Source organism: Acidovorax sp. 99 (assembly GCF_003096455.1).
GTDB lineage: Bacteria > Pseudomonadota > Gammaproteobacteria > Burkholderiales > Burkholderiaceae_C > Acidovorax > Acidovorax delafieldii.
Genome location: NZ_QEKU01000001.1, coordinates 4546952 through 4601128, shown reverse-complemented (window position 1 = coordinate 4601128; position 54177 = coordinate 4546952). Strand labels below are relative to the sequence as shown.

The window sequence follows — 54177 nt, the reverse complement described above, 5'->3', positions numbered from 1 at the left end:
ACAAGGACATCAAGGTCATCGTCCCGCGTGACTACCGCGAAGCGGACCCGCTCTTCCCGCTGAAGGCCTGACACCCACCAATTTTCGGCCCTGAATGCAGGGGCTGCGGGGCGCTCCCACGCGGAGCGCCAGGCCGCGCCTTTGCCTGAACGCCGGACTCCACACCCATGTTCGAGCTCAGCATCCTCTTTCCCTCCCTCCTGAACGGCCTGACGACGGGCGCGGTCTATGCCCTGATCGCGCTCGGGCTCACGCTGATCTACGGCGTGCTGCACATCATCAACTTCGCGCATGGCGCGTCGCTGATGCTGGCGCTGTACGCCGTGTACCTGCTCAAGCAGCACTTCGGGCTCGACCCCTACCTGGCGCTGCCCATCCTGGTGCCTGGCATGTTCGCCCTGGGCTATGGCCTGCAGCGCCTGGTGATCAACCGCGCCAGCCACGGCAAGGACGAGAACATCCTGCTGGTCACGCTGGGCATCTCCATCGTGATGGAGAACCTCGCCCTGTTGTTCTTCAAGTCCGACACGCGCACCATCGAAACGGCCTACACGCTGACCACCGTCGCTGTAGGCCCCGCCATGATTGCGCTTCCGAAGCTGGTGGCCTTTGCCGGGGCGCTGGTGGTGTCGGGCGTCTTGCTCTGGATCGTCGGCAAGACGGACCTGGGCCGCGCCATCCGTGCCGTGGCCAAGGAAAAGCATGGCGCCAAGCTCATGGGCATCAACGTGGAACACGTGTACGCGATGAGCTTTGGCATCGGCCTGGCTTGCCTGGGGGCGGCCGCGTGCTTTCTGCTACCGGCTTACTACGTGAATCCGCAGGTGGGCAGCGGCTTTGTGCTGGTGGCTTTCACCATCGTGGTGCTGGGCGGCATGGGCAGCTTTTCCGGCGCGCTGGTGGGAGGGCTGCTGATTGGGGTGGTGGAGTCGCTGGGCGGCCTGTATCTGGGCGAATCCCTGGGGCAGATCGGCATCTTTGCCATCTTCATCGCGGTGTTGCTGTTCCGCCCGCAGGGCTTGTTTGGAGCCAAGGCATGAAGCAACTCTGGACCATTGGAGTGTTCGCGGCCATCGTGGCGGCCGTGACGGGCGTGTCGGACTCCGGCGTGCTGCTCAACTTTGTGACGATGGCGCTCTACGCTGCCTTGCTGGCCCAGGCATGGAACATCCTGGGCGGCTTTGGCGGGCAGTTCTCGTTCGGCCATGCACTGTTCTTTGGCACGGGCGCCTACATCCAGGCCATTGCGCAGATGCAAGGAGGCATCAACCCCTGGGTGGCCTTGCCCATGGCCGTGGCGGGCAGTGCGCTGGTGGGGTTGTTCGTGGGCGGGCTGTCGTTCCGCTACGGGCTCAAGGGTTCGTACTTTGCGCTGGTCACGCTGGCCTTTGCCGAGGTGTTCCGCATCCTGGCGCTGTCGGTGCCGTTCACCGGGGCGGGTGTGGGCCTGATGCTGCCGCTCAAGGAGTCGCTGGGCAACATGCAGTTCGGATCGCGCAAGGGCTATGTGTTTCTCATCCTGGCGCTGGTCACGCTGGCGCTGCTGGTGAGCTGGTGGCTCAAGAACTCGCGTTTTGGCGCCTGGCTGCAGGCCGTGCGCGACAACGAAGACGCGGCGCGCGCCATTGGCGTGAATCCTTTCAACGTGAAGATGGGCGCCATCGCACTGTCTGGCGGTTTCATGGGCGCAGCCGGTGCGTTTTATGTGCAGGTGTTCCAGTACATCGACCCGGGCATTGCCTACGGCTCCGTCACGTCGGTAGAGGCCCTGGTGGCCGCCATCGTGGGCGGCATCGGCACCGTTTGGGGGCCCGTGCTGGGCGCCCTGGTGCTGCACATCCTGGCCGACATCACGCGCAACCTGTTCGGACAGCTGCCGGGCATCAACATGGTGATCTACGGCGTGGTGCTGGTACTCATCGTGATGTTCCTGCCGCGTGGTATCGCAGGCATTGGGCAGTCGGTGGTGGCGGTGTGGAAACGTTCGGGAGGCCGCCATGGCCAATGACCTGTTGCAGCTCAGTGGCCTGAGCAAATCCTTCGGCGGCCTGAAAGCCGTGCAAAACGTGAGCCTGGCGGTGCCAGAAGGTTCGTTAACGGCGCTGATTGGCCCCAATGGCGCAGGCAAGACCACGCTGTTTGCCCTGATGTCGGGCTTTGTACGGCCCGACGCAGGCACGGTGCGCTTCGCAGGTCAGGACATCACCGCCCAGGCGCCCCATCTCAATGCCCGGCTGGGCATGACGCGCACCTTCCAGATCGTGCAGCCGTTTGCGGCACAAACCGTGCGTGAAAACATTGCCGTGGGCGCGCACCTGAGGGAGCCCAACCGCCGCGCGGCGCTGGCGCTGGCCAGCGACGTAGCGGCCCGCGTGGGCCTTTCGCCACAGCTGGACAAGCCTGCAGCCGACCTCACGGTGGCGGGCCGCAAGCGGCTGGAACTGGCGCGCGCGCTGGCGACACAACCGCGCCTGCTGCTGCTCGATGAAGTGCTGGCGGGCCTCAACCCCCAGGAGATTGCCGAGATGATTCCCGTGGTGCGCGGCATTGCCGATGGTGGCGTGACCGTGTTGATGATCGAGCACGTGATGCAGGCCGTGATGAACCTGGCCGAGCATGTGTGGGTGCTGGCGCAGGGCCAGTTGATTGCCGAGGGCAGCCCGGGCGTGGTGACGTCCGACGAGCGCGTGATCGAGGCCTACCTGGGCCACGGCACGGCGGCGCGCCTGCGTGCCGCTGCCGCGAAGGAGGCCGCATGAGCAGCGCCGTACCATCGTCCGCATCCAGCCCCTTGCTCAGCGTGGCGGGCTTGCGCGGCGGCTACGGCCGCGTCGAGGTCCTGCGGGGCGTGGACCTGCAGGTCCAGCCCGGCGAGACCGTGGCCCTGCTGGGCAGTAACGGCGCGGGCAAATCCACCTTCAACAACGTCGTGTGTGGCATTTACAAGGCCTGGGACGGTACTGTCGCTTTTGGCGGTGCGGACCTGAGCGGCGCGCACTACACCGAGGTCGTCAAGGCCGGGCTGATCCAGGTACCCGAAGGGCGCAAAATTTTCCCGAACCTCAGCGTGCTCGAAAACCTCGCGCTGGGCAGCTTCACCCGCGCACGGGAGCGCCGGGCCGACAACATCGACAAGGTGTTTGCCACCTTTCCACGCCTGAAGGAGCGCACCACCCAGCTCGCGGGCACCATGAGCGGCGGCGAGCAGCAGATGCTGGCCATTGGCCGGGGCCTGATGGCCGAACCCCGCCTGCTGATCCTGGACGAGCCCTCGCTGGGCCTGTCGCCCCTGCTGGTCGAGGAGATGTTCGGCCTGATTCGCCAGCTGCGTGCCACCGGACTGGCGGTGTTGCTGGTCGAGCAGAACGTGGGCCAGTCGCTGGAGATTGCGGACCGTGCCTACGTGATGGAAAACGGCAGCATCCGCTTTTCCGGCGCGCCCGACGAACTGCTGCGCAGCGACGACCTGCGCCGCGCCTATCTGGGCCTTTGAATCCCATGCTCCTCGGCCATGCCATCCCGTTTGACCAAGGCAGGGTGATGCCTGCGCTGTGACCGTAGAAGGAGACACCACACCATGATCCAACGCCGCAGAATCCTCCAAGCTTTTGCCCCTGTGCCGGCCATGCTGATGGGTGTGCGGGCCTTTGCCCAGTCCACACCCATCCGCATCCTAGTCGGCGCCCCGGCCGGCGGCTCCACCGACACCCTGGCGCGCACCCTGTCCATCGAAATGGGCCGCCTGCTGGGCCGCACCGTGATCGTCGAGAACCGGCCCGGTGCGGGCGGCAACATTGCCGCCGATGCGGTGGCCAAGGCCGCACCCGATGGCAACACGCTGCTCATGAGCTTCACCAGCCATGCCATCAACGCCAGCCTCTACCCCTCGCTGCCGTTTGACCCTGTCAAGGACTTCACCCCGCTGACCTGTGTGGCCACCTCGCCCTCGGTGCTGGTGGCCCACCCCTCGCTGCCTGCCAAAGATGTGCGTGAGCTGATCGCGCTGGCCAAGGCCAAGCCAGGCAAGCTCAACTTTGCGATTGGCGCGGTGGGTTCATCGCTGCATCTGGCGGGCGATGCCTTCAAGATGCAGTCGGGCGCCTACATCGTCAACATCCCGTACCGGGGCACTGCGCCCGCGTTGCAGGATGTGCTGGCCGGGCAGGTCGACCTGATGTTCGCCGCCGTCGGCAATGCACAGGCGCAGATCCGCGCGGGCAAGCTCAAGGCGTTGGGCGTGACCAGTGCCAAGCGCCTGCCCGCCTTTCCGGATGTGCCTGCGATTGCCGAGGTGCTGCCGGGCTACGAATCCAGCGCCTGGTTTGGCCTGTTTGGCCCGGGGCAGATGAACCCCGAGCTGGCCAAGCGTCTGAGCGATGCCGCACGCCAGGCCATTGCCACCCCCGACGTGAAAAAGCGGCTGGAGCTGGAGGGCGCCGTGCCCGTGGGCAACAGCCCGGACGAGTTTGCGCGTTTTGTGCAGGCCGAAATCCCGCGCTGGGCCAAGGTGGTGAAGTTTGCCGGGGCCAAACCCGAATGACCGCCACCCCTGATGTTGTGGCCAGCACCCTGGCCCAGAAGCTGGTGGCCCGCGCCAGCGGCCGCGCCAGCGTCACACCCGGTGAAATCGTGAACTGCCGGGTGGATCTCGCCATGTTCCACGACTCGTCCGGCCCCCGGCGCCTCAAACCCATGCTCGACGAACTGGGCGCGCAGATCTGGGACAAATCGCGCGTGGTCCTTGTCATGGACCACTACCTGCCCGAGCGCGACGAAGAATCCCGCCGCATCGTGCGCATCGCCCGCGACTGGGCGCGCGAGCAGGCTTTGCCCCATGTGTATGACGGCCAGGGCATCTGCCATGTGGTGGTGCCCCAGCACGGACATATCCGCCCCGGCATGTTCTGCGTGGGCGGCGACTCGCATTCGCCCACAGGCGGTGCATTCGGCGCCTACATGTTTGGCATCGGCAGCACCGAAATGCTGGGCGTGGTGGTGACCGGCGAAATCTGGCTGCGCGTGCCCCACACCTTGCAGATGCATTGGAGCGGACAGCTGGCCCCCGGTGTGACCGCCAAGGACATGATGCTGCACATGATTGGCCGCTTTGGCATGAACGGCGGCCAGTACCAGGCCGTGGAGTTTGCTGGCCCCGCCGTGCAGGCGCTGGGCATGCAGGAACGCATGACGCTCTCGAACATGAGCGCCGAGCTGGGCGCCCAGGCCGGTCTGATTGCCCCCGACGCCACCACACGCGAGTGGTTGCGGGCGGCGGGCGTGCCCGACGCAGACCTTCAGGGGCTGGATGCCTGGCGCACGGATGAAGGCGCGGCCCTCACGCGCCACACCTTTGACGCCACCACGCTCACGCCGCAGGTCGCTGCGCCCCATAGCCCGGCCAACTCCGCACCTGTGGCACAGCACGCAGGGCAGGGCATCGACGTGGCCTACATCGGTGCCTGCACGGGCGCCAAGCTGGACGACCTGCGCGCTGCCGCCTCGGTGCTGCGCGGCAAACGCGTGGCCAGTGGAGTGCGCCTGATGGTGGCCCCTGCCAGCCAGCAGGACCAGGCCGCTGCGCGCGACGAGGGCGTTCTGCAGGTGCTGCAGGACGCGGGGGCCGAACTGTTCCCTACCACTTGCGGTGCCTGCGCAGGCTATGGCGACACGGTAGGAGACAACACCACCGTCATCTCCAGCACCGCCCGCAACTTCAAGGGCCGCATGGGCTCGGCCACCGCGCAGGTGTATCTGGCGTCGCCGTACACCGTGGCGGCATCGGCCGTGCGCGGCTGCATCACCGACCCCCGCGAGGTACTCGCATGAGCATGATTCACCCCTTGAGTCGCTTCGCGCCTTCCCCCTCTCTCGCTGCGCGGGAGGGGGACGCCACCGGTGGCCTGGCAAAGCCAGTTCCACGGTGGCACTGGTCTGGGCCTTGCCGGTTTCATACACCGCGCGTTGGATGAACGACATGACGAATATTCACAGGGTATGGCGCCTTGGCGCTGACATCGACACCGATGTACTCGCCCCCGGCCATGCCATGAAGCACGGTCTGGACGTGCTGGCGCGCCACTGCCTCGAATCGGTGCGGCCCGATTTCGTGGGCGGTGTGCGCAAGGGCGATGTGATCGTGGCTGGCCCCAACTTCGGCATTGGCTCCTCGCGCGAGCAGGCGGCCGCCGTGCTGGTGCGGCTGGGCATCGTCGCGGTCATCGCACCGTCGTTCAGCGGCCTGTACTTTCGCAACGCCTTCAACCTGGGCCTGCTGCTGCTGACCTGCGCCGAGGCCGATGCACTGGGTGCGCTGGGTGACGGCGATGCCGTCACGCTCGACTGGCAAGCGCCCGCTGTCATCACCCCCCAGGGCCGCGCGCTGGCCTGCGATCCGATTCCCCCGTTTCTCATGGACATGGTGCGCGCTGGCGGTCTGCTGAACCAGTTGCGCACCCGCTTTGGCAAGGAGGCCGTCAATGGCTGAACACAACACCACCACCACCGCACCGCCCTCGATGGACCCTGTCACCCTGGCTGTCTTGCGCGGCCGCCTGGAGCAGATCGCCGACGAGATGGATGCCACGCTGTACCGCAGCGCGTTCAACCCCATCATTGCCGAGGCGCACGATGCCTGCCACGGCCTGTACGACGCCGTCAGTGGCGACACGCTGGTGCAGGGCAAATCGGGCCTGCCCGTGTTTGTGGGGGCGATGGCTTTCGCCGTGCGCGCTGCCATGCGGGCAGCGGGCGAGCGCGGTGGCATCACGGCGGGCGACACCTGGCTGTTCAACGACCCCTACGAGGGTGGCACGCACGCCAACGACTTCAAGCTGGTGCGGCCCTTCTTTCGCGGTGGCAAGCTGTACTGCTTTCTGGCATCGGCCGCGCACTGGCACGATGTGGGCGGCAACGTGCCCGGCAACTACAACCCGGCCGCCACCGAATGCTGGCAGGAGGCCGTGCAGATCCCGCCCGTGCGCATCGTGCGCGGCGGCGTATTCGACGACGACGTGCTCGCCATCCTCAAGGCCAACACCCGCCTGCCCGACAGCCTGTGGGGCGACTTGAACGGTCAGCTGGCCGCGCTGGACCTGGGCGAGCGGCGCCTGCACGACCTGCTGGACCAATATGGTGACGCCCTGGTGCAGCAGGCCATGGGGGAACTGCGCACTCGCGCCGTCAAGCTCATGCAGTCGCACATCGCGGCGCTGCCCGACGGGCGCTACAGCTTCAGCGACATCCTGGACAACGACGGCGTGAAGGACGAACCGCTGACCATCGCCCTCGACATGACGGTGCAGGGCGAGCGTCTCACGCTCGACTTCTCGCGCACCTCGCCGCAATGCGCCGGGCCCGTCAACATTTCGCGCGCCACGGCGATTGCGGCGTGCTACGTGGCGCTCAAGCATCTCTTTCCCGATGTGCCTGCCAATGCCGGTGTGCTGGACGCGGTGGACTTTGTATTGCCCGAGGGGCTAGTCATCAGCGCCGCACGGCCACGCCCGGTGGGTGGCTACACCGAGACCATCCTGCGCATGATCGATGTGATCTTCAGCGCCACTGCGCAGGCCGACCCCAAGCGCGCCATGGCCCAGGCCTACGGCACCATCAACGCACTGTCCATCGCCGGGCTGCGCACCGACGCCGCGCGCAAGGGCCAGCGCTGGGTCATGTTCAGCTTTTTTGGTGGCGGCCACGGCGGGCACAGCGATGGCGATGGCCTGAGCCATGGCAATGCACCCATCTCCACCGCCACCATCCCGCCGCTCGAAATTCTGGAGGCTGCGTACCCCGTGCGCTTCACGCAATGGGCACTGCGCCCCGATTCGGGCGGTGATGGCGAGCACCGCGGCGGCCTGGGTGCGATCTATGAAATCGAGCTGCTGGAGCAGGACGCCGAGGTGTTCATCTTTGGCGAGCGCGGCAAGGCCGCACCCCAAGGCATTTCGGGCGGTAGCGCTAGTTCCATGAACGTCTTCAGCTATGAAAACAATAGTGAATGGAAGCAGCCACCCATGCGCTCCAAGATGATCGGCATCCGCCTGAAGCAGGGCGAGCGCGTGCGGCTGGAAACCCCCGGTGGCGGTGGGTACGGTGTACCGGCCGCACGGGCCGCAGCAGCGCGTGATAAGGATTTGGCGATGGGCTACGTCACTGCCCCCGCCACAGCGAAAGGCAAGGCATGAGCAGCGGCAAGGTTTCGGATCAGGCTTCGTATGTGGTGGGCGTGGACGTGGGCGGCACGTTCACCGACCTGTTTGTACTGGACGAGCGCGATGGCAGCGCCCGCATCGTCAAGGTGCCCAGCACCCGGGGCGAGGAGGCGCGCGGTTTCATGAACGGCGTGGCGCGCGTGGCCGACTCGGCCGCGCAGATCGCCACCATCGTGCACGGCACCACCGTGGGTACCAATGCGCTGCTGGAGCGCAAGGTGGCACGCACCGGCATCATCACCACCCGCGGCTTTCGCGATGTGCTGGAGATGCGCCGCCGCGACCGGCCGCAGACCTGGGGCCTGCGCGGCAGCTTCGAGCCCATCGTGCCGCGCAACCTGCGCCTGGAGGTGGACGAGCGTGTGCTGGCCGATGGCACGGTGCACAAGCCCGTGGACATCGACCAGGTCAAGGCCCAGGCGCGCGCGCTGCTGGAGGCGGGCTGCGAGGCTGTCTGCGTGTTCTTCATCAACACCTACGCCAACCCCGCCAACGAGCAGGCCGCCGTGGCCGCCGTGCGCAGCGTGTGGCCCAACCCGCATGTGACGGCCGCCAGCGAGGTGCTGCCCGAAATCCGCGAGTTCGAGCGCTGCTCCACGGCCACGCTCAACGCCGCCCTGCAGCCCGTGGTGGGCAGCTACCTGGAGCGGCTGGAGGGCGACCTGCGCACGCAGGGCTTTGGTGGCGAGCTGCTCATCGTGCAAAGCAACGGCGGCGTGATGTCGCGCCAGACGGCCTGCGATGTGCCGGTGCGCACCGCGCTCTCGGGCCCGGCGGCGGGCGTGATTGCCTGCGCGGCGATTGCGCGTGCGGCAGGCTTCCCCGATGTGATCACAGGCGATATGGGCGGCACCTCGTTCGACGTGTCGCTGGTGGCCAAGGGCGAGGCGGCGTTGGCCGCACAGACGGCCATTGAATTTGGCATGGTGGTGCGCTCGCCCATGATCCAGATCGAGACCATCGGCGCGGGTGGTGGCTCCATTGCCTCGGTGGACGCCAGCGGCATGCTGCAGGTGGGCCCCGAGTCGGCCGGTAGCATCCCCGGCCCGGCCTGCTATGGCCGAGGCAACACCCGGCCCACGGTCACCGATGCCAACGTGCTGCTGGGCCGTATCGCCGCCGACCGGCCCCTGGGCGGTGGCCTGCTGGCCGCCATGGACGCGCAAAAGTCGCGCGACGCCATCGAGACCCATGTGGCCCGACCCCTGGGCCTGGATGTGATGGCAGCCGCCGAAGCCATCCTCACGGTGGCCAACGCCAAGATGGCGGGCGCTGTGCGCGTGGTGTCCATCGAGCGCGGGCACGACCCGCGCCAGTTTGCCTACATGCCGTTTGGCGGCGGCGGCGCGCTGCATGTGTGCGCCATGATGCGCGAGGTGGGCGTGGGCACGGGCATCGTGCCGCGCTACCCCGGCGTCACCTCCGCCCTGGGCTGTGTGATGGCCGACATGCGCCACGACGCCGTGCAGACGCTGAACAAACCTCTGGCCGAACTGGACGTGGCCGACCTGCGTCGGCGCGTGGCCACACTGGCCGCCACCTGCCAGCAGCGGCTCGATTCGGCGGGCGTGAAGTTTGTGGAAGTGCAGGAAATCATTGCGCTGGACATGCTCTACGCCGGGCAGACCCACACCGTGCAGGTGCCCGTGGCGGCTGATGCGCTGAGCCACGAAGGCATCCGCGCTGCGTTCGAGGCCGCCTACCGCGCCGCCTTTGGCCGTGTGCTCGACGACATCGCCGTGCGGGTGATGAACCTGCGCTACGCCCGCGTGGGCGTGCGTCCCAAGTTCGACCTGACGGTGTTGGCCCCGCAGACCACCACGGTGAACCCCTCGCTGGGTGTGCAGCGCGTGTTCCACGCCGGCCGCTGGTGGGACGCCGCGCGCCACGCACGCCTGGACCTGCCTGTGGGCACCCGCATCGACGGCCCGGCCATCCTGGAGCAGCCCGACACCACGGTGTGGCTGGAGCCTGGCTTCAGCGCCACGGTGGACCCGCTGGGCAATCTGCTGGTGCGGGCCGACGGGGAGGGCGCAGCATGAGCCACGGCGCACCTAACCCGAGCATCAACCCGCACCACGCCGCGCTGGTCATCATCGACCTGCAAAACGACTTTTTGGCCCCGGACGGCGCCTACGCGCGCGGTGGCGCGGTGAGCGCTGCCGCCCAGGCCTTGCCACCCCGGGTGGCGGCGGTGGCCAAGGCACTCAAGGCGGCGGGCGGCATGGTGGTGGGCAGCCAGTTCACCCTGTGGCCCGATGCGCAGGGCGAACCCATGGTGTCGCCACACCTCAAGGCTCTGCGCCCGTTTCTGCGGCGCGGTGACTTTGCGCCCGGCAGCACAGGCCAGGCCCATGTGGCCGAGATCGCACCGTGGGTGGACGTGTCGGTGTGCAAGGTGGCGTATTCAGCTTTCTTCAACACCCAGCTGGACTGGGTGCTGCGCCGCGCAGGCATCACCACCGTGGCCGTGTGCGGCATCGTCACCAACGGGGGCGTGGCCAGCACGGTGCGCGATGCACACATGCGCGACTACCAGACGCTGGTGCTGTCCGACGGCTGCGCGGCCTTCAAGCAGGCAGTGCACGACACCTCGGTGGCCGACATGGCCAACGTGGCCCAGGTGCTGACCTGCGCCGACTTTGCTGCCGCTGTGGCCGCCCCTTCCGCATGAATGCGCCCATGAGCACACCCCGCATCTGCCATGCCGAGCACCTACCCGGCACCGTGGCGCAGGACGCACATGTGCCAGTAATCATCGTGGGCGGCGGCGCCTGTGGCCTCACGGCGGCGCTGATGCTGCACGACGCCGGTGTGGACTGCGCGGTGCTGGAGCGCGATGCCACGCCGCTGGGCTCGTCGGCCCTCTCATCCGGCTTTATCCCCGCGCCCGGCACGCAGGCGCAGCGCGCGGCGGGCATTGATGACAGCCCAGAGCGTTTTGCCGCTGACATCAGCGCCAAGGCCAAGGGCAGGGCAGCGCCCCATTTGGTGCAGGCCTATGCCCAGGCCATCGGCCCGGCGCTCGATGCACTGCAAGACCGCCATGGCCTGCAGTGGCAGGTGCTCGATGGATTTTTGTACCCCGGCCACAGCGTGCGCCGCATGCACGCCACGCCCGAGAAAACCGGCGTGGGACTGATGGGCCGCCTGGCCAACGCGGTGACGGCGGTGGACATCCCGCTGATCACCGAAGCCACCGTGCGCGAGCTGTGGGTCAATGCCCAGCAGCGCGTGATCGGCGTGGGCTACGAGCGGCCTGATGGCACCCTGGAGCACCTGGCCTGCGACGCACTCATCCTGGCCTGCAACGGCTTTGGCGGCAACCCGTCCATGGTGCGCGAGCTGCTGCCCGAGATGCGCGACGCGCTGTTCGCCGGCCACACAGGCAACGACGGTAGCGCCATCGCCTGGGGCCAGGCGCTGGGCGCACGGCTGGCGGACCTGGGCGGCTACCAGGGCCACGGCTCCTGGGCCATTCCGCAGGGCGCGCTGATCTCGTGGGCGCTGATGATGGAAGGCGGCATCCAGGTCAATGCGCTGGGCGAGCGCTTTCACGACGAGACGCAGGGCTACTCCGAGGCCTCGGTGCGTGTGCTGGCGCAGCCGGGCGGCGTGGCATGGAATGTGTTTGATGCGCCCATCCTCGCACTGGCGCGCAGCTTTCCGGACTTTGTCGATGCCGAGGCCGCTGGTGCCGTCAAACACTGCGAGAGCGTGCAGACGCTGGCAGCGGTTATCGGTTGTGATGAATCAAAATTGATAGCAACCCTGGCAAATACCACTAGCGCTGGCGGCCAGAACGACCACAACTGTCGTGTATTTGCCCGCCCATTGCAGGCGCCGTTCTGCGCGGTCAAGGTGACCGGCGCGCTGTTCCACACCCAGGGCGGGCTGGACATCGACGCCCAGTGCCGCGTGCTGACGCAGACCGGCCAGCCATTTCCAAACCTGCTGGCCGCAGGCGGTGCGGCCCGTGGCGTGTCGGGCGATGCGGTGTGGGGTTATCTCTCCGGCAACGGCCTGCTCAGCGCCGTGGCCGGTGGCTACATCGCTGCGAACACGGCGGCCGGGCTAAACCGTCAGAAAGTGTGAAGACATGACCCCTTCATCGTTCAAAGAACGCCTCCATGAACCCCGCGCCATCCTGGCCCCTGGCGTCTACGACGCCCTGAGCGCCCTGGTGGCCGAGCAGGCGGGCTTCGAGGCGCTGTACCTCTCAGGCGCATCGATTGCCTACACCCGCCTGGGCCGGTCCGACGTGGGCCTGACCACCTACACCGAGGTGGAAGACACCCTGGCACGCATCACCGAGCGCGTACGCACGCCGGTCATCGTCGATGCCGACACCGGCTTTGGCAACGCACTCAACACCCAGCGCACCGTGCGCGGCTTTGAGCGTGCGGGCGCCGCCATGGTGCAGATCGAGGACCAGGGCTTTCCCAAGCGCTGCGGCCACCTGGACGGCAAGACGGTGGTGCCGGTGGGCGAGATGTGCGGCAAGCTCAAGGCCGCGCTGGACGCGCGCCGCAGCGCCCACACGCTGATCCTGGCCCGCACCGACGCGCTGGCCGTGGAGGGCATCGACGCCGCCTTCGACCGCGCCGAGGCGTACCTGGAATGTGGTGTGGATGCGCTTTTCATCGAAGCCCTGCGCACCCCCGAGCAGATGGACGCGGCCTGCCAGCGCTTTGCCCACCGCATCCCGCTGCTGGCCAACATGGTCGAAGGCGGCAAGACACCGATCCAGAGCGCGGCCGAGCTGCAGCAGCGCGGCTTTCGCATCGTGATCTTCCCCGGCGGCACCGCCCGCGCCGTGGCGCACACGCTGCAGGGCTACTACGCCAGCCTGCACACGCACCAGACCACGGCGCCCTTCAAGGACCGGATGATGGACTTTGACGGCCTGAACGCGCTGATTGGCACGCCCGAGTTGATGAAACAGGGGCGGCGCTACGAGTGAACCGCGCCGAGCCCAAGGCAGTGGCCCCGTCCGCACAGCGGCGGGTGAGGGCGCGTACCATGCTGTAAACGTTCTTCCCCCGAAACTGCATGGAGACCTCCCACATGGCCCACAACCCACAAACTATCACCCTGGGCGGCGGCTGCTTCTGGTGCACCGAAGCCGTTTTCGACCGCGTGCGCGGCATCACCGACGTGGAAAGCGGCTACACGAACGGCCACACCATAAACCCCACCTATGAGCAGATCTGCCAGGGCGACACCGGCCACGCGGAGGTGGTGCGCCTGACGTTCGACGCCGACGAAATCAGCCTGGAAGAAATCCTGGAAATCTTCTTCCACACCCACGACCCGACCACCCTCAACCGCCAGGGCAACGACGTGGGCACGCAATACCGCAGCGGCATCTACTACGACAACCCCGAGCACGGCGAGATCGCCAACGCCATGATCCGCCAGATGTCGCAAGACAAGCTGTTTGGCGCGCCCATCACCACCGAGGTGAAGCCACTGCAGAACTACAGTACGGCCGAGGCCTACCACCAGGACTACTTTGCCAACCATCCCAACGCGGGTTACTGCGCGTTTGTGGTGGGGCCGAAGGTGGAGAAGTTCAGGAAGACGTTTGCGAAGTACCTGAAGGCCTGAAACGTCGCGACATCAAACGCTGTCACGCCTCCTCCACAGTGATCTCCGTGGCATACCGAAGCAACCATTGAATCGTCCTTTTCAGCGCCACTGCTGCCATGCTCTCGTGCGACAAATGGTCGCAAATGAGCAAGCCTTCAGGCACCGCTGTCACGCTGACATGGTTTGGAGCATCCGCAGGTAAGCGTTCAAAGATCTGCGATATCCCTGCGTCTGCGTGCTCGGCGACGGTGTCTCGGAATTCGTTTGGCACTTTCAACGTGTATTCGTAGCCCATTGCAAAACCCTTTGTGTGGAGTCCTGATCGTAGAGGGACGCGAATTGAATGGGCATAATGCAACCTGATTGCGTTAAAAGCGCTACACGCCAACGCAGCTCTTATGCCTACTGCACCCTCTTCAACCCCGCACAGCCGACCTTGGGCACTCCCTCCGGGCATGCGCGCCACTCGCGCCACGCGAGCGTTGGCGGCAGTGTACGAAGCCCGGCCGGACGCAGCCCTGTCAGAGCCCGAGGTTGAAGCGGCCTTAGCTGCAGCGGGCGTTGCGGTCAACAAGGTCACGGTCTACCGCATGCTCGACCGTTTTGCCGCCGCCGGCCTGCTGCACAAGCAAGTCGATGCCGCCCGCGTGACGCGGTATGCGCTGGCGCCGCAAGGGGGGGAGGGCGCTGCACCGCGGTTTGAATGCGACGACTGCCACCGCCAGTTCCGCCTGTCACAGGGTTCGGCCAAGGTGCAGACCGCCCTCAAGCAGGTGCTGCAGGCGCTGGCCACCGCAGGACACGAGAGCCTGGCGGTGGACATTGCAGTGCACGGGCGCTGTGCCGACTGCGCGCATCCGGCAGAGGGCGCTGCCGCATGATCCGCACCCGGGGGCTTTCCTACACCTATGCCACGGGTGGCGCCGCGCCGCTGCGCTTTCCGGATGTGGACCTGCGCCAGGGCGGCACGCTGCTGCTGCGCGGGCGCTCGGGCACCGGCAAGTCCACCTGGCTGGCGCTGATGGCGGGCTTGCGCGGCGCCAGCGGGGGCGACCTGTTTGTGGCGGGCACCCAGCTGGGCACTCAGCGCGGGGCCGAGATCGATGCCTGGCGCGCGCGCAACATCGGCTTTCTGCCGCAGAAGCTGTACCTCAGCAGCGCACTCACCGTGGCGGACAACCTGGCGCTGGCGTACTTTGCAGCCGGGCTGCCGCGTGACGATGCGGCCATTCACCGCGCACTCACCCAAGTGGGGGTGGCCGAGCTGGCCGCCCGCAAGCCGCACCAGCTCTCCGGCGGGCAGGCGCAGCGCGTGGCGCTGGCGCGGGCCGTCCTCTTGGCGCCGCAGGTGCTACTGGCTGATGAGCCCACGGCCAGTCTGGACGACGAGGCGGCGGCCGACGCATTGGCCCTCCTGCAGCACAGCGCCGCTGCCTGCGATGCCAGCCTGGTGATTGCCACGCATGACCAGCGTGTGGTGTCCGCCCTGGCGGGTGTCCAGACCCTCAATTTGAATGAAATCGGCACGGAGCGCCGGTTGAATATGCCTGAGCAGCTATGAATTCAGGAGTATTCAAACTCGCCCGCCTGTCCTGGCGCTACCTGTGGTCCCGCCCGCTGGCCGCCGTGCTCAACCTGCTGGTGCTCACGCTGGGCCTGGCCGCCATCACTTTGGTGCTGCTGGTGGCCACACAGCTCGACAAGGCGTTTGAGCGCGACCTGAGTGGCATCGACCTGGTGGTGGGCGCCAAGGGCAGCCCGTTGCAGCTGATCCTGGCGGGCGTGTTCCACATCGACGTGCCCACGGGCAACATCCCCCTGCAAGAGGTGCAGACGCTGCAGAAGAACCCACTGGTGGCGCAGGTCATCCCGCTCAGCCTGGGTGACAGCTACCAGGGCTTCCGCATCGTGGGCACCACGCCGGACTACATCACGCACTACGCGGCCACGCTGGCCGAAGGCGCGCTGTGGCAGCAGCCCATGGACGCGGTGCTGGGCGCCAGCGTGGCGCGCGGCATTGTCAAGGCCAGCCACGCAGGTGCGCCGCTGGTCGGCGCCACCTTCATCGGCAGCCATGGCCTGGATGGAGGAGGGCATGCGCACGGCGACCACCCCTATCGCGTGAGCGGCGTGCTCGCGCCCTGCGGCTGTGTGCTGGACCGGCTGATCCTGACCAGCACCGAATCCGTCTGGATGGTGCACGAGACCGCCACGGCCAACGATGCCGAAGACCTGGAAATTCTGAAGGAAGAGCGCGAGGTGACTGTGGCGCTGGTGCACTATCGCACGCCCATGGCGGCCATCACGCTGCCGCGCCTGATCAACGGCGGCACCTCAATGCAGGCGGCGGCGCCTGCCATCGAGGTCACGCGCCTGCTGCGCCTGCTGGGCGTGGGCGCCGACGTGTTGCGGGCCTTTGGCGGCGTGCTGCTGGCCGTGGCAGCTCTCAGTGTGTTCATCGCCTTGTGGAATGCCGTGCGCGAGCGCCGCGCTGACCTGGCCATGCTGCGCATGCTGGGCGCACCCCCGGGCCGCGTGGCCGGGCTGGTGCTGTGGGAGGCGCTGTGGCTGGCCGCGCTCGCGTCCATGCTGGGGCTGCTGCTGGGCCACGGCCTGGCGCAGGCCTTGGGCTGGGCTTTGCAGGCGCAAGGGTTGCTGCCGGTGACGGGCTGGATCTGGCTGTCCGCCGAAGCCGGTGTGCCGCTGTTGGCCGCAGGCGTGGCGGCGGTGGCGGCGCTGCTGCCGGCGATGCAGGCCTACCGGACCGATGTGGCCGACTTGCTCAGCCAGCCATGACCGTCCCGTTGAACACCCCCGTTTTTGTTTAACCCAATTCTCTGAATCACCTGGAAGGACCCACCATGAAGCACCTGATCTCCGCGCTTGCCCTGGCCCCCATGCTCCTCGTTGGTGCGCTGGCCCACGCCCAAGTCCACAACGACAAGGACACCCACGAAGACATCGCCCGCCACCGTGCGATGGCGGCCGCGCACGAGGCGGCTGCGAAGTGCCTGGAATCCGGCAAGGGCCACGACCAGTGCCAGAAAGATTTGCAGGCGGCATGCCGGAACCTGGCCATCGGAAAATACTGCGGCATGAAGCATGCGCACTGATCGCCTGTTTGTCTTGAAGCTTGTTCGCCCGGAGTCCCCGCCATGCCCCGCACCTTGAACCCCTTGCCCGTCACCGGCCAGATGGCTCGCCTGGCTTGTATTGCCGCCGCGTTGGCAGTGGCAGGCGGTGCACATGCGCAGCAAGGCGGTGCCACCAAGCCCGCGCCGGGCGCTTTTGAGCGCGCCAAAGAAGGCGCGGCCGCAGCACCGGTGCTGTCGTCGCCCCTGCCTGCGGGGGCGGGCACTGCGGTGCCAGCGGGGTCGGGTGCGGGGTATCACAGCCCCAACAGTCCGATTGCCCCGCTGCCCCGGCGCAACGACGTGGTGCCCTGGTCGGTGCTGACCGACCTGAACAAGAAGACCACCAAAGACGGCATCCTGCCCGTGTTCAACGACGCCCAGAAGGGCATGGACAAGACCACGCAGCGCATCCAGGGCTTCATGGTGCCGCTGGACGCCAAGCCGACGCAGACGCACTTCATCCTCACCTCCGTGCCGCTGACCTGCTCGTTCTGCACGCCGGGCGGGCCCGAGAGCATGGTCGAGGTCAAGGCCAAGACACCCGTGCGCTATTCGCTGGAGCCCGTGGTGGTGGAAGGCAAGTTCACCGTGCTCCCCAATGATCAATATGGCCTGTACTACCGCGTGGTGGACGCGGTGCCGGTGAAATAATCCACGGCTTTTGCCGCTGCAGCCTCTGCCGCAATCCTTTCCCTTTTTGCCTGACGTGACCCGCGCCTTCCTTCGCCCTTTGCACCTGCCGTCCGCCGCCCTGCGCGGCGCAGCGGTGCGGCGCGTGGCATTGGCGTGGCTGCTGCTGGCATTGGTGGTGGTGCCCACGCTGGGGCGGCTGCACCAGGTGGTGCACGGCGGCGCGCTGGACCAGGCGCATGCCGGGCTGCTGGCCGCGCCCTCTTCGTTGCCCGGGCAGCCGGCGTGGGACCCGGCCCCCACTGCGCGGCCCGCTGCCACACCCGGCCACGGTCTGTGGCTCCCCTATCTGCTGGCCCACCACGCGCCAGTGGACTGCCTGTTGCTCGACCAGCTGGCGCTGGGCGACGCACTGCATGCCGCCCCGCTGGCGCTGCCTGCGGCCGATGCGCCGCTGCCGCCGGCCGTGCATGCGGCAGGGCGGGCGAGCACACCCCACATTGCGCTGTTCCATGCGCGCGGCCCACCGGTCGCCTGACGCGCAGCGCACCTCCAGCCCCACCTTCTCAGCCGGCGTCCCCGCTGTGTGCCTTGCAGGGCAACGCGGCGGTGTTGTGCCTGCTGGCGCAGGGCGCGGTATGCAAGCCGCTGTATGCAGGCCGATTTGGCGGCTGCCAGCGGCCGTACCACGGCGCGCCGCCCATCATTACTCCTGTTTTCATAGCTGCTAGCGCATATTTCACTGGCGCTTGCAGCGGTTTTTATTCATCAACCCGCGCCCCGGGCGCGGGTCGGCATGCGCAGGCGCGTTGGCACCGCCAGCGCCGCGCATGCCTTGTTGCAGGCCACCACCATGACCCACACCTTTTCTACCCACCGCTTTGCTTCCCGCCGTGCACGCCCGGCGCTCCACCCTGTGGCCCTGGCGACCCTGCTTGCGCTGTCTGGCACCAGCGTTGCCACCCAGGCGCAGACTGCACCCGCGCCCGCTGCGGCGGCTGACGCTGCACCCAGTCTGCCCGCTGTCACCGTGTCGGCCAGCGGCCTGCAGCTGGGCGCCAGCGACATGACCACACCCGCCACCGTGCTGGAAGGGGATGAACTGGTGCGCCGCCGCGAGGCCACGCTGGGCGAAACGCTGAACAGCGAGCCCGGCATCACCAGCAGCCACTTTGGTGCGGGCGCCAGCCGGCCCATCATCCGCGGCATGGACGGCCCGCGCGTCAAGGTGCTGAGCGACGGCGCCGAGCTGCACGACGCCTCCACCATCAGCCCCGACCACGCCGTGGTGTCCGAGCCGCTGCTGGCCACGCAGATCGAGGTGCTGCGTGGCCCCTCGGCCCTGGTCTATGGCAACGGCGCCGTGGGCGGCGTGGTCAACGTGCTGGACGGCAAGGTGCCCACCGCCATCCCGCAAAAGGGTTACGAAGGCAGCGCCGAGCTGCGCGCCAACTCGGGGGCGGGCGAGGGCGTCGGGGCCTTTTCGCTGACGGGCGGGGCGGGCAATCTGGCCGTGCATGTGGAAGGCGTGGCGCGGGATGCGGGCGACTACCGCGTGGGCAAGGGCTGGTCGGGCGGCAGCAAGGTGCTGGGCAGCTTCAACCGCACGGACACTGGCAGCGTGGGCCTGTCGTGGGTGGGCGACCAGGGCTACCTGGGTGCGGCCTACACCCGCCAGACCGCCAAGTACGGTCTGCCCGGCCACAACCACAGCTTTGACGGCTGCCACACCCATGGCGACCACCTGCACTGCGGCGCCCACGCGGACGACGAAGCCGACGGCCATGACCACGACGCCGCCGCAGGCGATGTGCCGGTGGTGGACCTGCGCAGCGAGCGCTTTGACGTGCGGGGCGAGCTGCGCAACCCGTTTGCGGGCTTCTCGGCCCTGCGGCTGCGCGCGGGTGTCACCGACTACAAACACGACGAGGTCGAAGACGGCGCCATCAGCACCACCTTCAAGAACAAGGCCTACGACACGCGCGTCGAGCTGCAGCACGAGCCCATCGGGGGCTTCAAGGGCGTGATCGGCCTGCAGACCTCGCAGCGCAAGTTCAGCGCCGAGGGCGAGGAGGCCTATGTGCAGCCCACTGTGACCCGCAAGACGGGCCTTTTCGTGCTGGAGGAGTACCTTTGGCGCGACTGGCGCTTTGAAGCCGCCCTGCGCCACGACCGCCAGACGGCCGAGGCCCAGACCAGCGGCATCGAGCGCAGCCACAACGGCACCTCGGCGTCGCTGGGCGCGGTGTGGAAGTTCACGCCGGGCTACCAGGTGGGCACCTCTTTCACCCGCGCCAGCCGCGCCCCGTCGGCCGAAGAGCTGTACGCCCAGGGCCTGCACATGGCCACCAGCACGTACGAACGGGGCAATGCCGACCTGCGCTCCGAAATCTCGCAGAACATCGATGTGAGCCTGAAGAAGACCAGCGGCGACACCACCTTCGGCGTGAGCGTGTTCCGCAACCGCATCCAGAACTACATCTATGGCCGCACCTTGGACGAGCTAGACGGCCTGCAACTGCTGCAGTACAGCCAGGCCGACGCCACCTTCACCGGCATCGAAGGCCAGGTGCGCCAGCGCCTCACACGCAATCTGGGCATCACCCTGTTTGGCGACACCGTGCGCGCCAGGCTGGACGGTGGTGGATTGCTGCCACGCATCCCGGCCACCCGCGCCGGTGTGCGGCTGGACGCCAACTGGCAGGCCTGGGAAGGCCAGGTGGAATGGGTGCAGGTGGCCCGCCAGAACCGCGTGGCCGACTTTGAAACCGCCACGCCCGGCTACGGCATGCTGAACCTGGGCGTGAGCTACAACAGCCAGTTCAGCAGCGGCACGCCCTGGCAGGTGTACCTGAAGGCCAACAACCTGACGGACCGCCTGGCGTACGCGCACACCTCGTTCATCAAGAACGCAGCGCCGCTGATGGGGCGCAACCTGACGGTGGGGGTGAAGGTGGCGTTCTGACGGGTGATGCCGTCGCGATGTCAGCGAGCCAGCGGCGGGGGAGAGCGTTGCTGGCTCGCCCACCTCCCGGCCCCAAACCACCCAATCCACCGAGTCCAAAGGTGACTTGGATGCATGCCATACTCGCTTTGACGTGGTTGATTTTTCGATCCGTCAAGGCGACGCTGCCTCAGTCCCGGTGATGGCGCGCACCCGCTTCGGAAATGGGATTGGCACCGCAGCAGGCCGCCCAACGCCGGGTTGCGCGACGCGCGAAGGACTTGTTCGGCGCTGCCCTGCATGAATCTGATCCATTTGCAATAGCCCTGCATGCCCATCACCCCCACGCCGTCCGCAAACCTGTTGCAACTGCTTCCTGAGGCGGTGGTGCAGACCGATGCGCTGTGGGAGATCACGTACCTGAACCCGGCGTGGCACAAGCTCACCGGCCACTCGGTGGCAGCGGCGCTTGGCAGGTCTTTGCTGGAGTTCGTGCATCCCGACGACATCGGCACCATGCGCTCGGGCATGCCGGTGTTCCGCTTGCGCTTTGCCGACGCGGACTACCGCTGGGTGCGTCTGCAGTTCCACCCGGAGACGGATGCGGCAGAGCGGGTGATCAGCCGCCAGGGTGTCCTGATCGAGATCACCGAGGTCACCGAGCAGGTGCTGGTGGAAATTCGCCAGCGTTTTCTGCGCTTGCTGGAAACCATTGATGGCGTGGTGTGGGAGGCTGAAATCGGGGTGGGCAATACCTTTCTGAGCCCACAGGTCGAACGCTTGTTCGGCTACTCCGTCGAGGAGTGGCGGGCTGACCCGGGCTTCTGGAGGGCGCATGTGCATCCCGATGATCTGGAGGAGGCCTTGGTGATCGACGATGCCGCCTACAACGCCACGCACAGCCATGCCTACGAGATGAGCTACCGGCTGATTGCCAAGTCGGGCAAGGTCGTGTGGGTACGTGACCTGTGCCGCGCGGTGGTCGAGCCGGGTCGGCCGAACCGCATGATCGGCCTGATGATCGACGTCACCCAGCAGAAGAACACCGAAATCGATTTGGTGCGCTCCGAAAACCGCTATTCGCTGGCGACGCGCGGCTCCAATGACGGCATCTGGTATTGGGACTTGCGCACGGACACCCTGCATGTGTCGGGGCGCTTTCTCCAGATCGTCGGGCTGGGGAGCCGCGATCATGTGTACGAGGGCGGCTGGCGCTTTCTGGAGCAACTCATCGACCGCGAGGATCGCGCTCGCGTACAGGAGGCCTACAGCAGGCACCTGTCCGGAAACAGCGCGAAATTTTCGGTGGACTTCCGCGCGTTCCACGGAGCGGGGCGGCTGGTATGGGTCAATTGGCGCGGGCTCGCCGAGTTTGAAGACGGCGTTGCGGTGCGCATGGCGGGCTCGTTGAGCGATCTGGCCGAGCGTGGCAGCTCCTACGATGCGCTGACCAACTTGCCTGGTCGGCCATTGTTCCGCGACCGCCTTGCACAACTGATAACGCTGCACCAAGGCGACGGGGTTAACGGGGATGAGGTGCCCACGCGCAGTGGGGCCACCATGTTCGCCGTGCTGCTGCTGGACCTCAACGGGTTCAAGGCGGTCAATGACTGCTACGGACACCATGTGGGCGACCAGCTATTGCAGCAGGTGGCGCGGCGGCTCGAATCCTGCGTGCGGGCGGTGGATCTGGTCGCCCGCATGAGTGGCGACGAGTTCAATGTGCTGCTGGAGTCCATTGACCCCGCTGAAGCCAGCCAACGGGCAGAGCAGATCGCCGCCGCCCTTGCCGCACCCTATGTGATCGGCGAACACACCGTGATCAGTGGCGCGAGTGTTGGCTTGGCCACCAGCGCATCCAGGCTGGCAACGGTCGACGACTACCTGCGCGCGGCAGACACCGCCATGTACCAGGCCAAAAGTCAGTCATTGGGCGTGTGCGTGGCCCCATAGGGCGTCGTGGCCACGCCCGGCGAGGGCGTGCGGATCCGGGCTGCAGGGCCGCAGGTGGGCGCCTCAAGGAACAATCGCCACCGATTTGACCTGGGCCCACACCGCGCTGCCGGGCGCCACGCCCAGCGCGTGCAAGGACCGGTGGGTGACCCGCGCCAGCAAAAATGACTCGCCACAGCGCAGCCGCACCAGCGCTTGCGAAGGGTGTACGTCGGGTGCTATGGAGTCGATCACGCAGGGCAGGTGGTTCTGGATGCTGGTCTGCATGGGCTCCTGCACCGTCAGGCTCACGTCGCGGGCCAGCACCCGCAGCCGCACTGTCTGACCCACAGGCAGGCCGCTGTCGCGCAGCCACATGGCGCCGCCCGCAAAGCCCACGCACGCCAGGTGCCAAGTAGTGTCCCGCTCCAGCACCTGACCGCGCAGCAACGCGCCCGCGTCGTCGCCCAGCACCATGGGCAGGTGCACCGACGACAGCACCTGGTCCACCGGCCCGGCGGCCTTGACCTGACCGCCATCCAGCACCACCAGGTGGTCGGCCAGCCGTGCCAGTTCGTCGGCAGAGTGCGTGACATACAGCATGGGGATGTGCAGCTCGTCGCGCAGGCGCTCCAGCCAGGGCAGGATCTCCTGGCGCCGCGCCAGGTCAAGGGCGGCCATGGGTTCGTCCAGCAGCAGCAGGCGGGGGGAGGTTGCCAGGGCACGGGCAATGGCCACCCGCTGGCGCTCGCCGCCCGACAGCTGACCCGGCCGGCGTTGCAGCAGGCGGCTGATGCCCAGCAGCTCGATGGCAGCCTGCAGCGTGGCCTCGGCCTGCGCAGACCGGGCGCGCTTGAGGCCATACCGCAGGTTGCCCAGCACGTCCAGGTGCTCGAACAGGCTGGCCTCCTGAAACACATAACCAAGCGCCCGCCGGTGTGTGGGCAAAAACACCTGGGCGGCATCGTCTTGCCACACCTCGCCGTCCACGGCCACCAGGCCAGGGCGTGCGCGCTCCAGCCCCGCCACACAGCGCAGCACGCTGGTCTTGCCCGAGCCCGATGCGCCGAACAACACCGTGATACCGCTGCCGGGCAGGTGCAGGTCCACATTCAACGCAAAGTCGGCACGCGGCAGCGTGAGCCGGATGCGCAGGTCGCCGGGCGCACTCATGGCAGCACCCGCGAACCACGGTTCTTGAGCAGCGCCAGGCACAGCAGCACCACGAAGGAGAACAGCACCATGCCGCCCGCCAGCCAGTGCGCCTGGGCGTATTCCATGGCCTCCACATGGCCATAGATCTGGGTCGAGACCACCCGTGTCTTGCCCGGGATGTTGCCGCCAATCATCAGCACCACGCCAAACTCGCCCACCGTGTGGGCAAAACTCAGGATGGCAGCGGTGAGCAGGCCGGTGCGGGCCTGCGGCAGGGCCACGGTAAAAAACGCATCCACCGGGCTGGCCCGCAAGGTGGCGGCCACCTCCATCGGGCGGCGACCCATCGACTCGAAGGCATGCTGCAGCGGCTGCACCGCAAACGGCATGGAGAACACCACCGACCCGATCACCAAGCCCATGAAGGTGAACGACAGCAGGCCCCAGCCCATGGCCTGCGTCAACTGCCCCAGCGGCCCGGCGGGCCCCATGGCCACCAGCAGGTAAAAGCCGAGCACCGAGGGCGGCAGCACCAGCGGCAGGGTCACAAAGGCGCCCACGGGTCCCTTCCACCACGACTCGGTTTGCGACAGCCACCAAGCCAGTGGCGTGGCGATCAACAGCAGCACTAGCGTGGTGAGGGTGGCAAGCTGCAGGGTCAGCCAGATGGCTTGCAGTGCTTCAGGGCCCAGGGGCATAAAGGAAAAGGGCGGTGGCGTGGATGGGGTGTGAGTATCTCAGTGCTCGTAGCCAAAGCCGCGGATGACCGCGCGCGCCTTGTCGCCCTTTAGGTATTGCAGCAATGCCGCCGCTGCGGCGTTGCCCTGGCCCTTGGTCAGCAGCACGGCGTCCTGGCGCAGCGGTGTGTAGAGCGCTGCAGGGACGGCCCACACCGAGCCCTCCACCAGGCGGCCATCGGCCATCACCTGCGACAGGGCGACAAAGCCAAGCTGGGCATTCTGGGTGGCAACGAACTGGTGGGTCTGGGCAATGTTCTCACCCTGCACAAACTTGGGCCGCAAGCTGTTCAGCACGCCCAGATGGGTCAATACCTCCACTGCGGCGGCTCCGTAAGGGGCGAGCTTGGGGTCGGCCAGCGCGATCTTGTCGAAGGTGCCGGATTGGAGCACCTGGCCCTGTGCATCTACCAGGCTGGGCTGCTTGCTCCAAAGGGCCAGCTTGCCAACGGCGTAGGTGAAACGGCTGGCATCGACCGCCAGGCCTTCCTTGGCGAGCCTGGCCGGGGTTTCATCATCGGCGGACAGCAGCAGGTCAAACGGCGCACCGTTCTTGATCTGCGCATAGAACCGCCCGGTGGAGCCAAAAGCCAGCGTGGCTTTGTGGCCGGTGTCCTGCTCGAACAGGCGGGCAATCTTTTGCATCGGGGCTGTGAAGTTGGCGGCCACGGCCACCGACACCTCTCCCGCTTGGGCCGAAACCGCCATCGCCAACGAGGCGGCCAGAGACAACAGGAAACGCTTCACGACAAGCTCGCTATTCTTCATTGGAATAGCGGGACTGTAGCATGTCAGCCACTGCGCTATTCCATTGATGAACAGCGATGCCTCAAGCGTCTGTACCACCCAGTTAACATGCCCGCATGAGCAATTCTTCACTGCCACTGGCCGAGGTGCTGGGCCACGAGGCCACGGACAAGCGCATCGACATCCTGCGCCGCATCGGCGAGGTGGGCTCCATTTCCGAGGCGGCGCGGGGCGCGGGTGTGAGCTACAAGGCCGCCTGGCAGGCACTGGAGACGCTGACCAACCTGGCCGGGGTGCCGCTGGTGGAGAAGGTGGTGGGCGGCAGCGGCGGCGGCGGGGCCGCGCTCACCCCAGCCGGCCAGCGGGTACTGCAGGCGGCCCATGCGCTGGCGCATGCACGCCAACAGGTGCTGGGCCGATTGAAGAGCGACGACGACGCAGCGACCGGCCGCGCCGCACTGGCGCTGCGCACCAGCATGCGCAACCAGTTTCCTTGCACCGTGGGCAAGGTGCGGGCAGTGGGAGGGCTGGTGCGTGTGCAGCTGCTGCTGGCGGATGGGCAGGCGCTGCATGCGTCCATCACGCGGGTCAGCGCCCAGTTGCTGGGTTTGAAGGCAGGGGCTGGTGTGCTGGCGCTGTGCAAGGCGACGGCGGTTCAGGTGGCCCCTGCCACTGGCAGTCCCGCAGGCAATGCCATGGCCGGGGTGGTGCGGAGCGTCGCTCGCGGCGCCGCCCCCGAGGTGGTGCTGCAGCTGCCCAGCGGCATCCAGCTGGTGGGCTTTGCCGCTGAAGGAGCCAAGGTTCGAGCGGGCCAGCAAGCCACGGCGGTTTTTGACGAATCCAGCATCGTCATCGCCGCGGCTTCCTGAGGGGACAGGCGGACCAGCGGGCCCCGCTACCTGCTGCGATCGCCGTCGCGCACGGATTCGATCGTGCCGTTGTAGATGCGAACTACCCCCAGGAAGGTGCCCGGCCCCCGGTCGTACGTCCACTCTTCCATGGGCACACACTGGTTGGCCAGCACTGCTGCGGGACCGCCCGGGCGGTAGGGCGTCACCACCCAGCCCAGCTGCAGCATGGAAACGCACACGCCCTGGCGGTAGATGGGATCACCACATTTCTGCAGCAGCGTCACGGGAGAGTCGCCTTTGCCCACCAGCGATCCATTGCAGCGCAGGGACTGCGAGGCCTGGGCCGGCAGCACCGTGCACAGGGCCAGTGCGGTTGCCACCAGCTGCAAGGTCCTTTGATGAAGGCCTGGCAGCGCTGTCTGGTTGCGGAGGTATCTCATGGAGGCGGTTTCGAAAATACTGCGCATTACTGTACAGCGGCACAGCCGTGGAGGGGCGTGCACCGCCTTTCGCTTCGCTTTCATCGCCTGTCCGTAGAAGCACAGTGGCCCCAGCCCGCCACAGGCGGCATGATCGGGGGATGAAACTGCTGTTGGTCGAAGACGATTTTGATCTGGCCGGGGCCCTGAGCCGCAGTCTGGTGGCCCGTGGGTTCGAGGTGTTGTGCTGCGCCGATGGCAAGGAGGCCCTGGCGGCTGCGCGGCGCACCGCGTTTGACGTGATCACGCTCGACCTGTCGCTGCCGGGCCTGGACGGGCTGGAGGTGCTGCGGCGCCTGCGCGATGGCGGCAGCACCACGCCGGTGCTGGCATTGACGGCCCGCGCGGCCGTCACGGACCGGGTGGCGGGGCTGGAGGCCGGGGCCGATGACTACCTGGCCAAGCCGTTTGACCTGGACGAACTGGTGGCGCGGCTGCGAGCCCTCACGCGCCGCGTGGGGCGCGACGGGCAGTTGCGCTGCGGCGCTCTTTACCGCGAGCCGGGCAGTGGCGTGTTCTACAACGATGCCTTGCCGCTGGAGTTGTCGCAGCGGGAGTCCGAACTGCTGCGGCTGCTGATGTCGCGCGTGGATCGGGTGGTCAGCAAGGAAGAGCTGCGCACCCAGGTGTTTGCCAACACGGACGAGCAGGTGCAAGCCGATGCGGTGGAAGTGGTGGTGCACCGGCTGCGCAAGAAGCTGGTGGGCACCAACGCCGAGATCGTGACCTTGCGCGGCGTGGGTTACCTGCTGTGCGACGCCGACAGCATGGCCGCCCACAAGACGGACAAAGCCGACAAGTCCGATAAGGGCGGGGTGGCCCGGTGACGCTGAGGTGGTGGCAGCGGCGGCCCTGGCGGCCGCGGGGCGGCTCATTGCAGCGGGTGCTGCTGGTGGGCTGGCTGGTGCCGCTGTGGGGGCTGGTGGCCGTGATCTGCGTGGTGCAATGGACCTATCAGGCGCAGCATGACGCCACTGCGCAGGACGAGGCCCTGCGCCAGGCGCTGGCGCACTGGCCCGCAGATCTGTCAGCAGAGCCTGCCGCATCCCTGCCTGCCCAACCAGCGCCCGGTGTCTGGTACCGCGAGAGCAATCTGGACGGCGAACGCCTGGCTGGCAGCCCCGATCTGCCGCGCGTGCCTCCCACCGAGGTGGTGCGTGACCCCGGTGCCGTGCACTTCTACCTGGCGCAGGTGGGCGACCGGCTGGTGCGGGTGGCCGTGACCCTGTACCAGCCCACCGTGGCGAAGGAGGGGAAAGCCGCAGCTGCGCCCGTGGTGCGCCAGGTGGCACGCCCGCTGGGCGAGCGCCTGCCCGGCGCGCGCAGCCTGCTGGGCGGCGGCTCGGGCCTGTGGTGGGTGCTTCTGCTGGCCGTGGCGATGACCGCCGTGGCGGTGCTGCTGGCACGGGCAGCGTCGGGATGGCTGCGGCATGCCGATGTGTCGCTGATGCGGCCGCTGAGCACCGACGCTGCGGTCACGGCAGAGCGCATCTACGAAGGCCCGTCAGAACTCGCGCCCGCCGTGCAGCATTTTGCCGAGCTGCAACACAGCCAGAGCCGCTGGATCGAGGAGCAGCGGCGCTTTCTGGCCGATGCCACCCACCAGCTGCGTACCCCCATGGCCGTACTGCGCACCCAGCTGCAGGCCGCCATGGCAGGCGACATGCTGGTGGGCGATGCGCTGCAGCAGATGCTGCACACCGTGGACCGCGCCTCGGGCCTGGCCAACCAGTTGCTCAGCCTGAGCAAGGTGGAGCAGCTCAAGCGCATGGGCGAGCTGCCCAGCGTGGACCTGAACGCGATTGCCCGCGAGGCCGTGATGGAGCTGGCACCGCTGATTGCGGCCAAACGGCTCGACTTTGCGCTGGAGGGCCCCGACACGCTGTGGGCACCCGGCGACGCGGCGCTGCTGGGCGAGCTGATGCGCAACCTGCTGGCCAACGCCATCCACCACACGCCCATCCATGGGCGTCTGGGCGTGCTGCTGCGCGACAGCACAGGGCGGCGCGAGGTGCTGGTGTGGGACGAGGGCCCCGGCATCGACGACGCTGTGCGGCAGCGATTGTTCCAGCCGTTTTCGGCCGGGCAGGGTGGGGTGGGCCTGGGGTTATCCATCTGCCGGCAGATTGCCGAGGCAATGGGCGCGCAGGTCACGCTGTTCAACCGCATGGACGCGGGGCAGGTCATCGGCGTGGATGCCGTCGTGACCTGGGAAGAATGAGATGCCCGTGACGCCGCCCTCTGAGACACCAACCGTGCATGGCATCGAGTTCCGGGATGTCAGCAAGCGCTACGGCTCGTCGCCCGACGCTCCGCTGGTGGTGGACCACATCAGCTTCAGCGTGCCGCGCGGCACGCTCACCACCATCCTCGGGCCGTCGGGCTGCGGCAAGACGACCACGCTGCGCCTGATAGCCGGGCTCGAATCACCCACATCGGGCCGCATCTTTATCGACGGGCAGGATGTGACCCCCCTCGGCCCGGCGCAGCGCAATGTGAGCCTGGTGTTCCAGAACTACGCGCTGTTTCCGCACATGAACGTCATCGACAACGTGGTCTACGGCTTACACCTTTCGGGCCTGGGCAGTCAGCAGGTGCGCGAAAAGGCCCGCGCCATGCTCGACACCGTGGGCCTGCACGGCCTGGACCAGCGCAAGCCGCATGAGCTGTCGGGCGGGCAGCAGCAGCGGGTGGCGCTGGCGCGGGCGCTGGCGCTGGAGCCCGCCGTGCTGCTGTTTGACGAACCCCTGTCCAACCTGGACGCCCGCCTGCGCCGTTCCATGCGCGAGGAAATCCGGGCCCTGCAGCAGCGCCTGAAGCTCACCGTGGCCTATGTCACCCACGACCAGTCCGAAGCGCTCGCCGTCAGCGACCAGATCGTGGTGATGGACCGGGGCGCCATCGCCCAGTGCGGCGCGCCCAGCGCGCTGTACGAGCAACCCACGTCCGAGTTTGTGGCGGGCTTCATGGGCGAGGCCATGCTGTTTGCAGCCCAGAACCACGCGCCCCGCCCGGGCAGCAATGCAGCCACCGGGTACGCGCAACTGGGCCCGCTGCGTGTGCCGTCACCCGCCGCACTGCCCGCGGGCCCGGTCAAGATCGCCGTGCGGCCTGAGGCCTGGGTGATTGGCCCGGCCACATCGGCGGGCCTGGCCGCGCGGGTCACCCGCTGCACCTACCTGGGCAGCGTCATGGAATACACCTTTGCCAGCGCCCTGGGCGCCATTTTTGTGGTGTCGCCCCTGGTGGAGTTGCCGCTGGATGTGGGGGCCCCGGTCAGCCTGACGCTGGCAGACCATGGCGTATCCGTGGTGGCCGGATAAGAACCTGTTCAAAGGTGCGCCGCGTTTGCCCGGTATGCGCCCGGCATGCGCCACACCGTTTTGTTAACCCCTTTTTGATGAGCCATGCCTCTGGACTACACCGTTGCTGTTTTTGACCTGGACAACTGCCTGATGGATGCGCGGGCGGTGGGCCCCTTGTTCGAGCCCGCATTCGAGGCCGTGCGGCAAGCCAACCAGGGTGCGCTGAGCCCGCAGGCCCTGGACCAGGCGCTGCAGGCTTGCTGGTTCACTGCGTTCGACCTGGTGGCTGAGCGCCACCATTTCACGCCGGCCATGCGCGCGGCGGGGTGGCAGCAGTTCAGCCAGATGGAGGCGAAGGCGCCGTTGCGAGGCTATGCCGACATCGGCCTGCTGCCCCGCATTCCGTTGCGGCGCTACCTGGTCACCAGCGGCTTTCGGCGCCTGCAGGACAGCAAGATCGATGCGCTGGGAATCCGCCCCTGGTTTGAACAGGTGCTCATCGACGCGATTGACGCACCACCCACTGGTGCCGGGCACGGCAAGCAGGCCCTCTTTGAACAGATCCTGGCCCGCGAGGGTTGCACGCCCCGCCAGATGCTGGTGGTGGGCGACAACCCCTTGTCCGAGCTGGCGGCCGGGCGCGCGCTGGGGGCTACCACCGTCCAGACCGTGCGGCCGGGTGTCGAGCCTTGGCCGCTGGCTGACCATCGGGTGGATGGTCTGCAAGGGCTGCTGGCCCTGCTGTCGGCGGACGCACCGCGCGCCGCAGCGGATATGCCCCCAGCGGGCCCAGACCACAGGTTTTGAAAGAAATCGGTGTCAAGCGCTGGTGCAATATGCGCTGATAGCTATTGAATATGTAGCAAATCATGGCTGTGCGGCGAGCGCACCACGCCGAATCGGCAGGGATCATGGGAGACAATCGGCGCCCACCCTTGCCGACCTGGCGCGCTTTTTTCCGTGAACTCTCCTGTCTTCACCTCGCTGATCCCCGTCATCCTGTTCATCGCCATTGGCTTTTATGTGGGGCGGCGTGGCTGGATTCGTCCCGAATCCGTCAAGGACCTGGCCAACCTCGTGTTCATGGTGCTCACGCCCGCGCTGCTGTTTCGCACCATGAGCACGGTGCACCTGGAAGACCTCAACTTCGGCCCCGTGGGCATCTACTTTGTGGCGTTTGGTGTGGTCTACGCGGCCACGCTGGCAGTGCAGGGCTTCAACACGCTGGGCGCCGCGCGGGCGCTGGCCAACACCTTCAGCAACACGCTGATGATCGGCGTGCCGCTGGTGGGCCTGGTGTTTGGCGAGGCAGGGCTGGTCACGCTGTTCACGCTGATCTCGGTGCACTCGCTCATCCTGCTGACTGCAGCCACGGTGGTGTTCGAGCTGGCGGCCGCGCGCGAACATGCCGGGCGCCCGGGCGGGGTGCAGCAGCCGATGTGGCGCACCGTGCTGCAGGCCATCCGCAACGGCATCGTGCACCCCGTGCCGCTGCCCATCATTGCGGGCCTGCTGTTTGCGCAGACCGGGCTGGTGGTGCCCGAGGTGGTGGGCAAGCCCCTGCAGCTGCTGGGCCAGGCGCTGGGGCCGATTGCGCTGCTGCTGGTGGGGGTGACGCTGGCATTCACCAAGGTCGGCCACCAGTTCAAGGCCGCGCTGCGCATTGCGCTGGTGAAATGTGTGGTGCACCCGCTGGTGCTGGCCAGCATGGGCTGGGCGCTGGGCCTGTCGGGCATGCCGCTGGCCGTGATGATCGTGGCGGCATCGCTGCCCGTGGGGGCCAACGTTTTCTTGTTCTCCCAGCGCTACCGCGTGGCAGAAGAAGAGGTGACCGCCAGCGTGGCGGTGTCTACCGCGCTGGGGCTGGTGACGATGCCAGTGGTGATTGTTGCGGTCACCCGCTGGGTCGCGGGCTGAGCCAGCGGCCCAGGGCTCAGGTTCAGGTCAGGGCGCCAGCCGCTCCCGCACCCATTCACCCGCGTCCAGCCGGTAGCGCAGCCGGTCATGCAGACGGCTCTTGCGCCCCTGCCAGAACTCCCACTGGTCGGGCTTGAGGCGGTAGCCGCCCCAGTGCGGCGGGCGGGGCGGTTTCAGCATGAATTGCGCACCGTACTTGGCCGCGTTGGCCACCAGCACACCCCGGCCTGAAATGACCTGGCTTTGGGGGCTGGCCCAGGCGCCGATGCGGGAGTCGAGCGGGCGGCTGTGGAAGTATTCGTCGCTTTCTTCGTCGCTGACCTTCTCCACCACGCCTTCGATGCGCACTACACGCTCCAACTCCACCCAGTGGAACTGCAGGGCGGCATAAGGGTTACCGGCAATCTGGCGGCCCTTGCGGCTGTCGTAGTTGGTAAACCAGACGATGCCGCGCTCGTCATAGCCCTTGATGAGCACGATGCGGGTGCTGGGTCGCAGGTCGCTGCCCACGGTGGCCAGGGTCATGGCGTTGGGCTCGGGCACTTCGGCACTGATGGCTTCCTTGAGCCACTGGTCAAACTGCTGCAGGGGGGCGGCGTGCGAGGCGTCTTCGTTGAGTTCGGCGCGCTCGTAGCTCTTGCGGAGGTCGGCGATGGAGTTCGTGGTCATGGCCACGATTGTGCATCCCTCGTACCATGGCGCTTTGCGCTAGGGCAGGGTGCCGTAGTCATGCGCGCGGGCTTTGGCAGTAGTCGAATCTGCGTTCGCTTATATTCCTGGTTCCGATGAAACCCAAAGACGACGAAAAACAGCGCGCCATTGCCCAGGCCACCTTTGAACTGGTGGCCCAGCGGGGCCTGAGCGGCCTGACCCTGGCCGACATCGCCCGGGCAGCGGGCGTGGCCACAAGCACGCTGTACGTGTACTACCCGTCCAAGGACGAACTGATCAGCCAGCTGTACCAGGATGCCAAGACCGTGACGGCCGCGCGCATCATGGACGGGATAGAACCTGGCATGCCCTATCGCGCAAGGGTGCGCCGCGCCTGGGGCAACCTGCTGCGCCATCGGCTGGACCAATACGCCGAGGTGGTGTTCCAGGAGCAGTACTACAACTCGCCCTGGTTCACCCAGGGCAACCGCGAATTTTCGACCCGGCTGATGGCGGGCTTTTTTGCGCTGATGGAAGAAGGCCAGCAGCAGGAGATCCTCAAGGCCGTGCCCATTCCGCTGCTCACGGCCAGCCTGGTGGGCTCGGTGCGGGAGACCGGCAACCTGATCCGCACCCAGGTGCTGCCCGATGACGAGGCTGTGCACCAAATGGCGTTTGGCCTGTGCTGGGACGCCATCAAGGCGTAAATCGTGCCGCTGCAGAAACTCGAATTATGCGGTTTAATCGAATAGTTATTCTCTTAAAACAACAAAGCGGCTTGATGTCTGCCCGCGCCGCCCTACCGATTGCGCTGTGCTTTTGAGCGCTGACCTTCATCCCAAGGAGTCCCACGATGCCCACCCTCAATATCAACGGCAAAGACACGGCCGTGGATGCCGACGAATCCACCCCCATCCTCTGGGCCCTGCGCGATACGCTGGGCATGACCGGCACCAAGTTTGGCTGCGGCCAGGCGCTGTGCGGTGCGTGCACCGTGCACCTGAACGGCGCGCCGGTGCGGTCCTGCATCACGCCCATCTCGGCGGCGGCAGGCCAGAAGATCACCACCATTGAAGCCATTGCCGCCGACGACAAGGTGGGCAAGGCCGTTCACGCCGCCTGGGTCAAGCACGACGTGGCCCAGTGCGGCTACTGCCAGAGCGGCCAGATCATGAGCGCCACCGCGCTGCTCAAGGGCAAGAAGAAGCCCTCCGACGCCGACATCGACGCTGCCATGGCCGGCAACGTGTGCCGCTGCGGCACCTACGTGCGCATCCGCGCCGCCATCCACGACGCTGCCAAGACCCTGGCCTGATTGAAGGAGATCACCATGCACTTCGAACCCCATGCCCTGCAGGGCCAGGCACAGCATTTCATGCCAAAACACCTCCAAGCGCTAGTGGATAAAGCGCAAGGCGCTATCAATTCGGAAGCGTTGAATGCGTCGGATGGCGTGGCGCGCCGCACCTTCCTCAAGGTGTCTGCGGCCTCGGGCTTTGCGCTGGGCGCGTTTCCGCTGGTGTCTGCTGCGCAGGGCACGGCGGCTGCGGCGCCTGCGGGCCTCAAGCCGCACGAACAGCCCTCGGCCTTTGTGCGCATTGATGCCGATGGCACCGTCACCGTCACCATCAACCGGCTGGACTTCGGCCAGGGCGTGCAGACCGGCCTGCCCATGATCCTGGCCGAGGAGCTGGATGCCGACTGGAGCAAGGTGCGCAGCGTGCACGGCGACGCCAACCCGGCCTATGCCGACCCTGCGTTCGGCATGCACCTCACGGGCGGCTCCAACTCCATCAAGAACTCGTATACCCAGTACCGCGAGCTGGGCGCGCGCACCCGCGCCATGCTGGTCGGGGCCGCTGCGGCGCAGTGGGGAGTGGACGCGTCGGCCCTGCGCACCAGCAACGGCTTTGTGGTCGGCCCCGGCGGCAAGAAACTGGGCTACGGCCAGTTGGCCGAAGCCGCCATGAAGCAGCCCGTGCCCGAAAAGGTCACCTTGAAGGACCCCAAACAGTTCCGCCTGATCGGCAAGCCCACCGGGCGCCTGGATGCCAAGGCCAAGTCGAGCGGCCAGCAGGACTACGGCATTGACGTACGCCTGCCGGGCATGCTGACGGCCGTGGTGGCCCGCCCACCCGTGTTTGGCGGCAAGGTGAAGTCGCTGGACGACAGCGCCGCCAAGGCCATCAAGGGCGTGAAGGCCGTGCTGCGCGTGCCCACCGACCGGGGCGGCGAGGGCATTGCGATCGTGGCCGACGGCTACTGGCCCGCCAAGCAAGGGCGCGACGCCCTCAAGGTGGAATGGGACACCAGCGCAGTCACCAAGCCCGACACCACCGCGCTGCTGGCGCAGTACCGCGAACTGGCTGCCAAGCCGGGCAACGTGGCTATGCAGGCCGACATGGCACCGCTGGCGGGCGCACCCCACAAGATCAGTGCCGAGTTCGTCTTCCCGTACCTGGCGCACGCGCCCATGGAGCCGCTGAACTGCACCGTGAAGCTGGACGGGGACAAGGCGGAGCTGTGGATGGGCACCCAGATGCCCGGCCTGGACGCGATGGCCGCCGCCAAGACGCTGGGCCTGCAGCCGCAGAACGTCAAGGTCCACACCCAGATGGCCGGTGGCGGCTTTGGCCGCCGCGCCATCCCCACCAGCGACTACGTGGTGGAGGCCTGCGGCGTGGCCAAGGCGGCCCACACCGCCGGCATCACCGCGCCAGTGCGCACGCTGTGGAGCCGCGAAGACGACATCAAGGGCGGCTACTACCGCCCCATGCACGTGCACCGCGCCGAGATCGGCTTTGACGCCAAGGGCAAGATCCTGGCGTGGGACCACACCATCGTCGGCCAGTCCATCACCAAGGGCTCGCCGTTCGAGGCCTTCATGATCAAGAACGGCATTGACGCCACGGCCATCGAGGGCATGAAAGAGCCGTACGACGTGCCCATGAAGCTGTCGGTGCACCACCCGGATGTGAACGTGCCGGTGCTGTGGTGGCGCAGCGTGGGTTCCACCCACACGGCCTACGCCATGGAGACCCTGATCGACGAAGTGGCCCGCACCACCAAGCAGGACCCCGTGGCCTACCGCCTGGCCCTGATGGGCGACAAGCACCCGCGCCACAAGGCGGCGCTGCAGCTGGCCGTCGCCCAGTCGGGCTACGGCAAGAATAAGCTGGCCACTGGCCGTGCCTGGGGCGTGGCGGTGCACGAGTCGTTCGAGTCGGTGGTGGCGTATGTGGTCGAGGCCTCCGTCAAAGACGGCACGCCCAAGCTGCACAGCATCACCGCCGGCGTGCATTGCAACCTGGTGGTCAACCCCAAAAGCGTGGAAGCCCAGGTACAAGGCGCCGCGCTGATGGGCCTGGGCACCTGCCTGCCCGGCGCAGCCATCACGCTCAAGGACGGTGTGGTGGAGCAGAGCAACTTCGGCGACTACGCCGTGCCCCGCATCACCGACATGCCGCAGGTGACCGTGCACATCGTGCCCAGCGCCGATCCACCGAAGGGCATGGGCGAACCTGGCCTGCCACCGCTGGCACCGGCGTTTGCCAATGCCATCGCGCAGATCACAGGCAAGACGCCACGCGAGCTGCCGTTCAAGCTGGCTTGATAAAGCTTGTTGGAATGAGAGCGCCGGGTTTGGGAGAGCCCGGCGCTTTTTTTATGCCCCATCCATCTGCTTCAGTTCAGTGTCCACCATCGCATTGCTCTGGCTGTGTTTTGGCGCGCAGCTTTCGGCCTACTTCAAGCGGCAGAGAAATGACTGCAATGCACCCGATACCATCATTGAATGGGGCGTTGGAGACAACCAGAATCAAACGGCCATCTGCCTCCGATGCGGCGTTGATGCACTAGTTGGTTTCAATGGTCCGCCCGATGACGTGTGGTTGAGAACTACTTGTACGCGCGCATTCGGCGAGGATTGAGCTTCAGCTTTGGGCCCATACAGTCATCTCCCGACGCGCACTTTGTAAGTGAGAATGAGGAATGACCGATAGCAATCTCCCAGAACGGCCTTTGTATGAAGCCGCATGTCATTGCGGTACTGTGCGGTTTTCATTGCGTTTAAGAGATGGCCTGAGAACAGCCCGTAGATGCAACTGCTCCTACTGTCGGATGCGAGGGGCAGTAGCGGTATCGGCCGACCTAGACGATATTCAGGTCACACATGGCAATGAAGCACTCACGCTGTACACGTTTAATACGGGAGAGGCCAAGCACTATTTCTGCTCAAGGTGCGGTATTTACACCTTCCACCAGCGTCGCTCATCGCCAGACCAATACGGAGTCAATGTGGCCTGCATCGAAGGGATGAGTCCTTTTGACTTCGCGGAAGTGCCAGTCAACGAAGGCAGAACACATCCGAAAGATCGAATTGGAGGAGGCTCTGCGATTGCAGGATGGCTTAGATACGAAGCCAACCCCGAATCCCGCGAGAGAGCCTCTGGGTAGCAAGTTCTACGTCCGGTTCTGGCCGATAGTACTCATTCGTTTACCGTCACTGAATGACTGCAACACAGCCATAGCGGTTTCCCATCTCTCTCAACACCTTTGTAATCCGGAAAATGAAGACGCTTCAATTGCCGTGCTTGGAAAGCATGCAAATCGGGGCAGGACCCGTGGCCAATTCTGCTTTTAGATTGCGGAGATTGTTTTGACAATCATCGCCTGTTGTGCGCGGTCGCCTATGGTGGGTGTTGCGCCATGTGCTTGGTGGCGTTCAATACTTTAGGTCCACCCCCAGATCGCCCAGCTTTTTCGCAAAAGAGTCCCTGCGTTTTGCCGCCTTTGCCGCTGTTTCGGTGGCGGCTTGAATGGCCTTGGGGCCTTTATTGGCAGCCGCTTTGATCAGCCCGAACTTGTGGGCGGCATCTGCCTCGGCCCGCTTGAATGTGGCAATCAGTTCTGCATGCGCAACGGGGGGGTTCATAGTGGCTCCTTTATCGATCAGCGCCGTCACGCTTAAATTTGGACGCTGGCGCGAAGCAAGGCCGTTTTCAATTCGCGCGTGGCCGCTTTGGAAATATCCACCTTTTGCACCGCCAGATCGAACGAAGAGCCGGGCTTGATGCTGGTGGGCAGTATCTTTTTGGCTGGAAGCTTGGCAGGGTAGGTGCCTTTACCCGGACACATGCGAACGGAAAACCCGAATTCTTCGAGCAGGCCTTTTGCATACAGCTCCGCCAATTGGTGAAACGATACGAAGGTGGAGCGTTTCACATCTTTGAGTCCGGGCTGGCTGACGTCGCGGACGAGCTCGAATTTGCCCAGTGAATCGCGCTGTGTATCGGTAAAAGGATGCAGCAAGAAAGTCTGACGAACGCCATCCTTTTTGGACACCAAAGTGTGCTCGACGGCAATATCGATTAACAGCATATTTTTTTATCTCCGCGAGTTGCAGTTTGCTTGGCCGAATCAGCTGGGGATCCTCTGCATGAATCGAGCGGTAAGTGTGCGCTGTGGATCGGGATAGGCTGCAAGGTGCAAAGCGCAGCACTAGCCGTAGCTATTGCGAGCATTTGCAACGCGGCAGACCGCACGAGTCCGCAGATGCGCACGGCGCGGTGATTTGTTCAGAGGATCCCTGGTGCCACCCAAAGTCGCAGATTTTGTTTTCAAACCCAGTCACCGGGGTGCAAGAAGCGGCCAAAAATCGCCCGCGGGGCAAGGACTTTAACTGAAGGGCCACCCATGGCAGTTCCAGAGTGCGCGGCAAACGGAACAGTTCGGGTCAAAAACTGCCCGCCAATGGTGGTCGAGTGAAAGTTCGAAATCAGCCTGAGGCCGTCCGTGGCGCTGCAGACCAACCCTATTGAAAGAAAAGTGCCATTAGCGCTTTACAGGTAAGCGCTGACAGCTATCAATATTGAAGTGATCGACAGGGGAGCGTCGGCGGCGCTGCCATCACTTCATTTCAAACTGGGCTGATTGCACTTTGCTCCCCAGCTTGATCAGGCACCCGCAGGGAAGCGTGCGCCGCAGTCCTCTACGGTGCTCGGCGGTCCATGAGATGCTCTGGCCCCAGCGCTGCGCAGGAGGTGGCGCCCAGCATTGCCAAGTTGCGGTCCACCTCGGCGCGCAATAGATCGATGGCCGCTGTAACGCCTGCCTCGCCGTCCACTGCTGCTGCGTAGTTGAAGGGCCGCCCCACAAACACTGCCTGCGCGCCCAGCGCCAGGGCCTTGATCACGTCGGTGCCCCGGCGGATGCCGCCGTCCAACATCACTGTCATGCCGCTGCCAGCCTGCTCGGCAATGGCGGGCAGCACTCGCAGCGGGGCCACGGCGCCATCGAGCTGGCGACCGCCGTGGTTGCTGACGATGATGCCGTCCACCCCGTGCTGGCGGGCGAGGGCGGCATCCTGCGGGCTGAGGATGCCCTTGACGACCAGCGGGCCGCGCCACTGGCGGCGGATGTGGGCGATGTGGCTCCAGTCAAAGTGGTCACGCGCGGCAAAGTCGCGCTGTACACGTGAGGACAGGATGGGCGCGCCGCGCTCAGCAAACGAGTTTTCAAAATGCGGCATGCCGTGGTGTGCCAGCGTGCGCAGCAGTGTGCCTGCCAGCCAGCGTGGGCGCACCAGGCCGTCCCACGCCAGGCGAAGGCTGGGGCGCAGCGGGGTGGAGAAGCCCGCGCGGATGTTGTTCTCGCGGTTTCCCGCCACGGGGATGTCCACCGTCACCACCAGCGTCTGTACGCCCGCCGCAATCACGCGCCACAGCAAGGCGTCGATGCGTTCGGGGGTGCCGGGCAGGTAGGCCTGGAACCAGGTGCCGGGGGCGGCGGCCATCACTTCTTCCAGACGGATGAGCGAGCTGCCGCTTTGCACAGCCGGGATGCCCGCCGCTGCCGCCGCACGGGCCAAAACGATGTCGCCCCGGTAGGCCGACAGCGCCGCTATGCCCATGGGCGCGATGCCGAAGGGGCTGGCATAGCGCTGGCCGAACAGGGTCACGCCCTGGTCGCGTTGGGCCACGTTGCGGAGCACGCGGGGGACGAGGGCGATCTCTCGGAACGCCTGGCGGTTGTCGTCCAGGGCCAGGTTGTCTTCCCCCGCCCCGGCCACGTAGCCAAAGATAGGGCGGGGTAGCACGCGACGGGCAGCGGCTTCAAAGTCGTCCAGCGACAGCAGATGGGACGTGCGGCCACTGCGATGCGTTCCGTTGAAGGCACTCCAGGCATTGGTGGCGGGCTGTTGGGGCGCGGTGGAGGGGGTGGACATGGCGTGGTTCCAGACAACGGTAAACGGGGGGGCTGGAAAGCAGTGTCCTGAAACCGTAATAATCAAGAAAGCGAATTTATTGCTAATGATTTGTTCGCCAAGTTGAAAATACATTCACGACATGACCCTTAAGCAGCTCGAAGCCTTCTACTGGGCCGCCACCTGCAGCAGCTTTGCCATGGCGGCGGAGCGGGTGCACCTGTCGGTGTCCTCCCTGTCCAAGCGGATCGCCGAACTGGAGGCATCGCTGGGTCAGGTGCTCTTTGACCGCGCCGGGCACCGCGCGGCTTTGACGGAGTCGGGCACGCGACTGCTGCCCCTGGCGGGCGCATTGCTGCAGCAGGCAGACCGTTTGCAGCAGGACATGGGTAGCACCACCGGCCTGCGCGGCCCCTGCCGCCTGGGGGTGGGCGAGCTGACGGCGATCACCTGGCTGCCGCGCCTGGTGGAAGCCCTGGCGGCGGCGCACCCGGCCCTGGAGGTGTCGGTGCACGTGGATGTGGGCGCTGCCCTGGCAGAGCGGTTGGACAAGGGCGAGCTGGATGTGGCCGTGATCGCCGGCCCCGCCAGCCGCAGCGCTCTGACATCAGTGCCGCTGGCGCATGCGCGCTTTGCCTGGTGCGCTGGCCCGGGCGTGGCGCACGGCCTGCACGAGATGGATGCCGAGGCCGTGCAGTCGTACCCGCTGGTGACCCTGCCGCAGGGCTCGGGGGTGACCCACCTCATCGACGACTGGCTGCGACAGGCCGATGCACGCCCCGCGCGCCGACTGATGTGCAACCACTGGGGCGCCATCGTGGGCTTGCTGGCACAGGGCAGCGGCATTGGCCTGCTGCCCGAGGGCTGGGCGCAAGCCCTGCACGCCAGGGATGTGTTGCAGGTGTTGCCCAGCCCTGTGCCGCTGGGGTCGCTCGGCTATGCGTTGCACAGTCGGCGTGATGACCTGCGGCCGCTGGTGAGCATGCTGCACGGGCTGGCAGCGCAGCATGCGGATTTCACGGTGGCGAGTGGCGCGTTCTGAAGACTGCTGGCCCGGCATCGCAGCACTAGAATCGCGCCCGCTGCACGCCACAGTTGATGGCCCAGCAACCTGTTCAAGCGGAACCCCATGCTCGTATCGCCTTTGCTCCCCGTCGTTCTGGTGCTGGCCTCGGGCCGGGGAGAGCGTTTTGCTGCGTCCGGCGGTGCGGTGCACAAGCTGCGCGCGCCCCTGGGAGCAAAGACCGTGCTGGAACACACCCTCGATGCCGTGCGCGCCAGCGGCCTGCCCTGGCACCTGGAAGATGCAGGCCACCCCGGCATGGGGGATTCGATCGCCGCAGCTGTGCGCGCCACGGCCCAGGCGCCCGGTTGGCTGGTGTTGCCGGGGGATTTGCCGCTGATCCGTCCCGACACCTTGCGCACCATCGCCGCCGCGCTGGCGGACCCGGACTGCGCCGTGGTCATGCCGGTGTACCAGGGCGAGCGCGGTCACCCTGTGGGGTTTTCGGCCGCATGCTTGTCCAGCTTGCGGGCGCTGACTGGCGAGCAGGGCGCCGCTAGCGTGGTGCGCGCGCAGGCGCAGCAGGGCAGGGTACGGCAGGTGGAGGTGGATGACGAAGGCACGGTGACCGACATAGACACCGTGCAAGACCTGGAACGCGCCGCGCAGTTGCTGGCAGCGCGCGGGTAGCAGCGGCGAAGGCCGCTTCCGCTTTATTTGGAAGCAATCACCGCGCAAGCCAGGCGCGGACCTGCGTTACCGGTGGGTTGGGTCTTGTAGTCGTCGGGGTCGCGGTGAACGATCAGGCCCTTGCCGACGATGTCTGTGGTGGGGCCGCCCACGCTGATGGACCGCGACACAAAGCTGAATGCGGCGACGCCGTATTTGTCGGCCTTGAGGCTGGGCAGATCACCGGTGTGGTGTTCTCCCGCGCCGTGGGATCCGTGCGGTTTGGCCGTGGGGTTGAAATGTCCGCCGGTGCTCATGCCGTCGGCGCTGGAGCAGTCGCCCTTTTCATGCACATGAAAGCCGTGTTCTGCGTCAGGTTTGAGTCCACGAATTTCACCCGACACCTGCACACCATCGCCGGTCTGTACAAACGTCACCGTACCAGTGGCTGTGTTGCCCCGGGTGGGCTCCAGCTTGGCGGTAGCGCGGTTGCCAGACAGGTGGGAGGCACAGCCCGCCAGCGCCACAACAGCCAGGGAAGACAGGGCAAAAGCAAAACGAATATTCATGACTCAAACTCCTCGGTGCGAATGAATGAACGCGGGATTGAACCCGATACAAAGGCGCAGTCTCGCAAGCCACCACGCGAGAGTCCAGAAAAATGTGCACTATGCCTCTTTTTGGGCCAACGCGATCAACCGAGCCAAAGCCCTGTCGTGGATGCCGTGCTTGCGCAACTCGTCGTAGGTGGCCTGGGCGTAGTCGCGGGTGGTGCCGTAGCGTCCACAGGCCTGCTCGAAAATGCGGCAGTATTCGTAGTCTGGCAGCTCGCCCGTGTGGTTGGGACTTTTGCGCGACAGGGTAAAGGCCAGCGCCCGCACCGGGCCATGGGGCGTGTGGCACACCAGCCAGCGCGGGTCGTAGACAGCGGTGACCATCTCGCGTTGCCACAGGTTGATCATCACCTGCTGCGCATGCACCTTGTCCACGCGAAACACCATGCCCCGGCAGCTTCCGCCCGACAGCATGCCGAACACCAGTCCCGGGCACTCGGGCGTGCCGCGGTTGATACGGCTCCACATCTTGAGCGCCCTGTGCCAGCCGTGGACCTTGGCCGGGCGCCGCTCGGCATAGTCAAAATCCGGCCGCCAGATGAGCGACCCATAGCCGAAAATCCACAGGTCCTGATGGCCACCCCATTCTTGGAGGGCACGCTCCAGCATCGGCGCCGGGTCTCGCAGTGGGGCTGGCAGATTCGTCATGCCTTCACTCTACAATCGAATGCTTTGCTGCAAGCGGCCGGTGCCTTGTTTTCGCAACGCCTGCATTGGCCGTCCAACCACTTTATTCATCACTACAGGGATCTTCCATGTCCAGCTCTGACGACGATAGCCAACAACGTTTTGCCCTCGGTTTTCTGTTTGCACTGATTGCGTTGGTGATCTCCGTGGTGGTGGGCACCGTGGTGGTCAAGCGTCTGGGCGCCAAAGCACCGGTCCGGCCTGCTGCCGTTGCGGGCAGCAACACGCCCGCAGCACCCGCCGTAGCCGTGGAAGAAGACGTGGCCAGCGTGCGCGTTGAAAACGGCGTGGTGAAGTTCTACTTTGCCACCGCCAAGGCCGAACTGGCCGCGGGTGCCAACGAAGCCCTGGCCGACGTGGTCAAGGGTGTGGCTGAAGGCAAGAAGGTCGTCATTTCCGGCTTCCACGATGCCACGGGCGACGCTGCACTGAATGCAGAACTGGCCAAGCAGCGCGCAGTGGCCGTGGCCGAAGCGCTCAAGGCCCTGGGCGTGGCCGAAGACAAGGTGGAGCTGAAGAAGCCAGAAGAAACCACCGCGACCGGCAGCAACGCCGAAGCCCGCCGCGTGGAAGTGACGCTGGGCGCCCTGTAAGCGCCGCCTGCTTCTCCAACAAAAAACCCGGCGCTGCCGGGTTTTTTGGGCCAAATGGCCGCATGCGCTAGTGGAATATGCGCCAGCAGCTATCTATTTGATAGTAAATATCACCGCAGACCCTGGCCGCCTGCGCCTTCGGCGCGCTGGATCAACTCGATCTTGTAGCCATCGGGGTCGGTCACAAACGCGATCACCGTGGTGCCGCCCTTGACCGGACCTGCTTCGCGCGTCACGTTGCCGCCCGAGGCCTTGATCTTTTCGCACGCGGCATACGCATCGGGCACGCCCAACGCGATGTGGCCGTAGGCCGTGCCCATGTCGTAGCTTTCCACGCCCCAGTTGTAGGTCAACTCGATCTCGGCCTGGCCGGGGTTGCCGCCCTCGAAGCCCAGAAAGGCCAGCGAGTATTTGTACTCGGGGTTCTCGGACTGGCGCAGCAGTTGCATACCCAGCACCTGGGTGTAGAAATCAATCGAGCGTTGAAGGTTGCCAACGCGCAGCATCGTGTGGAGGAATTTCATCCCTTCGATTGTGCAGGCAGATCGAAAACCAGGCAGGTGGTGGTGGCGTGGGCATACAGCGTGCCGTCCGGCCCCACCAGGCGCGCCTCGGCCGTGGCCAGCTGGCGCCCACTGTGGATCACCCGGCCCTCGGCGCGCACGCGCTGTACCTTGGGCGTGATGGCCTTGACCAAGTTGATGCCCAGCTCGGCCGTGGTGTAGCCGCGCCCGGGCTCCATGCGCGTGTGGATGGAGCAGCCCAGGGCGGAGTCGAGCAAGGTGGCAAACCAGCCGCCATGCACCGTGCCCATGGGGTTCAGGTGCTCTGCGCGGGGTGTGCCCTGGAAGATGGCCGTACCTTCTCCCACTTCGACGATCAGGAAGTCCAGCGTCTTGGCAATGGCAGCGTAGGGCAGTTCGCCGCGCAGCATGGCCTGCATCTGCTGCAGGCCGTTCAGGTGGGCGATCTGCTCGCGGCGGGCCACGCCCGGGCCGGGGCCTGCATCCAGCGTGGCCAGGATGTCGCGCTCCTGTGCCAGCCAGTGTTCAAGGTGGTTGTGCTGTGTCATGGGGTGTCCCGGTTGGTGGCGTGGTTGAAATGCATGAGTTGCATATGCAATTATTGCAGATACAATCAAATCCATGCAAGCCAACCCATCTACCCTGGCCCCTGAGCTGCCGCAGGGCTGCACCAACTTCAAGCTGCGCCAACTGATGCGCCGCGTGGCCAACCACTACGACGCCGAAATGGCGAAATGTGGACTCAAGACCACGCAGTATTCGCTGCTATCGCATGTGCTCAAGCTGGGCCCGATTCGCCCCGGTGATCTGGCCACGGAGATGAAGATGGATGCGTCCACGCTGACCCGCAATCTGCGCCCGTTGGTGGATGCCGGCTGGGTGACGCTGAGGGCGGGCACGGACGCACGCAGCCGCCTGGTGCACATCACCGACGCAGGCCGCGACAAGCGCGCGGAAGCGCAACGCCACTGGAAGGCCGCACAACTGGCGCTGAACGAGGCACTGGGCGTGGAACGCGTGATGGCCTTGCACGCGTTGGTGGACGACTCGCTCGATCTGCTGGCTGCACTGCCAGTGCAGGAGACTGCGCATGACGAATAACCAGACCCCGCAGGCGACGGCAACCAAGCCCGCCGCACCGCTGGCCCTGTGGCTCGTGCTGCTGGCGGCCGCAGGCGCCTTTGCACTGACCATGGGCACGCGCCAGACCATGGGTCTGTTCCTGTCCGCACTCAACACCTCCACGGGCCTGGGCATCGGCAGCATCAGCCTGGCGTTTGCGTTTGGCCAACTGTGGTGGGGGCTGACCCAGCCGTTTGCCGGGGCTGTGGCCGACCGCATCGGCACGGGTCGTGTGATCCTGATCGGTGTGGCGCTGGTGGCGCTGGGCACCTTCATCACGCCGTATATGACCACCACGGCCGGGTTGATTTTTGCGATTGGCGTGTTGGCCGCAGGCGGCGCAGGCATGGCTGGGCCGTCTGTGCTGATGGCGGCCACTGCCCGGCTGGTGCCTGTTCAAAAGCGCGGGCTGGCCAGCGGCATCGTCAACGCGGGCGGCTCGTTCGGGCAGTTTTTGATGGCGCCCATCGCCATCAGCCTGACCGCCGCCGTGGGCTGGGCCAGTGCGATGCAGTGGCTGGGCGTGCTGGTGCTGCTGGCGCTGCCGGCGGTGTGGGTGCTCAAGGGCAACTCCAACGCGCTGGCGGCACAGGCTGCAGCGGTATCCGGCCAGAAGGCATTGACCGCGCGCGAGGCCATTGCCCAGGCCCTGGCCACACCGAGCTACCGGTATCTGGCGGCAGGCTTTCTGGTGTGCGGCTTTCACGTGGCGTTCCTGGCCACGCACTTGCCCGGCGTGATCGCAGCGTGCGGGTTGGCGCCCGAAGTAGGGGGCTGGTCGCTGGCGGTGATCGGGCTGTTCAACATTGTGGGCAGCCTGGCCATGGGGTGGGCGGTAGGGCGCTGGCGCATGAAGTCGCTGCTGTCGCTGCTGTACGCCACGCGAGGTCTGGCGGTACTGATTTTCCTGTTTGCTCCCAAGACGCCGGCCGTGGTGCTGGTCTTCGCCGCCGTCATGGGCATCACCTTCTTGTCCACCGTACCCCCCACAGCCGGACTGGTCGCCAAGATGTTTGGCACGGCCAACATGGCCATGCTGTTCGGCATCGTGATGCTGTCGCACCAGATTGGCGGATTCCTGGGTGCCTACCTGGGCGGCAGCGTGTTCCAGGCCACCGGCAGCTATGACTGGGTCTGGTACATCGACATCGTGCTGGCCGTAGGCGCAGCGCTGGTCAACCTGCCGATCCGGGAAGCGCGCGTGGCGCGCCCCGCCGCCACGGCGGCCTGACCCACCACCTTCTCTCCACGAAAGCCATCGACATGACGCAGACCCCCGCCAGCAACGTTTCGACAGCCCCCACGTCCCCGATGTACCTGGACGACCTGTCTGTCGGCGACCAGTTCCAAAGCGGCGAACACGCCATGGACGAAGCGCAGATCACCACCTTTGCCGCGCAGTTCGACCCGCAGCCCTTTCACCTGGACGACGCCGCAGCACGTGACACGCTGTTTGGCGGTCTGGCCGCCAGCGGCTGGCACACGGCGGCCGTGACCATGCGCTTGCAAGTGACCAGTGGGCTGCCGATTGCGGGCGGCATCATCGGTGCGGGGGGCGAACTGAGCTGGCCTCGGCCCACACGCTCCACCGATGTGCTGCATGTGGTGAGCGAGGTGGTGCAGATCCAGCCCTCCAAGTCCAAGCCCGACCGGGGCATGGTCACGGTGCGCAGCGAAACCCGCAACCAGCACGGCGATGTGCTGCAGCTGTCTACCGTGCGCATCGTGGTGCCACGCCGGCCTGCAGCCGGTGGGGCAGGGGCCTGATGTGACCGAGGCCCTCAACCCGCGCACCCGCATGCTGCTGGAGGCGCCCATTGCGCCCACCTTGCTGCGGCTGGCCGCGCCCAACGTGCTGGTGATGCTGGCGCAGGCGGGCGTCGGGCTGATCGAGACCTACTTTGTCGGCCAGCTGGGCACCGATGCACTGGCCGGCATGGCGCTGGTGTTTCCGGTGGTCATGCTGATGCAGATGACCTCGGCGGGCGCCATGGGCGGCGGCATTGCTTCGGCCATTGCACGCGCCCTGGGCGCACGGCGGCGGGACGATGCCGACGCGCTGGTGCTGCATGCGCTGGCCATTGCGGCGGTGTTTTCGCTGGTCTTTACCGTGGGCGTGGTGGGAGGAGGGCGCTGGCTCTACACCCGCATGGGCGGCACGGGCGGCGCGCTGAATGCGGCACTGGTCTATTCCAACTGGGTGTTTGCGGGGGCGTTTCTGGTGTGGCTGTTCAACACGCTGTCGGCCGTGATCCGGGGCACGGGCAACATGGCCGTGCCAGCCTACGTCACGGTGCTGGGCGCGTTTGTACTGGTGCCGCTTTCGCCACTGTTCATCTTTGGCTGGGGCCCCATGCCGGGCCTGGGCATTGCCGGGGGCGCCATTGCGCTGATGGCGTATTACCTGATCGGCAGCGCCGTGCTGGCCGCATACCTGTGGTCGCCGCGCAGCCTGCTGCGGCCGTCGCTGGCGCACATCCGGTTTCGTTGGGTGCTGTTCAAAGACATCCTGCGGGTGGGTCTGGTGGGCACGGTGTCTACCGTCGCCACCAATCTGGCGATTGGCGTCACGACCGCATTGGTGGGTGGTTTTGGCACAGCGGCCATCGCGGGCTACGGCACCGCATCGCGGCTGGAATACCTGCTGGTTCCGTTGGTGTTTGGCCTGGGCGCGCCGCTGGTGGCCATGGTCGGCACATGCATCGGCGCTGGCCAGCGCGAGCGCGCCTTGCGCGCCACCTGGATTGGCGCGGCCATGGCGTTTGTGATGGCCGAGGCGATTGGCCTGTGGGCGGCAGCCTTTCCCAACGCGTGGCTGTCCCTGTTCAACAGCGACCCCGCCATGCTGGAAGCGGGTGCGCTGTATCTGCGCACCGTCGGCCCCGTGTACGGCTTCTTCGGCCTGGGCCTGGTGCTGTACTTTGCCTCGCAAGGGGCAGGGCGCCTGCTCTGGCCGGTGATCGGCAACATCGTGCGCCTGGCGGTGGCCGTCACCGGCGGCTGGCTGGCGCTGCGCTGGGGCGGTGGACTGGCCGCCGTGTTTGCAGCGCAGGGGGCGGCGCTGGTGCTTTACGGCTTGGTCAACGCCTGGGCGATTGCTGGCGGCGCCTGGTTCGGTCCGGTGGGCTGGCCGCGCAGTACCACCCGGCTGCTGCAGCGCATGCCCCAGGTCTGAAAGTGATGAAAACAGCTGCTAGCGCTAGTGAATCATGCGCTGGCAGCTATCAAAACAGGAGTGGCCAGAAGTGCGTCAGACCGGCACGGTGTAGTTGAGCGTCATGCGCCCACCGTCTACGGTCACAATCTCGCCGGTCACATAGCTGGCCGCATCGCTGGCCAGCCAGGCCACCACATCGGCAATCTCGGACGGCTCGCCCAGCCGCTTCATGGGCGTGCGGCTCATGATCTTGTTCTTGGCCTCATCGCTGGTCAGCACGGCCTTGGCGGCCAGCTCGGTGGCGATGGTGCCCGGCGCCACCGCGTTCACGCGGATGTTCTTGTCGGCCAATGCCAGCGCCATCACCCGCGTGAGCTGGTTCACGCCGCCTTTGCTCACGTTGTAGCTGGAGATATTGGGAATGGTCAGCACACCGTTGACCGAGCTCATGTTCACGATCGAACCGCCTCCCGATACCACCATGGCCCGCGCCACCGCCTGGCCGACCAGGAACGAACCTTTGAGGTTGACCCGCAGCACCGCGTCAAAGTCGGCCTCGGTTACCTCCAGAAAGTCTGCCGCGCGAAAGATGCCCGCGTTGTTCACCAGAACGTCGATGCGCCCATGGGCCGCCAGGGTCTGGGCCACCAGTGCATCCACCTGCGATTTATCGCCCACATCGCAGCGCACATACAACGCGCCCAGCTCCTGCGCCAGCACTTGACCACGCGCATCGTCCACGTCGACGATCACCGGCTTGGCGCCTTCGGCCGCAAAGCGGCGGACACAGGCCTCGCCAATGCCTTGGGCGCCACCCGTGACGATGCAGACGCGGCCCTGATGACCGAAGTGGATGGACGATGTAGAAGGTGCTTGGGTGGGAAGGTTCATGGGCGGTGATGGTAGCGGCTTGAGCAGGATGCAGAGCCGACGGCGCATTGGGGCTTCGTTGGGATGACATCGTTATTGCTAGATACGATGTATATTATGTTAAATATCAAACACACACTCTGTGCGGTATCGAACAGACACTCCACGCCCCCTAGCCACACCATGCGTCGGCCTTGGGGGCACCTGCTGTGGCGGCGTTCTCCCAAGTCTTCCTTCCGAAAAGTCCGTCTGGACTGGTTCCAACGCCTCCCACCAAAACGCGAGCGCCGCTGCGTTGAAAGAACCCATGACCACTTACCTTGCGTGTTTAGGCACCCGCCCTGAGATCATCAAGATGGCACCGTTGCATCGCGAGCTAAAGCTGCGTGGCCACCGCGTGGTGGTGCTCCACACCGGGCAGCACGCCGAGGTGGCCGAGGTGCTTTACCGATTTTTTGACATGGGGCCAGACCTGCGCTTGGCACTGGAGCGGCGCACACCGAGGTTGGGCGACCTCACGGCGCTGTTGCTGGAGGGAGTGGACAGGCTGGTGGACGAAACCCAGCCTGATGTGGTGCTGGTGCAGGGCGACACGACGTCTGCGCTGGTCGGAGCGCTGAGTGGCTACTACAACGACAAGCCGGTCGCCCACATCGAGGCGGGTTTGCGCACAGGCACACGCGAGCCGTTTCCGGAGGAAAAGAACCGGGAGCTGATTGCACGGCTCGCCCACTGGCACTTCGCACCGACGGCGCGGACCCGGGACAACCTTTTGCGCGAAGGCATAGCAGGCGCCTGTATCTCTGTCGTCGGCAATACGGTGATTGACGCGGCGCGCTGGACGCAGGAGCGCCTGCAGACCAATGCATCGTCCGCGCCTTCTGTCTTGTCGTCCGGTTTGTCTTCAGTGGTACCAGCCATGGTCGCAGAGTTTCTAGATCAGCAAATAAACCAGCGGCTTCTGTTGGTGACCGCCCACCGCCGAGAGAACTGGGGCGACCCCATACGCAATATCGCCACTGCCATCGGGCAGTTGCTGGCGGCCCATGCCGATCTGGTTGTGATCTGGCCGCTTCACCCCAACCCAGCCGTCAGTCAGGCGGTGAGGCCGGTGATCGACGCATTGCCGGACGACCTGCGCCAACGGGTGTGTCTGACCGAACCCATGGACTACCCTGCCCTCATCAGCCTGCTGCAACGCTGTTACTTCACGCTGACGGACTCGGGCGGCATTCAGGAAGAAGCCTCTGCGCTGAGGCGGCCAGTGCTGATTGCGCGCGACAGCACCGAGCGGCAGGAGCTGGTGGAAGCTGGTGGTGCGGTACTGGTTGGCACAGACATCCGCCGCATGGTGACTGAGGCGGCACGCCTGCTGCGCGACGATGGGGCGTACCGCAGCATGCAGCTGGAAAGCAGCCCGTTTGGCGATGGCCACACCGCGCAGCACATTGCAGACCGGCTCTGCACGGTGGACTGACAGCGCTTGCGGCCCCACCGCCATCCAGGATGGTGCGGGGACGACGGCCGGTCAGGCGGTAACTGTATCCAGCGCCGCGTGTGCGGTCAGCAGTTGGCTGACCTCTTTGGCAAACCGGCTGGCCATCCGCTGCGCCCTGAGTGCAGTACGGCACTCCACCAGCACCCGCACAACAGGCTCGGTGCCCGAGGCACGCAGCAGCACCCGCCCATCGTCGCCCAGCAACTTTTCGGCCCGCAGCTGGAAATGGGGCATCCAGGTGTTTTCGGCCATCCCCGCACCACGGGTCACGGGCACATTGACCAGGCACTGAGCGTTCATGCGCAGATCGCTGCACAGCTGCGACAAGCTGCGCTGCGAGCGCTTCATGGCAGCCACCACCCGCAAGGCTGACATCACGCCGTCGCCGGTGCTGTGCCAGTCTAGCCCGATCAGGTGGCCCGAGCCCTCGCCGCCCAAGCGCCAACCCCGCTGCTTGAGCAGCTCCAGGACATGTCGGTCACCCACGGCAGACCTTGCAAAGTCCAGCCCACGGCGCAGCAGCGCTTGCTCCAGCCCCTGGTTGCTCATCACCGTGCCCACCACCCCACCCTGCAAGCCATCGTTGGTCTGGGCATCCACGGCCAGCACGTACAGCAGCTCGTCACCCGCATAGATGCGGCCCTCGCTGTCCACCATCACCAACCGGTCTCCATCGCCGTCCAGCGCCACGCCGACATCTGCCTGGTGAGCCAGCACGGCCTCGCTCAGGTGCTTGGGCGACGTGGCGCCCACGTTGTCGTTGATGTTCTGCCCATCAGGCGTGGCGCCCACCGCAACCACCTCCGCGCCCAACTGTCGGAACACCTCGGGGGCGATGCGGTGGCAGGCGCCATGGGCGGCGTCGATGACGATCTTCATACCCTGCAGGTGCAAACCTGCCGGCAATGCCTGCCTGCAAAATTGGATGTACAGATCGGAGGCCTCCGGCAGCAGGGACACGCGGCCCAAGCGAGACGATGGCAAACAGACCATGGGCTGGTCCATGGAGCGTTCGATCTCGGCCTCCATGCCGTCGGGCAGCTTGTCACCTGTGGCCGAAAAGAACTTCACCCCGTTGTCCTCACAAGGGTTGTGCGATGCACTCACCACCACACCCGCCTGGTAGCCGCGCAAGCGCGTCAGGTAGGCCACGCCGGGTGTGGGCAACTCGCCGCACATCACCGTGTCCACACCGGCCGCAGAAAACCCCGCCTGCAAGGCTGCCTCAAACATGGGGGCCGACCCGCGCGTGTCGGTGCCCACTGCCACCACAGGTCGCGGGTTCAGTCCCGTGTGCTGACGGCTAAGCAGCTGGCCGCAGGCGTGTGCCAGCCGCATGATGGTCTGGGGGGTCATGGGCTCCATACCCACTGGGGCGCGCACGCCGTCGGTTCCGAACATCTTTTGCGTTGTCATGGGTAGTCCTGTTGAATGAGATTCGCCAGATAACCCGCACCCCAGGCCAAGGCGAACACCGACGGTGGGGCCTTGGACCGAAACGGTCTGTGCGCTATCGAACCCGCCACGTTATGTACGGTATCGAACAGACAGCGCTGTGCCTACACGCTGACCATGGCTTTTCATGCCACGGATCACCCATTGACACCAGACTCTCTAGCTCCCAAGTGCCTTCATCTGTCACAGACCCACTCTGGCCTGAAGCGCTGGATAGGCAACGCTCTGGCGTGCTTCGTTCTTGCAGCACCACTTTGTACGTCGGCGGCTGTGCTCGATCTGGAGGGGTATGCCGATACCTCGGGCGCCATCTCGGTGCAGCACCAGGGCGACACGGTAGATCCCTACTTTGCCTTGCAGGCACTGCTGCTGGCTCACAGCCATGGGCTGGATATTTCCACGCCTGCCAAGGCCTGGGGCGCCTGGCTGGTACAGCGGCAAAAGCCCGACGCGACCTTTGACCGTTTTTGCCGCAACGGCCCTGTGTGGGCCCCATGTAAAACCGCCGATGCCGATGACTCTGTACTCGGCCTGTGGCTGGCGTTCATGGACAGCATGCCTGCCTCACAACGCAGCCAGGCCAGTTGGGTGCGCAGCCGCATGGCTACCAGTGCGGCGCTGGCCAAGTTGGTAGACCCCAACCAGGGCATTTATCTGGTCTCACCGGTGTACCAACATGGGCTGCTCATGGACAACCTGGAGCTGTGGGCCTACCCGCTCACCCACAAGGCGGCACAAAACGCGCGCCACCCCAACTTCACCAAAACTCTGGCGGCCGTGTTCTGGGACGACCAGCGCAAGCGCTACCTGGTTTCCACCCAACCCGGACAGCGTGAGACCGCACATGCCTTCTACCCCGACGCCGTGGCGCAGATCTTTCCGCTGTTGGTGCGTTTTCCGCTGATCCCTGGTGGGGCGCCCGCGCATTACCGCCGCTGGATGGCTGAGCACCGCAACGAATGGCTGGCCCAGGTGAAGGAGGACTTTGCCTGGGGTCTGGTGGCTGTGGTGGCACTGCAGCAAGGCGACATCCCCTCTGCCCGCTGTTGGCTTCGTACCGCCCTGCCCCATCGGCACGGCGCCCACTGGACGGTGACGGACGAAGTCGCCGCGCAAATCCTGCAGTCCAAGGCCATCACTGCCGCCGTGGACACAACTAACTGCACCAGTTCTCGTCACACCCCCGCACGGTCACCATGAACACCCACTACATCCACCGCTCTGCCCCGTCCCTTGTTCTGGCACTGGGGTTGCTGGCCCATGCCTTACCCGCAGCCCATGCGCAAGACGTTGCAGACCTGCCGGCCCCGGTCCGGGGCATTGAGGCCTACACCAGCCGCCACACCCTCACCAACGGGTATGGCAACTGGCATGAAGCTGGCGTGCGCGGCCAATGGGGTGTAAACAACCAGCTGCTCGGCATGGAAATCGCCACCATGCGGCGGTTTGGAGAGTCGGGCCGGTTCATCGGGCTGTCCGACACCATGACCTGGAACGAAGACTGGTTCTCCATGCTGTCGGTGGGCGCAGGCGATGGTGCTGCTTACCTGCCGCGCTACCGTGTGGACGGGTTCATCAACCGCAAGTTGCTGCCCACACGCCAATGGGTGGCCACCCTGGGGGCAGGTTACTACCGAGCGCCAGACGGCCACATCGATCGCAACATCAACCTCGGGTCCACTTACTATTTCGATCTGCCGTGGGTGGTACAGGCAGAAATACGCTTCAACAACAGCTCCCCCGGTGGCGTGCGTACCCATCAGCAGTTTGTGGCGGCCACCTGGGGGCGCGCGCACCACACGCAGATCATTGCCCGCCACGGCTGGGGTGCCGAGGGCTACCAGGCCATTGGCAATGGGGTATCTCTGGTCAACTTTGACAGTCGCCAGTCACAGCTCACACTGCGGCAGTGGCTGGGCCCACAGTGGGGCATTACTGCGGGCGTAGAGCGCTACCGCAACCCCTACTATTCCCGCAACGGCGCCAAGCTGTCGCTGTTTTGGGAACTGCCCTAGGTTGTCCGAGCCTGCAGCGTCTAAGTGACAGCGCCTGACATGACCCGTTCATAGGTCTCCAGATCCTGGTCAAAGCACCCACAGCTTTGCGCCAGCAATGCCTCCCGGTCCAGCACAAGGATATGCCCGCGCGTGTACTGGATTACACCGCTCTCTTGCAGCTTGCCGGCCGCCAGCGTCACACCGGCCCGGCGTACCCCCAGCAGGTGCGCCAGCGTCTCGTGCGTCATCTGAATGTCGGGGGTACGCAGCCGCGTTTCGCTCATCAGCAGAAACCGCGCCAGACGCTGCTCCAGCGAATGAAAGTGCCCGCAGGCCACCATCGCGCCCATTTGCGATAGCTCGACATACAGATAGCGGGTGGTCAGCAGGCTCAGCGTCCGGCTGGCCAAACAATGGCTGCGCCAGGCATCCAGCTGGATTCGCCATGCCTGGCCTGCCCCCGAAACCACCGCATCAAAGGCCGAGGCCGTCACCCC

General features: G+C 66.0%; 58 protein-coding genes (2 of these 58 only partly in view). 42 read left to right on the top strand and 16 right to left on the bottom strand.

Translation table 11 applies throughout. From position 1 onward, the window contains the following. The 14 genes from C8C95_RS21180 to msrA all read left to right on the top strand — a co-directional run. Positions 1 to 71: the end of an ABC transporter substrate-binding protein gene (locus C8C95_RS21180; protein ID WP_116749891.1), read on the top strand. Its footprint begins 1132 nt before the window's first position; the window shows 71 of its 1203 coding nt (coding positions 1133-1203); its start codon lies beyond the left edge, outside the window; it ends in the stop codon at positions 69 to 71. A 96-nt stretch (positions 72 to 167) separates the two neighbouring features. Further along, positions 168 to 1040, top strand: coding sequence for a branched-chain amino acid ABC transporter permease (locus C8C95_RS21175; protein WP_116749890.1), 873 nt, complete (start codon positions 168 to 170; stop codon positions 1038 to 1040). Further along, the gene (locus tag C8C95_RS21170) at positions 1037 to 2008 is read left to right on the top strand and encodes a branched-chain amino acid ABC transporter permease (protein ID WP_116749889.1); all 972 of its coding nucleotides are present in this window, start codon (positions 1037 to 1039) and stop codon (positions 2006 to 2008) included. The genes C8C95_RS21175 and C8C95_RS21170 overlap by 4 nt, the downstream gene beginning before the upstream one ends. After that, positions 1998 to 2759, top strand: a complete 762-nt coding sequence (locus C8C95_RS21165) for an ABC transporter ATP-binding protein (protein WP_116749888.1) — start codon at positions 1998 to 2000, stop codon at positions 2757 to 2759. The genes C8C95_RS21170 and C8C95_RS21165 overlap by 11 nt, the downstream gene beginning before the upstream one ends. Next, positions 2756 to 3493: an ABC transporter ATP-binding protein gene (locus C8C95_RS21160; RefSeq protein WP_056744789.1), complete on the top strand. Its 738-nt coding sequence runs from the start codon at positions 2756 to 2758 to the stop codon at positions 3491 to 3493. Before C8C95_RS21165 ends, C8C95_RS21160 begins: the two co-directional genes overlap by 4 nt. A gap of 132 nt (positions 3494 to 3625) precedes the next feature. Continuing rightward, positions 3626 to 4540, top strand: coding sequence for a tripartite tricarboxylate transporter substrate binding protein (locus tag C8C95_RS21155; RefSeq protein WP_116750399.1), 915 nt, complete (start codon positions 3626 to 3628; stop codon positions 4538 to 4540). Continuing rightward, positions 4537 to 5826, top strand: a complete 1290-nt coding sequence (locus C8C95_RS21150) for a 3-isopropylmalate dehydratase large subunit (RefSeq protein WP_116749887.1) — start codon at positions 4537 to 4539, stop codon at positions 5824 to 5826. The genes C8C95_RS21155 and C8C95_RS21150 overlap by 4 nt, the downstream gene beginning before the upstream one ends. 139 nt (positions 5827 to 5965) lie before the next feature. Further along, positions 5966 to 6484 (top strand): 3-isopropylmalate dehydratase, encoded by a 519-nt coding sequence (locus C8C95_RS21145; RefSeq protein ID WP_116749886.1) that lies wholly within the window; start codon positions 5966 to 5968, stop codon positions 6482 to 6484. Further along, complete coding sequence (locus C8C95_RS21140) at positions 6477 to 8186, top strand: hydantoinase B/oxoprolinase family protein (protein WP_207780629.1); 1710 nt, start codon at positions 6477 to 6479, stop codon at positions 8184 to 8186. Before C8C95_RS21145 ends, C8C95_RS21140 begins: the two co-directional genes overlap by 8 nt. Next, positions 8183 to 10255 carry a hydantoinase/oxoprolinase family protein gene (locus C8C95_RS21135; RefSeq protein WP_116749885.1) on the top strand — a complete coding sequence of 691 codons (2073 nt, stop codon included), beginning with the start codon at positions 8183 to 8185 and terminating at the stop codon, positions 10253 to 10255. The genes C8C95_RS21140 and C8C95_RS21135 overlap by 4 nt, the downstream gene beginning before the upstream one ends. Then, positions 10252 to 10887 carry an isochorismatase family cysteine hydrolase gene (locus tag C8C95_RS21130; RefSeq protein ID WP_116749884.1) on the top strand — a complete coding sequence of 212 codons (636 nt, stop codon included), beginning with the start codon at positions 10252 to 10254 and terminating at the stop codon, positions 10885 to 10887. The genes C8C95_RS21135 and C8C95_RS21130 overlap by 4 nt, the downstream gene beginning before the upstream one ends. An 8-nt stretch (positions 10888 to 10895) precedes the next feature. Further along, positions 10896 to 12308, top strand: coding sequence for an FAD-dependent oxidoreductase (locus C8C95_RS21125; protein WP_116749883.1), 1413 nt, complete (start codon positions 10896 to 10898; stop codon positions 12306 to 12308). Between the two features lie 4 nt (positions 12309 to 12312). After that, positions 12313 to 13176 carry an isocitrate lyase/PEP mutase family protein gene (locus C8C95_RS21120; RefSeq protein WP_116749882.1) on the top strand — a complete coding sequence of 288 codons (864 nt, stop codon included), beginning with the start codon at positions 12313 to 12315 and terminating at the stop codon, positions 13174 to 13176. Between the two features lie 104 nt (positions 13177 to 13280). After that, a complete protein-coding gene (msrA, locus tag C8C95_RS21115; RefSeq protein ID WP_116749881.1) occupies positions 13281 to 13823 on the top strand; it encodes a peptide-methionine (S)-S-oxide reductase MsrA in 543 nt (180 codons plus the stop codon). A gap of 22 nt (positions 13824 to 13845) precedes the next feature. On the opposite strand, the gene C8C95_RS21110 is transcribed toward msrA, so the two are convergent. Then, the gene (locus C8C95_RS21110) at positions 13846 to 14100 is read right to left on the bottom strand and encodes a hypothetical protein (protein WP_116749880.1); all 255 of its coding nucleotides are present in this window, start codon (positions 14098 to 14100) and stop codon (positions 13846 to 13848) included. A gap of 160 nt (positions 14101 to 14260) precedes the next feature. On the opposite strand from C8C95_RS21110, the gene C8C95_RS21105 reads away from it, so the two are divergent. The 8 genes from C8C95_RS21105 (at position 14261) to C8C95_RS21070 (ending at position 22466) form a co-directional block, all read left to right on the top strand. Next, on the top strand, positions 14261 to 14686 hold the full coding sequence (locus C8C95_RS21105) for a Fur family transcriptional regulator (protein ID WP_116749879.1): 426 nt from the start codon (positions 14261 to 14263) through the stop codon (positions 14684 to 14686). Then, positions 14683 to 15366, top strand: a complete 684-nt coding sequence (locus C8C95_RS21100; RefSeq protein WP_116749878.1) for an ATP-binding cassette domain-containing protein — start codon at positions 14683 to 14685, stop codon at positions 15364 to 15366. Before C8C95_RS21105 ends, C8C95_RS21100 begins: the two co-directional genes overlap by 4 nt. Continuing rightward, positions 15363 to 16601: an FtsX-like permease family protein gene (locus C8C95_RS21095; protein ID WP_116749877.1), complete on the top strand. Its 1239-nt coding sequence runs from the start codon at positions 15363 to 15365 to the stop codon at positions 16599 to 16601. Before C8C95_RS21100 ends, C8C95_RS21095 begins: the two co-directional genes overlap by 4 nt. Before the next feature lie 65 nt (positions 16602 to 16666). Beyond that, entirely contained in the window at positions 16667 to 16918 is a 252-nt protein-coding gene (locus tag C8C95_RS21090) for a hypothetical protein (protein ID WP_116749876.1), read from the top strand. A 42-nt stretch (positions 16919 to 16960) separates the two neighbouring features. Then, entirely contained in the window at positions 16961 to 17590 is a 630-nt protein-coding gene (locus C8C95_RS21085; protein ID WP_116749875.1) for a DUF3299 domain-containing protein, read from the top strand. A gap of 55 nt (positions 17591 to 17645) precedes the next feature. Next, entirely contained in the window at positions 17646 to 18107 is a 462-nt protein-coding gene (locus tag C8C95_RS21080; protein WP_243415740.1) for a hypothetical protein, read from the top strand. A gap of 315 nt (positions 18108 to 18422) precedes the next feature. Beyond that, positions 18423 to 20534 (top strand): TonB-dependent receptor, encoded by a 2112-nt coding sequence (locus tag C8C95_RS21075; RefSeq protein WP_116750396.1) that lies wholly within the window; start codon positions 18423 to 18425, stop codon positions 20532 to 20534. Between the two features lie 309 nt (positions 20535 to 20843). Next, complete coding sequence (locus C8C95_RS21070) at positions 20844 to 22466, top strand: sensor domain-containing diguanylate cyclase (RefSeq protein ID WP_116749874.1); 1623 nt, start codon at positions 20844 to 20846, stop codon at positions 22464 to 22466. A gap of 63 nt (positions 22467 to 22529) precedes the next feature. On the opposite strand, the gene modC is transcribed toward C8C95_RS21070, so the two are convergent. The 3 genes from modC to modA are packed head-to-tail and all read right to left on the bottom strand — an operon-like array spanning position 22530 to position 25045. Next, positions 22530 to 23618: a molybdenum ABC transporter ATP-binding protein gene (modC, locus tag C8C95_RS21065; RefSeq protein ID WP_116749873.1), complete on the bottom strand. Its 1089-nt coding sequence runs from the start codon at positions 23616 to 23618 to the stop codon at positions 22530 to 22532. Continuing rightward, positions 23615 to 24298 (bottom strand): molybdate ABC transporter permease subunit, encoded by a 684-nt coding sequence (gene modB, locus C8C95_RS21060; RefSeq protein WP_116749872.1) that lies wholly within the window; start codon positions 24296 to 24298, stop codon positions 23615 to 23617. The genes modC and modB overlap by 4 nt, the downstream gene beginning before the upstream one ends. A gap of 39 nt (positions 24299 to 24337) precedes the next feature. After that, a complete protein-coding gene (modA, locus tag C8C95_RS21055) occupies positions 24338 to 25045 on the bottom strand; it encodes a molybdate ABC transporter substrate-binding protein (protein WP_165836603.1) in 708 nt (235 codons plus the stop codon). Between the two features lie 155 nt (positions 25046 to 25200). Between modA and C8C95_RS21050 the strand changes: the two genes are divergently transcribed. Further along, positions 25201 to 25953: a TOBE domain-containing protein gene (locus C8C95_RS21050; protein ID WP_116749871.1), complete on the top strand. Its 753-nt coding sequence runs from the start codon at positions 25201 to 25203 to the stop codon at positions 25951 to 25953. A gap of 26 nt (positions 25954 to 25979) precedes the next feature. Here C8C95_RS21050 and C8C95_RS21045 read toward each other — a convergent pair whose 3' ends face one another. Further along, positions 25980 to 26375, bottom strand: a complete 396-nt coding sequence (locus C8C95_RS21045) for a DUF2845 domain-containing protein (RefSeq protein ID WP_243415739.1) — start codon at positions 26373 to 26375, stop codon at positions 25980 to 25982. 140 nt (positions 26376 to 26515) lie between these two features. Here C8C95_RS21045 and C8C95_RS21040 point away from each other — a divergent pair, with 140 nt between their 5' ends. The 5 genes from C8C95_RS21040 to C8C95_RS21020 all read left to right on the top strand — a co-directional run bounded on the left by C8C95_RS21040 (position 26516) and on the right by C8C95_RS21020 (position 31636). Further along, positions 26516 to 27241, top strand: coding sequence for a response regulator transcription factor (locus C8C95_RS21040; RefSeq protein WP_056744825.1), 726 nt, complete (start codon positions 26516 to 26518; stop codon positions 27239 to 27241). 56 nt (positions 27242 to 27297) lie between these two features. Beyond that, positions 27298 to 28635: an ATP-binding protein gene (locus C8C95_RS21035; RefSeq protein WP_243415795.1), complete on the top strand. Its 1338-nt coding sequence runs from the start codon at positions 27298 to 27300 to the stop codon at positions 28633 to 28635. 1 nt (position 28636) lies between these two features. Further along, entirely contained in the window at positions 28637 to 29737 is a 1101-nt protein-coding gene (locus C8C95_RS21030; RefSeq protein ID WP_116749869.1) for an ABC transporter ATP-binding protein, read from the top strand. An 84-nt stretch (positions 29738 to 29821) separates the two neighbouring features. Continuing rightward, complete coding sequence (locus C8C95_RS21025) at positions 29822 to 30526, top strand: HAD family hydrolase (protein WP_116749868.1); 705 nt, start codon at positions 29822 to 29824, stop codon at positions 30524 to 30526. A 153-nt stretch (positions 30527 to 30679) separates the two neighbouring features. After that, positions 30680 to 31636 (top strand): AEC family transporter, encoded by a 957-nt coding sequence (locus C8C95_RS21020; protein ID WP_116749867.1) that lies wholly within the window; start codon positions 30680 to 30682, stop codon positions 31634 to 31636. 27 nt (positions 31637 to 31663) lie between these two features. Here the strand turns inward: C8C95_RS21020 and pdxH are convergent, their stop codons facing one another. Next, on the bottom strand, positions 31664 to 32305 hold the full coding sequence (gene pdxH, locus C8C95_RS21015) for a pyridoxamine 5'-phosphate oxidase (protein ID WP_116749866.1): 642 nt from the start codon (positions 32303 to 32305) through the stop codon (positions 31664 to 31666). A gap of 116 nt (positions 32306 to 32421) precedes the next feature. Between pdxH and C8C95_RS21010 the strand changes: the two genes are divergently transcribed. From C8C95_RS21010 to C8C95_RS20995, 4 genes are all read left to right on the top strand, one after another. Next, entirely contained in the window at positions 32422 to 32994 is a 573-nt protein-coding gene (locus C8C95_RS21010) for a TetR/AcrR family transcriptional regulator (RefSeq protein WP_015014099.1), read from the top strand. A gap of 146 nt (positions 32995 to 33140) precedes the next feature. Further along, a complete protein-coding gene (locus C8C95_RS21005) occupies positions 33141 to 33602 on the top strand; it encodes a (2Fe-2S)-binding protein (protein WP_056744839.1) in 462 nt (153 codons plus the stop codon). A 15-nt stretch (positions 33603 to 33617) separates the two neighbouring features. Further along, on the top strand, positions 33618 to 35900 hold the full coding sequence (locus C8C95_RS21000; protein WP_116750394.1) for a xanthine dehydrogenase family protein molybdopterin-binding subunit: 2283 nt from the start codon (positions 33618 to 33620) through the stop codon (positions 35898 to 35900). A gap of 377 nt (positions 35901 to 36277) precedes the next feature. Continuing rightward, positions 36278 to 36742 carry a GFA family protein gene (locus C8C95_RS20995; protein WP_116749865.1) on the top strand — a complete coding sequence of 155 codons (465 nt, stop codon included), beginning with the start codon at positions 36278 to 36280 and terminating at the stop codon, positions 36740 to 36742. Between the two features lie 268 nt (positions 36743 to 37010). Here the strand turns inward: C8C95_RS20995 and C8C95_RS20990 are convergent, their stop codons facing one another. The 3 genes from C8C95_RS20990 to C8C95_RS20980 all read right to left on the bottom strand — a co-directional run bounded on the left by C8C95_RS20990 (position 37011) and on the right by C8C95_RS20980 (position 39512). Beyond that, entirely contained in the window at positions 37011 to 37220 is a 210-nt protein-coding gene (locus C8C95_RS20990) for a hypothetical protein (RefSeq protein WP_116749864.1), read from the bottom strand. A gap of 32 nt (positions 37221 to 37252) precedes the next feature. After that, positions 37253 to 37666 (bottom strand): hypothetical protein, encoded by a 414-nt coding sequence (locus C8C95_RS20985; RefSeq protein WP_116749863.1) that lies wholly within the window; start codon positions 37664 to 37666, stop codon positions 37253 to 37255. Between the two features lie 610 nt (positions 37667 to 38276). Beyond that, positions 38277 to 39512: an alpha-hydroxy acid oxidase gene (locus tag C8C95_RS20980; RefSeq protein ID WP_116749862.1), complete on the bottom strand. Its 1236-nt coding sequence runs from the start codon at positions 39510 to 39512 to the stop codon at positions 38277 to 38279. 121 nt (positions 39513 to 39633) lie between these two features. On the opposite strand from C8C95_RS20980, the gene C8C95_RS20975 reads away from it, so the two are divergent. Together C8C95_RS20975 and C8C95_RS20970 are read left to right on the top strand one after the other, a co-directional pair. Beyond that, positions 39634 to 40533 (top strand): LysR family transcriptional regulator, encoded by a 900-nt coding sequence (locus tag C8C95_RS20975; protein WP_116749861.1) that lies wholly within the window; start codon positions 39634 to 39636, stop codon positions 40531 to 40533. 87 nt (positions 40534 to 40620) lie between these two features. Continuing rightward, entirely contained in the window at positions 40621 to 41184 is a 564-nt protein-coding gene (locus C8C95_RS20970; protein ID WP_116749860.1) for a nucleotidyltransferase family protein, read from the top strand. Between the two features lie 23 nt (positions 41185 to 41207). Here the strand turns inward: C8C95_RS20970 and C8C95_RS20965 are convergent, their stop codons facing one another. Further along, positions 41208 to 41732, bottom strand: coding sequence for a superoxide dismutase family protein (locus C8C95_RS20965; RefSeq protein ID WP_116749859.1), 525 nt, complete (start codon positions 41730 to 41732; stop codon positions 41208 to 41210). 99 nt (positions 41733 to 41831) lie between these two features. After that, positions 41832 to 42425, bottom strand: a complete 594-nt coding sequence (locus tag C8C95_RS20960) for a gamma-glutamylcyclotransferase (RefSeq protein ID WP_116749858.1) — start codon at positions 42423 to 42425, stop codon at positions 41832 to 41834. 107 nt (positions 42426 to 42532) lie between these two features. Here C8C95_RS20960 and C8C95_RS20955 point away from each other — a divergent pair, with 107 nt between their 5' ends. After that, entirely contained in the window at positions 42533 to 43057 is a 525-nt protein-coding gene (locus C8C95_RS20955; protein ID WP_116749857.1) for an OmpA family protein, read from the top strand. A 110-nt stretch (positions 43058 to 43167) separates the two neighbouring features. On the opposite strand, the gene gloA is transcribed toward C8C95_RS20955, so the two are convergent. Both gloA and C8C95_RS20945 read right to left on the bottom strand, forming a co-directional pair. Further along, positions 43168 to 43581, bottom strand: coding sequence for a lactoylglutathione lyase (gene gloA / locus C8C95_RS20950; RefSeq protein WP_056062770.1), 414 nt, complete (start codon positions 43579 to 43581; stop codon positions 43168 to 43170). Further along, a complete protein-coding gene (locus C8C95_RS20945) occupies positions 43578 to 44129 on the bottom strand; it encodes a PaaI family thioesterase (RefSeq protein WP_099730268.1) in 552 nt (183 codons plus the stop codon). Before C8C95_RS20945 ends, gloA begins: the two co-directional genes overlap by 4 nt. A 73-nt stretch (positions 44130 to 44202) precedes the next feature. Here C8C95_RS20945 and C8C95_RS20940 point away from each other — a divergent pair, with 73 nt between their 5' ends. From C8C95_RS20940 to C8C95_RS20925, 4 genes are read left to right on the top strand one after another with little or no spacing between them, the layout of a single operon-like run. Beyond that, positions 44203 to 44682 carry a MarR family winged helix-turn-helix transcriptional regulator gene (locus C8C95_RS20940; protein WP_116749856.1) on the top strand — a complete coding sequence of 160 codons (480 nt, stop codon included), beginning with the start codon at positions 44203 to 44205 and terminating at the stop codon, positions 44680 to 44682. Continuing rightward, a complete protein-coding gene (locus C8C95_RS20935) occupies positions 44672 to 45934 on the top strand; it encodes an MFS transporter (RefSeq protein WP_116749855.1) in 1263 nt (420 codons plus the stop codon). The genes C8C95_RS20940 and C8C95_RS20935 overlap by 11 nt, the downstream gene beginning before the upstream one ends. A gap of 32 nt (positions 45935 to 45966) precedes the next feature. After that, positions 45967 to 46470 (top strand): MaoC family dehydratase, encoded by a 504-nt coding sequence (locus C8C95_RS20930; protein WP_116749854.1) that lies wholly within the window; start codon positions 45967 to 45969, stop codon positions 46468 to 46470. A 31-nt stretch (positions 46471 to 46501) separates the two neighbouring features. Continuing rightward, positions 46502 to 47878, top strand: a complete 1377-nt coding sequence (locus C8C95_RS20925; RefSeq protein ID WP_056064997.1) for an MATE family efflux transporter — start codon at positions 46502 to 46504, stop codon at positions 47876 to 47878. A gap of 75 nt (positions 47879 to 47953) precedes the next feature. Here C8C95_RS20925 and C8C95_RS20920 read toward each other — a convergent pair whose 3' ends face one another. Further along, complete coding sequence (locus C8C95_RS20920; RefSeq protein ID WP_116749853.1) at positions 47954 to 48751, bottom strand: SDR family oxidoreductase; 798 nt, start codon at positions 48749 to 48751, stop codon at positions 47954 to 47956. 286 nt (positions 48752 to 49037) lie between these two features. On the opposite strand from C8C95_RS20920, the gene wecB reads away from it, so the two are divergent. Then, positions 49038 to 50207 carry a UDP-N-acetylglucosamine 2-epimerase (non-hydrolyzing) gene (gene wecB / locus C8C95_RS20915; protein WP_116749852.1) on the top strand — a complete coding sequence of 390 codons (1170 nt, stop codon included), beginning with the start codon at positions 49038 to 49040 and terminating at the stop codon, positions 50205 to 50207. Positions 50208 to 50258: 51 nt separating this feature from the next. On the opposite strand, the gene glmM is transcribed toward wecB, so the two are convergent. After that, positions 50259 to 51644 carry a phosphoglucosamine mutase gene (gene glmM / locus C8C95_RS20910; RefSeq protein WP_243415738.1) on the bottom strand — a complete coding sequence of 462 codons (1386 nt, stop codon included), beginning with the start codon at positions 51642 to 51644 and terminating at the stop codon, positions 50259 to 50261. A 309-nt stretch (positions 51645 to 51953) separates the two neighbouring features. On the opposite strand from glmM, the gene C8C95_RS20905 reads away from it, so the two are divergent. Then, positions 51954 to 52883, top strand: a complete 930-nt coding sequence (locus C8C95_RS20905) for a hypothetical protein (RefSeq protein ID WP_116749851.1) — start codon at positions 51954 to 51956, stop codon at positions 52881 to 52883. Then, a complete protein-coding gene (locus C8C95_RS20900; RefSeq protein WP_116749850.1) occupies positions 52880 to 53698 on the top strand; it encodes a YaiO family outer membrane beta-barrel protein in 819 nt (272 codons plus the stop codon). Before C8C95_RS20905 ends, C8C95_RS20900 begins: the two co-directional genes overlap by 4 nt. A gap of 20 nt (positions 53699 to 53718) precedes the next feature. Here C8C95_RS20900 and C8C95_RS20895 read toward each other — a convergent pair whose 3' ends face one another. Continuing rightward, positions 53719 to 54177, bottom strand: partial view of a Crp/Fnr family transcriptional regulator gene (locus tag C8C95_RS20895; RefSeq protein ID WP_243415737.1) — the 3' portion only. The gene runs 354 nt beyond the window's last position; only the last 459 of its 813 coding nucleotides appear in the window; the start codon falls outside the window, past its right edge; the stop codon is at positions 53719 to 53721.

What these genes read in the sequence shown, in the direction of transcription:
- C8C95_RS21175 (WP_116749890.1), top strand. Translation starts at nt 168, where the DNA reads ATGTTCGAGCTCAGCATCCTCTTTCCCTCCCTCCTGAACGGCCTGACG.
- C8C95_RS21170 (WP_116749889.1), top strand. Translation starts at nt 1,037, where the DNA reads ATGAAGCAACTCTGGACCATTGGAGTGTTCGCGGCCATCGTGGCGGCC.
- C8C95_RS21165 (WP_116749888.1), top strand. Translation starts at nt 1,998, where the DNA reads ATGGCCAATGACCTGTTGCAGCTCAGTGGCCTGAGCAAATCCTTCGGC.
- C8C95_RS21160 (WP_056744789.1), top strand. Translation starts at nt 2,756, where the DNA reads ATGAGCAGCGCCGTACCATCGTCCGCATCCAGCCCCTTGCTCAGCGTG.
- C8C95_RS21155 (WP_116750399.1), top strand. Translation starts at nt 3,626, where the DNA reads ATGCTGATGGGTGTGCGGGCCTTTGCCCAGTCCACACCCATCCGCATC.
- C8C95_RS21150 (WP_116749887.1), top strand. Translation starts at nt 4,537, where the DNA reads ATGACCGCCACCCCTGATGTTGTGGCCAGCACCCTGGCCCAGAAGCTG.
- C8C95_RS21145 (WP_116749886.1), top strand. Translation starts at nt 5,966, where the DNA reads ATGAACGACATGACGAATATTCACAGGGTATGGCGCCTTGGCGCTGAC.
- C8C95_RS21140 (WP_207780629.1), top strand. Translation starts at nt 6,477, where the DNA reads ATGGCTGAACACAACACCACCACCACCGCACCGCCCTCGATGGACCCT.
- C8C95_RS21135 (WP_116749885.1), top strand. Translation starts at nt 8,183, where the DNA reads ATGAGCAGCGGCAAGGTTTCGGATCAGGCTTCGTATGTGGTGGGCGTG.
- C8C95_RS21130 (WP_116749884.1), top strand. Translation starts at nt 10,252, where the DNA reads ATGAGCCACGGCGCACCTAACCCGAGCATCAACCCGCACCACGCCGCG.
- C8C95_RS21125 (WP_116749883.1), top strand. Translation starts at nt 10,896, where the DNA reads ATGAGCACACCCCGCATCTGCCATGCCGAGCACCTACCCGGCACCGTG.
- C8C95_RS21120 (WP_116749882.1), top strand. Translation starts at nt 12,313, where the DNA reads ATGACCCCTTCATCGTTCAAAGAACGCCTCCATGAACCCCGCGCCATC.
- msrA (WP_116749881.1), top strand. Translation starts at nt 13,281, where the DNA reads ATGGCCCACAACCCACAAACTATCACCCTGGGCGGCGGCTGCTTCTGG.
- C8C95_RS21110 (WP_116749880.1), bottom strand. Translation starts at nt 14,100, where the DNA reads ATGGGCTACGAATACACGTTGAAAGTGCCAAACGAATTCCGAGACACC.
- C8C95_RS21105 (WP_116749879.1), top strand. Translation starts at nt 14,261, where the DNA reads ATGCGCGCCACTCGCGCCACGCGAGCGTTGGCGGCAGTGTACGAAGCC.
- C8C95_RS21100 (WP_116749878.1), top strand. Translation starts at nt 14,683, where the DNA reads ATGATCCGCACCCGGGGGCTTTCCTACACCTATGCCACGGGTGGCGCC.
- C8C95_RS21095 (WP_116749877.1), top strand. Translation starts at nt 15,363, where the DNA reads ATGAATTCAGGAGTATTCAAACTCGCCCGCCTGTCCTGGCGCTACCTG.
- C8C95_RS21090 (WP_116749876.1), top strand. Translation starts at nt 16,667, where the DNA reads ATGAAGCACCTGATCTCCGCGCTTGCCCTGGCCCCCATGCTCCTCGTT.
- C8C95_RS21085 (WP_116749875.1), top strand. Translation starts at nt 16,961, where the DNA reads ATGCCCCGCACCTTGAACCCCTTGCCCGTCACCGGCCAGATGGCTCGC.
- C8C95_RS21075 (WP_116750396.1), top strand. Translation starts at nt 18,423, where the DNA reads ATGACCCACACCTTTTCTACCCACCGCTTTGCTTCCCGCCGTGCACGC.
- C8C95_RS21070 (WP_116749874.1), top strand. Translation starts at nt 20,844, where the DNA reads ATGCCCATCACCCCCACGCCGTCCGCAAACCTGTTGCAACTGCTTCCT.
- modC (WP_116749873.1), bottom strand. Translation starts at nt 23,618, where the DNA reads ATGAGTGCGCCCGGCGACCTGCGCATCCGGCTCACGCTGCCGCGTGCC.
- modB (WP_116749872.1), bottom strand. Translation starts at nt 24,298, where the DNA reads ATGCCCCTGGGCCCTGAAGCACTGCAAGCCATCTGGCTGACCCTGCAG.
- modA (WP_165836603.1), bottom strand. Translation starts at nt 25,045, where the DNA reads ATGGCGGTTTCGGCCCAAGCGGGAGAGGTGTCGGTGGCCGTGGCCGCC.
- C8C95_RS21050 (WP_116749871.1), top strand. Translation starts at nt 25,201, where the DNA reads ATGAGCAATTCTTCACTGCCACTGGCCGAGGTGCTGGGCCACGAGGCC.
- C8C95_RS21045 (WP_243415739.1), bottom strand. Translation starts at nt 26,375, where the DNA reads ATGAGATACCTCCGCAACCAGACAGCGCTGCCAGGCCTTCATCAAAGG.
- C8C95_RS21040 (WP_056744825.1), top strand. Translation starts at nt 26,516, where the DNA reads ATGAAACTGCTGTTGGTCGAAGACGATTTTGATCTGGCCGGGGCCCTG.
- C8C95_RS21030 (WP_116749869.1), top strand. Translation starts at nt 28,637, where the DNA reads ATGCCCGTGACGCCGCCCTCTGAGACACCAACCGTGCATGGCATCGAG.
- C8C95_RS21025 (WP_116749868.1), top strand. Translation starts at nt 29,822, where the DNA reads ATGCCTCTGGACTACACCGTTGCTGTTTTTGACCTGGACAACTGCCTG.
- pdxH (WP_116749866.1), bottom strand. Translation starts at nt 32,305, where the DNA reads ATGACCACGAACTCCATCGCCGACCTCCGCAAGAGCTACGAGCGCGCC.
- C8C95_RS21010 (WP_015014099.1), top strand. Translation starts at nt 32,422, where the DNA reads ATGAAACCCAAAGACGACGAAAAACAGCGCGCCATTGCCCAGGCCACC.
- C8C95_RS21005 (WP_056744839.1), top strand. Translation starts at nt 33,141, where the DNA reads ATGCCCACCCTCAATATCAACGGCAAAGACACGGCCGTGGATGCCGAC.
- C8C95_RS21000 (WP_116750394.1), top strand. Translation starts at nt 33,618, where the DNA reads ATGCACTTCGAACCCCATGCCCTGCAGGGCCAGGCACAGCATTTCATG.
- C8C95_RS20995 (WP_116749865.1), top strand. Translation starts at nt 36,278, where the DNA reads ATGACCGATAGCAATCTCCCAGAACGGCCTTTGTATGAAGCCGCATGT.
- C8C95_RS20990 (WP_116749864.1), bottom strand. Translation starts at nt 37,220, where the DNA reads ATGAACCCCCCCGTTGCGCATGCAGAACTGATTGCCACATTCAAGCGG.
- C8C95_RS20985 (WP_116749863.1), bottom strand. Translation starts at nt 37,666, where the DNA reads ATGCTGTTAATCGATATTGCCGTCGAGCACACTTTGGTGTCCAAAAAG.
- C8C95_RS20980 (WP_116749862.1), bottom strand. Translation starts at nt 39,512, where the DNA reads ATGTCCACCCCCTCCACCGCGCCCCAACAGCCCGCCACCAATGCCTGG.
- C8C95_RS20975 (WP_116749861.1), top strand. Translation starts at nt 39,634, where the DNA reads ATGACCCTTAAGCAGCTCGAAGCCTTCTACTGGGCCGCCACCTGCAGC.
- C8C95_RS20970 (WP_116749860.1), top strand. Translation starts at nt 40,621, where the DNA reads ATGCTCGTATCGCCTTTGCTCCCCGTCGTTCTGGTGCTGGCCTCGGGC.
- C8C95_RS20965 (WP_116749859.1), bottom strand. Translation starts at nt 41,732, where the DNA reads ATGAATATTCGTTTTGCTTTTGCCCTGTCTTCCCTGGCTGTTGTGGCG.
- C8C95_RS20960 (WP_116749858.1), bottom strand. Translation starts at nt 42,425, where the DNA reads ATGACGAATCTGCCAGCCCCACTGCGAGACCCGGCGCCGATGCTGGAG.
- C8C95_RS20955 (WP_116749857.1), top strand. Translation starts at nt 42,533, where the DNA reads ATGTCCAGCTCTGACGACGATAGCCAACAACGTTTTGCCCTCGGTTTT.
- gloA (WP_056062770.1), bottom strand. Translation starts at nt 43,581, where the DNA reads ATGAAATTCCTCCACACGATGCTGCGCGTTGGCAACCTTCAACGCTCG.
- C8C95_RS20945 (WP_099730268.1), bottom strand. Translation starts at nt 44,129, where the DNA reads ATGACACAGCACAACCACCTTGAACACTGGCTGGCACAGGAGCGCGAC.
- C8C95_RS20940 (WP_116749856.1), top strand. Translation starts at nt 44,203, where the DNA reads ATGCAAGCCAACCCATCTACCCTGGCCCCTGAGCTGCCGCAGGGCTGC.
- C8C95_RS20935 (WP_116749855.1), top strand. Translation starts at nt 44,672, where the DNA reads ATGACGAATAACCAGACCCCGCAGGCGACGGCAACCAAGCCCGCCGCA.
- C8C95_RS20930 (WP_116749854.1), top strand. Translation starts at nt 45,967, where the DNA reads ATGACGCAGACCCCCGCCAGCAACGTTTCGACAGCCCCCACGTCCCCG.
- C8C95_RS20925 (WP_056064997.1), top strand. Translation starts at nt 46,502, where the DNA reads ATGCTGCTGGAGGCGCCCATTGCGCCCACCTTGCTGCGGCTGGCCGCG.
- C8C95_RS20920 (WP_116749853.1), bottom strand. Translation starts at nt 48,751, where the DNA reads ATGAACCTTCCCACCCAAGCACCTTCTACATCGTCCATCCACTTCGGT.
- wecB (WP_116749852.1), top strand. Translation starts at nt 49,038, where the DNA reads ATGACCACTTACCTTGCGTGTTTAGGCACCCGCCCTGAGATCATCAAG.
- glmM (WP_243415738.1), bottom strand. Translation starts at nt 51,644, where the DNA reads ATGACAACGCAAAAGATGTTCGGAACCGACGGCGTGCGCGCCCCAGTG.
- C8C95_RS20900 (WP_116749850.1), top strand. Translation starts at nt 52,880, where the DNA reads ATGAACACCCACTACATCCACCGCTCTGCCCCGTCCCTTGTTCTGGCA.